General features: G+C 41.6%; 41 protein-coding genes and 4 pseudogenes. 34 read left to right on the top strand and 11 right to left on the bottom strand.

Going from position 1 to position 48666, the window contains the following annotated elements:
- Window positions 1-96: 96 nt before the first annotated feature.
- A pseudogene (locus TOL9009_RS49215) lies at window positions 97-1187 on the bottom strand (ISAs1 family transposase).
- 229 nt (window positions 1188-1416) lie between these two features.
- Here TOL9009_RS49215 and TOL9009_RS0111035 point away from each other — a divergent pair.
- The 6 genes from TOL9009_RS0111035 to TOL9009_RS44435 all read left to right on the top strand — a co-directional run bounded on the left by TOL9009_RS0111035 (window position 1417) and on the right by TOL9009_RS44435 (window position 10502).
- Window positions 1417-4053: an AAA-like domain-containing protein gene (locus TOL9009_RS0111035; protein WP_029632854.1), complete on the top strand. Its 2637-nt coding sequence runs from the start codon at window positions 1417-1419 to the stop codon at window positions 4051-4053.
- Between the two features lie 436 nt (window positions 4054-4489).
- Entirely contained in the window at window positions 4490-5659 is a 1170-nt protein-coding gene (locus TOL9009_RS0111030) for a CapA family protein (protein ID WP_029632853.1), read from the top strand.
- Window positions 5660-5877: 218 nt separating this feature from the next.
- Window positions 5878-6666 carry a GDSL-type esterase/lipase family protein gene (locus tag TOL9009_RS0111025; RefSeq protein WP_084763180.1) on the top strand — a complete coding sequence of 263 codons (789 nt, stop codon included), beginning with the start codon at window positions 5878-5880 and terminating at the stop codon, window positions 6664-6666.
- A gap of 444 nt (window positions 6667-7110) precedes the next feature.
- Window positions 7111-8364, top strand: coding sequence for an acyl-CoA dehydrogenase family protein (locus TOL9009_RS38855; RefSeq protein ID WP_084763177.1), 1254 nt, complete (start codon window positions 7111-7113; stop codon window positions 8362-8364).
- Between the two features lie 6 nt (window positions 8365-8370).
- Window positions 8371-9177 carry a PIG-L deacetylase family protein gene (locus TOL9009_RS38850; RefSeq protein ID WP_084763176.1) on the top strand — a complete coding sequence of 269 codons (807 nt, stop codon included), beginning with the start codon at window positions 8371-8373 and terminating at the stop codon, window positions 9175-9177.
- A gap of 8 nt (window positions 9178-9185) precedes the next feature.
- Entirely contained in the window at window positions 9186-10502 is a 1317-nt protein-coding gene (locus tag TOL9009_RS44435) for an SAM-dependent methyltransferase (RefSeq protein WP_084763174.1), read from the top strand.
- A 22-nt stretch (window positions 10503-10524) separates the two neighbouring features.
- Here TOL9009_RS44435 and TOL9009_RS0111005 read toward each other — a convergent pair whose 3' ends face one another.
- Together TOL9009_RS0111005 and TOL9009_RS38840 are read right to left on the bottom strand one after the other, a co-directional pair.
- Complete coding sequence (locus tag TOL9009_RS0111005; RefSeq protein ID WP_029632851.1) at window positions 10525-10773, bottom strand: hypothetical protein; 249 nt, start codon at window positions 10771-10773, stop codon at window positions 10525-10527.
- A gap of 42 nt (window positions 10774-10815) precedes the next feature.
- Window positions 10816-12057: a glycosyltransferase gene (locus TOL9009_RS38840; protein WP_051502865.1), complete on the bottom strand. Its 1242-nt coding sequence runs from the start codon at window positions 12055-12057 to the stop codon at window positions 10816-10818.
- Between the two features lie 306 nt (window positions 12058-12363).
- Here TOL9009_RS38840 and aroC point away from each other — a divergent pair, with 306 nt between their 5' ends.
- The 10 genes from aroC (at window position 12364) to TOL9009_RS0110945 (ending at window position 19193) form a co-directional block, all read left to right on the top strand.
- The gene (gene aroC, locus TOL9009_RS0110990) at window positions 12364-13452 is read left to right on the top strand and encodes a chorismate synthase (protein ID WP_029632849.1); all 1089 of its coding nucleotides are present in this window, start codon (window positions 12364-12366) and stop codon (window positions 13450-13452) included.
- Between the two features lie 168 nt (window positions 13453-13620).
- On the top strand, window positions 13621-13974 hold the full coding sequence (locus tag TOL9009_RS0110985) for a hypothetical protein (RefSeq protein WP_029632848.1): 354 nt from the start codon (window positions 13621-13623) through the stop codon (window positions 13972-13974).
- Window positions 13975-14132: 158 nt separating this feature from the next.
- Entirely contained in the window at window positions 14133-14408 is a 276-nt protein-coding gene (locus tag TOL9009_RS0110980) for a hypothetical protein (protein ID WP_029632847.1), read from the top strand.
- Between the two features lie 5 nt (window positions 14409-14413).
- A complete protein-coding gene (locus TOL9009_RS0110975) occupies window positions 14414-14797 on the top strand; it encodes a toxin-antitoxin system TumE family protein (protein WP_029632846.1) in 384 nt (127 codons plus the stop codon).
- A gap of 123 nt (window positions 14798-14920) precedes the next feature.
- Window positions 14921-15175, top strand: coding sequence for a SemiSWEET transporter (locus tag TOL9009_RS0110970; RefSeq protein ID WP_029632845.1), 255 nt, complete (start codon window positions 14921-14923; stop codon window positions 15173-15175).
- Window positions 15176-15319: 144 nt separating this feature from the next.
- On the top strand, window positions 15320-16966 hold the full coding sequence (locus TOL9009_RS0110965) for a B12-binding domain-containing radical SAM protein (RefSeq protein ID WP_029632844.1): 1647 nt from the start codon (window positions 15320-15322) through the stop codon (window positions 16964-16966).
- 284 nt (window positions 16967-17250) lie between these two features.
- A complete protein-coding gene (locus tag TOL9009_RS0110960) occupies window positions 17251-17439 on the top strand; it encodes a CPXCG motif-containing cysteine-rich protein (RefSeq protein ID WP_029632843.1) in 189 nt (62 codons plus the stop codon).
- A gap of 19 nt (window positions 17440-17458) precedes the next feature.
- On the top strand, window positions 17459-17908 hold the full coding sequence (locus TOL9009_RS0110955; RefSeq protein WP_029632842.1) for an SRPBCC family protein: 450 nt from the start codon (window positions 17459-17461) through the stop codon (window positions 17906-17908).
- Window positions 17909-18102: 194 nt separating this feature from the next.
- Window positions 18103-18807 carry a hypothetical protein gene (locus tag TOL9009_RS0110950; protein WP_029632841.1) on the top strand — a complete coding sequence of 235 codons (705 nt, stop codon included), beginning with the start codon at window positions 18103-18105 and terminating at the stop codon, window positions 18805-18807.
- A 98-nt stretch (window positions 18808-18905) separates the two neighbouring features.
- The gene (locus tag TOL9009_RS0110945; RefSeq protein WP_051502864.1) at window positions 18906-19193 is read left to right on the top strand and encodes a S1 RNA-binding domain-containing protein; all 288 of its coding nucleotides are present in this window, start codon (window positions 18906-18908) and stop codon (window positions 19191-19193) included.
- Window positions 19194-19362: 169 nt separating this feature from the next.
- On the opposite strand, the gene TOL9009_RS0110940 is transcribed toward TOL9009_RS0110945, so the two are convergent.
- Window positions 19363-20181 (bottom strand): SDR family NAD(P)-dependent oxidoreductase, encoded by an 819-nt coding sequence (locus TOL9009_RS0110940; protein WP_029632839.1) that lies wholly within the window; start codon window positions 20179-20181, stop codon window positions 19363-19365.
- 226 nt (window positions 20182-20407) lie between these two features.
- Here TOL9009_RS0110940 and tnpB point away from each other — a divergent pair, with 226 nt between their 5' ends.
- The 3 genes and pseudogenes from tnpB to crtW all read left to right on the top strand — a co-directional run bounded on the left by tnpB (window position 20408) and on the right by crtW (window position 23172).
- The gene (gene tnpB, locus TOL9009_RS0110935) at window positions 20408-21673 is read left to right on the top strand and encodes an IS200/IS605 family element RNA-guided endonuclease TnpB (RefSeq protein WP_242055145.1); all 1266 of its coding nucleotides are present in this window, start codon (window positions 20408-20410) and stop codon (window positions 21671-21673) included.
- A gap of 267 nt (window positions 21674-21940) precedes the next feature.
- Window positions 21941-22106 (top strand): annotated as a pseudogene (locus tag TOL9009_RS49210) (chlorophyll a/b-binding protein); the annotation flags it as partial.
- A gap of 307 nt (window positions 22107-22413) precedes the next feature.
- Window positions 22414-23172 (top strand): beta-carotene ketolase CrtW, encoded by a 759-nt coding sequence (gene crtW / locus TOL9009_RS0110925; RefSeq protein ID WP_029632837.1) that lies wholly within the window; start codon window positions 22414-22416, stop codon window positions 23170-23172.
- A 97-nt stretch (window positions 23173-23269) separates the two neighbouring features.
- On the opposite strand, the gene TOL9009_RS0110920 is transcribed toward crtW, so the two are convergent.
- The 3 genes from TOL9009_RS0110920 to TOL9009_RS0110905 form a co-directional block, all read right to left on the bottom strand.
- A complete protein-coding gene (locus tag TOL9009_RS0110920; RefSeq protein WP_029632836.1) occupies window positions 23270-23947 on the bottom strand; it encodes a hypothetical protein in 678 nt (225 codons plus the stop codon).
- A gap of 12 nt (window positions 23948-23959) precedes the next feature.
- Complete coding sequence (gene hrcA / locus TOL9009_RS0110915; RefSeq protein ID WP_029632835.1) at window positions 23960-25036, bottom strand: heat-inducible transcriptional repressor HrcA; 1077 nt, start codon at window positions 25034-25036, stop codon at window positions 23960-23962.
- 723 nt (window positions 25037-25759) lie between these two features.
- Window positions 25760-26107, bottom strand: coding sequence for a rhodanese-like domain-containing protein (locus TOL9009_RS0110905; RefSeq protein WP_029632834.1), 348 nt, complete (start codon window positions 26105-26107; stop codon window positions 25760-25762).
- Between the two features lie 241 nt (window positions 26108-26348).
- Here TOL9009_RS0110905 and TOL9009_RS0110900 point away from each other — a divergent pair, with 241 nt between their 5' ends.
- The 3 genes from TOL9009_RS0110900 (at window position 26349) to cysE (ending at window position 30328) form a co-directional block, all read left to right on the top strand.
- Window positions 26349-28007, top strand: coding sequence for a DUF3352 domain-containing protein (locus TOL9009_RS0110900; RefSeq protein ID WP_029632833.1), 1659 nt, complete (start codon window positions 26349-26351; stop codon window positions 28005-28007).
- 228 nt (window positions 28008-28235) lie between these two features.
- Window positions 28236-28727 (top strand): hypothetical protein, encoded by a 492-nt coding sequence (locus TOL9009_RS0110895; RefSeq protein ID WP_029632832.1) that lies wholly within the window; start codon window positions 28236-28238, stop codon window positions 28725-28727.
- 836 nt (window positions 28728-29563) lie between these two features.
- Entirely contained in the window at window positions 29564-30328 is a 765-nt protein-coding gene (gene cysE, locus TOL9009_RS0110890) for a serine O-acetyltransferase (RefSeq protein ID WP_029632831.1), read from the top strand.
- 367 nt (window positions 30329-30695) lie between these two features.
- On the opposite strand, the gene TOL9009_RS0110885 is transcribed toward cysE, so the two are convergent.
- The 3 genes from TOL9009_RS0110885 to TOL9009_RS0110875 are packed head-to-tail and all read right to left on the bottom strand — an operon-like array spanning window position 30696 to window position 31805.
- A complete protein-coding gene (locus TOL9009_RS0110885) occupies window positions 30696-30995 on the bottom strand; it encodes a hypothetical protein (RefSeq protein WP_029632830.1) in 300 nt (99 codons plus the stop codon).
- Window positions 30995-31186 carry a DUF4365 domain-containing protein gene (locus TOL9009_RS0110880; protein WP_029632829.1) on the bottom strand — a complete coding sequence of 64 codons (192 nt, stop codon included), beginning with the start codon at window positions 31184-31186 and terminating at the stop codon, window positions 30995-30997. The genes TOL9009_RS0110885 and TOL9009_RS0110880 overlap by 1 nt, the downstream gene beginning before the upstream one ends.
- Before the next feature lie 34 nt (window positions 31187-31220).
- Window positions 31221-31805 (bottom strand): Npun_F5749 family FMN-dependent PPOX-type flavoprotein, encoded by a 585-nt coding sequence (locus TOL9009_RS0110875; protein WP_029632828.1) that lies wholly within the window; start codon window positions 31803-31805, stop codon window positions 31221-31223.
- A 136-nt stretch (window positions 31806-31941) separates the two neighbouring features.
- Here TOL9009_RS0110875 and TOL9009_RS0110870 point away from each other — a divergent pair.
- From TOL9009_RS0110870 to TOL9009_RS0110815, 12 genes and pseudogenes are all read left to right on the top strand, one after another.
- Window positions 31942-32313: pseudogene (locus TOL9009_RS0110870) on the top strand (ribonucleoside-triphosphate reductase, adenosylcobalamin-dependent); the annotation flags it as partial.
- 658 nt (window positions 32314-32971) lie between these two features.
- A complete protein-coding gene (gene ltrA / locus TOL9009_RS0110865) occupies window positions 32972-34798 on the top strand; it encodes a group II intron reverse transcriptase/maturase (RefSeq protein ID WP_029632826.1) in 1827 nt (608 codons plus the stop codon).
- A gap of 21 nt (window positions 34799-34819) precedes the next feature.
- Window positions 34820-35065 (top strand): annotated as a pseudogene (locus tag TOL9009_RS50495) (ribonucleoside-triphosphate reductase, adenosylcobalamin-dependent); the annotation flags it as partial.
- A 6-nt stretch (window positions 35066-35071) separates the two neighbouring features.
- The gene (gene nrdJ, locus TOL9009_RS49205) at window positions 35072-38818 is read left to right on the top strand and encodes a ribonucleoside-triphosphate reductase, adenosylcobalamin-dependent (RefSeq protein WP_199341267.1); all 3747 of its coding nucleotides are present in this window, start codon (window positions 35072-35074) and stop codon (window positions 38816-38818) included.
- 202 nt (window positions 38819-39020) lie between these two features.
- Window positions 39021-39230, top strand: a complete 210-nt coding sequence (locus tag TOL9009_RS0110855) for a hypothetical protein (RefSeq protein ID WP_029632825.1) — start codon at window positions 39021-39023, stop codon at window positions 39228-39230.
- A 429-nt stretch (window positions 39231-39659) separates the two neighbouring features.
- On the top strand, window positions 39660-39944 hold the full coding sequence (locus TOL9009_RS0110850; RefSeq protein ID WP_029632824.1) for an RNA recognition motif domain-containing protein: 285 nt from the start codon (window positions 39660-39662) through the stop codon (window positions 39942-39944).
- A gap of 652 nt (window positions 39945-40596) precedes the next feature.
- Window positions 40597-41646 (top strand): class 1 fructose-bisphosphatase, encoded by a 1050-nt coding sequence (fbp, locus tag TOL9009_RS0110845; protein ID WP_029632823.1) that lies wholly within the window; start codon window positions 40597-40599, stop codon window positions 41644-41646.
- Between the two features lie 212 nt (window positions 41647-41858).
- Window positions 41859-43007, top strand: a complete 1149-nt coding sequence (gene tal, locus TOL9009_RS0110840) for a transaldolase (protein ID WP_029632822.1) — start codon at window positions 41859-41861, stop codon at window positions 43005-43007.
- Window positions 43008-43172: 165 nt separating this feature from the next.
- A complete protein-coding gene (gene zwf / locus TOL9009_RS0110830) occupies window positions 43173-44702 on the top strand; it encodes a glucose-6-phosphate dehydrogenase (RefSeq protein ID WP_029632821.1) in 1530 nt (509 codons plus the stop codon).
- 209 nt (window positions 44703-44911) lie between these two features.
- Window positions 44912-46285: a glucose-6-phosphate dehydrogenase assembly protein OpcA gene (gene opcA / locus TOL9009_RS0110825; RefSeq protein ID WP_029632820.1), complete on the top strand. Its 1374-nt coding sequence runs from the start codon at window positions 44912-44914 to the stop codon at window positions 46283-46285.
- A 103-nt stretch (window positions 46286-46388) separates the two neighbouring features.
- The gene (locus TOL9009_RS0110820; RefSeq protein WP_029632819.1) at window positions 46389-47783 is read left to right on the top strand and encodes a cobyrinate a,c-diamide synthase; all 1395 of its coding nucleotides are present in this window, start codon (window positions 46389-46391) and stop codon (window positions 47781-47783) included.
- Window positions 47784-48121: 338 nt separating this feature from the next.
- Window positions 48122-48454 (top strand): hypothetical protein, encoded by a 333-nt coding sequence (locus TOL9009_RS0110815; protein ID WP_029632818.1) that lies wholly within the window; start codon window positions 48122-48124, stop codon window positions 48452-48454.
- Here the strand turns inward: TOL9009_RS0110815 and TOL9009_RS49200 are convergent.
- Window positions 48451-48573 carry a hypothetical protein gene (locus TOL9009_RS49200; RefSeq protein WP_260675877.1) on the bottom strand — a complete coding sequence of 41 codons (123 nt, stop codon included), beginning with the start codon at window positions 48571-48573 and terminating at the stop codon, window positions 48451-48453. The genes TOL9009_RS0110815 and TOL9009_RS49200 overlap by 4 nt on opposite strands.
- Between the last annotated feature and the right edge of the window lie 93 nt (window positions 48574-48666).

Below are 48666 nucleotides of genomic sequence, written 5' to 3'. Positions count from 1 at the left end.
GGTAGCAAAACGTTTTAGATCCCCCTAAATCCCCCTTTTTAAGGGGGACTTTAATTCCGGTTCCCCCCTTTTTAAGGGGGGTTAGGCAGGGTGGTTTCATACAAAGAAAGAAAAAACTTTGTGTAGTTGATTAGAGAGGGCGCGTTGTGCTTGAGGAATAGTTCGGAAACCGAGTTTGCGGGCGATCGTAATGAAAAAGTTGTGTAAAATAGACCAATTGACAGGAGCATTGCCACCACGACGTGGTGGAAAGTCTTCTTGGAATGTCACATCTCGAACCCAATGCAGTCGATTTTCGATGCCCCAATGCCCTTGAATGTCACAAAGTAACTGTTGAGCTTCGAGATATTGACTACATATATAGAATTGACGCTCGTAGGATGGCTGACCATTGCGCTCACCCTGACGCTCGACAACCACAAAAGTTTTGAGTCCAGACCATTTTTTTTGAAGTTGTTCGGGGGCAGCAAAAACCTTACACTCACGTTGGACTTTTCGTGAATGAACATTCTCTATAGTGATGGCACTGGTGAGTGGAGTATCCTGTTGTGATTGGGTTTGAGCCATTTTATAGAGTGTCGGTTGATTTTCTTTTAATCCAATCAGGTAGTCATTACCACTATTAATGATTAGCGATACAGTTTTTTTTGGCAGTGTAAAGCATCAAGGGTAAAAACGACTTGTTGACCAGAAAACTCGGAGATTAATTGTTGTACGATCGCCACTTCACTAATTTTTTTGTTTGACATTGGTTGCATCCTGAGTACAATGCCGCGATCGTGACTATAAACTGATACTGTACTGATAAAGTTTTGGTAGGATTGACTGTAATCTGTGACTGTGCAACGAATGCCTTTGCCATCAATCGCCAGTCTCTCATAAGGCATTGGTGGAACAAAAACTGATGCCCAATTATTAAATAAGTCTGTTAGTGGCTGAAAATCGACTGTTTTCAGTACTCGTCGGAACGTTGAATAGGATGGAAACTTAATTGTCTCATCTAGGTTTAACAGTTCAATCAAGCTCTGTCTGTGTACTTTGGTAAAATCTTCCAGTGGACGGTAGCCCCAATACCCAGTCATTGCTCCCAGCAATATGAGCAATAATACTAACCATAATTCATGTCTTCGTCCCCGGATGTGCCTATAGTCTGGGACTTGCTGCAATTGTTCGATCAGATTGTTCATACTTCCAGATTGTCAATTTACGATCGCCTCCCATAAGTATTGTCATTTTTCTCTGTTTGTATGAAACCACCCTGCCTCCCCGCAAGCGGGGAGGGGTTGGGGGTGGGGTTCTTTATTTTTAATTTATGCAAGAGGTCTACACAAGAGGATTTTGTGGTGACAACGAGGGGTATAATTTACAGCAGATTGCAGAGAATTAAGCCATAATCGCGCTCATGAGAATTAACTGATGAGTTCTACAGATCAGCCAAAGTATGAATATCAAGTTGGCGGGAGTCTCCCTTCTGATTCTCTCACTTATGTGACGCGGCAGGCTGATGAAGATTTGTATGCGGGGCTGAAGGCAGGGGATTTTTGTTATGTGCTGAACTCGCGGCAAATGGGTAAATCTAGCTTGCGGGTGAGAACTATGCAACGGTTGCAAGCTGAGGGTGTTGCTTGTGCTGCTATTGATATTACAGCGATTGGGACTTGGGATATCACTGCCGAGCAATGGTATGCAGGGGTGATTGATAGTATTATTAGCAGTCTGTATTTGTATCAAACTTTTGATTTAGAAAGCTGGTGGGTTAGTCACGATTTACTTTCGCCGGTGCAGCGGTTGGGGAAGTTTATTGAGGATGTGCTGTTAACGTCGATTTCTCAAAACATTGTGATTTTTATTGATGAAATTGATAGCATTCTCAGCTTGAATTTGCCTTCGGTTGACGATTTTTTTGCTTTAATCCGCAGTTGCTATAACCAGCGTGCTGATAAACCAGAGTATCAGCGGATAACTTTTACACTGTTTGGCGTTGCAACTCCCTCGGATTTGATTAAAGATAAAAAGCGCACACCATTTAATATAGGTCGTGCGATCGCTCTCACGGGCTTTAAGTTAAATGAAGCTGAACCGTTAGCTTTGGGGTTTGTGGGGAAGGTTAGTAATCCGCAACGAGTATTGCAAGAGATTTTAGCTTGGACTGGTGGACAACCGTTTCTCACTCAAAAACTTTGTAAGTTAATCAAGACTAAGGGTTGGGGAGCAGAAACTGGGGATGAGTCTAAGGTTGATCAGTTGGTTGAAACTTATGTTATTACTTATTGGGAATCCCAGGATGAGCCGGAGCATTTAAAGACGATCCGAGATCGGATTCTCAGTAGCGAGCAAGTTGCAGGCAGATTGTTAGGACTTTATCAGCAAATTTTACAACAGGGTGAAGTGGCGGCGAATGATAATCCCGAACAAATGCAGTTGCGGTTGACGGGGTTGGTGGTTAAGCAGCAAGGTAAGTTAAAAGTTTATAACTTGATTTATGAATCGGTTTTTAACCTGAGTTGGGTTGAGAGAGAATTAGCCAAACTGCGTCCTTATTCTCAAGCTTTCAGAGCATGGATAGATACAAATCGTCAAGATGAATCACGGTTGTTGCGGGGTGCAGCCTTACAGGATGCTTTGATTTGGGCAGCAGATAAAAGCTTGGGTGTTGAGGATTATCAGTTTCTCGCAGCTAGCCAAGAATCAGACAAGCGAGAAGCGATAGAAGCAGAAAAGCAAGCTAATCAGATTTTACAAGCAGCGACGCAAAAAGCTAATCAGCGGATTCGCCTTGGTTCTTTGATTTTGGGTATATCTGTGGTGGGGGCAGTAATTGCGGCAACAGTTGCTCTTAACAAATTACAACAAGCAGCAGAAGGAACCAGAATAGAACGAGAAGGCAGCAATGCTTTACAGCAGTTTTATTATGAGAAAACAGAAGCGTTGCCATCGGCGCCGTCTTATTATGAGAAAACAGAAGCGTTGCGATCGGCAATGCGAGCCGGACAAGATTTGCAAAAGCTAGTTAAAGATAATCGTTCCTTAGAGGAATATCCCGCAGCTAGCCCACTTTTAGCTTTAAGAACGATTTTAGATAACACCCAAAAGCGAAATCAACTCACCGGGCATCAGTCACTAGTCAACAGCGCCAGTTTTAGTCCTGATGGCAAACGAATTGTTACAGCTTCCTGGGACAAAACTGCCAAGGTGTGGGACTGGGACATTTCTGGCAAACTCATCGCCACCCTTACCGGACATCAGTATGCAGTCAACAGCGTCAGTTTTAGTGCTGATGGCAAACGAATTGTCACCGCTTCATATGACAAAACCGCCAAGGTATGGGACATTTCTGGCAAACTCATCACCACCCTTACCGGACATCAGTATGCAGTCAACAGCGCCAGTTTTAGTGCTGATGGCAAACGAATTGTCACAGCTTCATATGACAAAACCGCCAAGGTGTGGGACATTTCTGGCAAACTCATCGCCACCCTTACCGGGCATCAGTATGCAGTCAACAGCGCCAGTTTTAGCGCTGATGGCAAACGAATTGTCACAGCTTCATCTGACAAAACCGCCAAGGTGTGGGACATTTCTGGCAAACTGCTCGCTACCCTGACTGGGCATCAAGCAGAAGTCAACAGAGCCAGTTTTAGCCCTGATGGCAAACGAATTGTCACCGCTTCAGATGACAAAACCGCCAAGGTGTGGGACTTGAATGGTAAACTCATCGCCACCCTTACCGGGCATCAGCATAGAGTCAACAGCTCGAGTTTTAGCCCTGATGGCAAACGAATTGTCACCACTTCAGATGACCAAACCGCCAAGGTGTGGGACTTGAATGGTAAACTCATCACCATCCTTACCGGGCATCAAGGAGAAGTCTACAGCGCCAGTTTTAGCCCTGATGGCAAACAAATTGTCACCGCTTCTGCTGACAAAACCGCCAAGGTATGGCTAGTTGAAGGCTTAGATGAACTGTTAAATAGGGGTTGTCTGAGGTTAAGTGATTACTTTGTCAGTCATCCGGAGACGTTGAAAGAACTTGAGGTATGTAAGAAGAGATGAGGGGAGAGGAGAAGGGGGGGAGTGTTTGAGGGTTTAGCTTATGTGGATAGTTGCAAGTCAATTGCGATCGCCGCGATAAAGTTGTAGTCAATCATAACCTCACCGTTTATTGAATTCGGGAACCCGTTTATTGAATTCGGGAGTCCGTTTATTGAATTCGGGAGTCCGTTTATTGAATTTGGGAACCCGTTTATTGAATTCGGGAGTCCGTTTATTGAATTTGGGAACCCGTTTGTTATATCGCCGTGTCCATAACGCACCATACTGGGGTATCTAGACTAATATGTAATGCGGTGTGCAACTTTCTCTCAAACCTAACCCCCAACCCCTTCCCTACAAGGGAAGGGGAGCAAGACTTAAAGTTAATTTATCCTAAAAATTCCCGATTTCTGGGTTAAACTAATCCGATAATCCCAGGAGTGGCACTAGTGCGAATATGGCAAATAGAATTGGGCGATTACTCCCATTGAGTTTTATCAGCTTTTGTTTTTGTGTAGGCATTAGTATCGGCATCTTTGTCCGCTTTGGGCAAGTGCAGCGATCGCAAGCTGCAAGTTCAGAGGAAGCTATACCGCTTTTACCAGGATATGAGCCACAATACACACCACCGTCAGGTTTTGAAGAGCCAGAATCGGATTATATCACGATTCAAGCTGTGGGTGATGTGATTCCCGGTACTAATTACCCTGATAACAGACTTCCACGCGATCGCAATCAGCTAATCCCCAAGTCGGTGCGAGCATACTTGCAAAGAGCCGATTTATTATTGGGCAATCTGGAAACTAGTTTAACTACTTATCCTTATTCATCTAAAGATATCAATCAAGGACAAACTTTTGCCTTTCGTTCTCCCCCAACATATGCAAAGTTGTTTGCTGATGTTGGCTTTGATGTTTTCAATATGGCAAACAACCATGCATTAGACTTTGGGAAAACAGGATTTCGAGATACAGTTAATAATCTTGCCGCAGTTGGTATTGAAACATTAGGTCATAAGAATCAAATTCTTTATAAACAAGTTCGTAATGTCCCCGTAGCGATGATTGGGTTTACTACCTACGATATTTATAACTCAATGCACGATTTAGAAACAGCGAAAGCTCTTGTTGATGAAGCTAGATCAAATGCCAATCTAGTAATTATTTCCATGCAGGCAGGAGCCGAAGGAACCGGCGCAATGCATGTGAAAAATAAAACCGAATATTTTTATGGAGAAGACCGAGGAAATTCGCTGCAATTTGCTCGGACAATGATTGATGTCGGCGCAGATTTAGTTATCGGACATGGACCTCACGTACCGAGAGCGATGGAAATCTATAAAGGAAAACTCATCGCTTATTCCTTAGGAAACTTTCTCGGATACCGAACTTTATCAACAAAAGCCGAAACTGGTTACTCAATGATTTTAGAAGTAAAAATGAATCCTTATGGCGAATTAGTCGGAAGTAAAATTATCCCTGTTCGCATAAATAAACAGGGAATTCCGCATATAGATCAGCGGTTTACAACTGTCAGCCTTTTACGTTATTTGAATAAGAATGATTTCCCCAAAAAGCCGATGAAGATTAATAAGCAAGGAGAAATTGTCTTGGCGAATATAAAATAAGAAATGAGAAGGCAGAAGGCAGAGGGCAGAGGGCAGAAGGAAAGAAGTATTAATAAAAACTTTAGTTCTGGGTTTAAAGCCCAGTCAAAATCAATAATTATACCGAGACTGCTTGCAGTCTCGGTATAAAACGCCCTAGTTACAATCCCACTCTTTTAAGGGTGGGTTCCCTTCTGCCTTCTGCCTCCTGCCTTCTGCCTTCTGAATATAACCTCAATATGACCAATAGCAAACAAAGAACTAACTATAGGTGGGGAAACTTAAGTTTAGTCACCATACTACTGTGTTTTTATCCCGTTGGAACTGCGATCGCAGCTACTAAAGTGATGTCTTTAGGAGATTCTCTATGTGCAGGCAACATTGCCGCTTTGCGTAGTGAGGTAGCACACACCAAATTTGGATCTACTATAGATTGGGTGGGAACTAAAAAAGACGGCGCATATACTGACCCCGATAATGAGTGTCATGGTGGTTGGTCGGCAGCGCAAGTGTTGCAACAACCAAAATCAAATGTTCGTCTCCCCTCATGGGAGAAAAATCCCGGAAGCATTCGAGATTGGGTTCAAGCGACCAAACCTGATGTAGTCCTGATAATGCTCGGTACTAATGATTTCTTTGCTAGTGATGTACGAGGTGATAACACCTCAGCCTTTCTCACAAAATCCCTTAAAGGGATTATCGATGATATCTTGTTATTACGTCCCAACGCGAAAATTGTAATCGCCTCAATTCCCCCGTTTAAATGGGATATAAATAAGGGTGTCGATCGTAATCAAACTAAAACTACAGCCAACGCATTTCTTAAGGAACGTGTCACAAAGCTCTCTGCACAAGGCAAGCAAATATTTTTCCTTGATATGCACGCTTCAATACTTGCTCGATTAAAACAGGGTGATATTTTTAGCGATGGTGTTCACTTTAACGAGCAGGGCAATAAGTTTATAGCGCAAGAGTGGACTCGTGCCTTGAAAGCGATACTTCAAGGAGTGCGATCGCCACGCCTCTAATGACTAATTCATTGGACAAAGGTGGACAAAGCAGACATTGCATAGATTTGATCTAGGTTTTTTGAATGGAAACCTAGAAAACCAACTCTGATTTCTCAGGTAATGTTTTCCTCGTCAATGTTAAGAAGGCTTGTTAGGTCAAAGACACTGACTTAACCAAATAGATCTGTTTAATCTTTGACGACAGAAGCACAAGCTGGAAAGCACTCGTAGGTGTCATGACCTTCTTAACGTAGTCCGCAGAGCGGACTGAGACTGGCTACCTCTCCACAGGTACTGGTTTTCCAGTTTTGTCCAGTGTTTGGTGGATAGCGCAAATAATATAGCCAACGTGCAAACTGCTACAATAATTGCACATTTTAATCACACACAAGTGCCTACTACGAAATTTCCCGCAGAAGATAGAGGCGTTATCGTACTGAATTTCATTATCTTCAATAATGTATGAAGATATGTTATATCAAGGAGGCGGCTATTACTACTCAACTATCAAAGGATGTTATCCTTACAGAATGGCACGATTCTTGCATTGCGGAAGCTCTCAGACGCGCAACGGAAATTGCTGATTATTGTGCGCTAAACGCCAGCGCGATTGATTATAATGGCGCTTTCCCCAAAAAGGAGTTTGAGTTAATTGCCGAAGCCGGCTTATTAGCTGCACCCTTACAGCGAGGTTTAGGGGGATGGGGTGCGGGAGTTGATTCGAGTGTAACTCAACAACTGCTAATGTTATTAAAGCAGATAGGGCGTGGTAATTTAGCAGTTGGGCGAATTTATGAGGGACATATCAACACGCTGCAACTGATTCAAACTTTTGGTACTAAAGAACAAATCGCAACTTCTGCTCACGATGCACGCGATCGCCAGAAAATATTTGGCGTTTGGAATGCAGAGGCTGCTGATGGTGTTAAAATTATTCCTCTAGAGGATGGTAAATATCGCCTCGAAGGTTGTAAAACCTTTTGCTCTGGTTCTGGCTACGTTGAGCGTCCCTTTGTGAATGGTGTCTTACCCGATGGCACTTGGCAAATGTGCATTGTCCCAATGGATGAAGTAGTAACCGTAAGCGATCCATCTTGGTGGGAACCTTCGGGAATGCGAGCAACTGCTAGCTATAAAGTAGATTTTAGCGGCGTTGAGTTGCACCAAAATGCTTTAATTGGTGAACCTGGAGATTATTATAGACAACCTTGGTTGTCTGTGGGAGTAATTCGCTTTGCAGCGGTGCAATTGGGTGGTGCGGAAGCACTATTTGATTTAACTCGCGAGTATCTCCAAAAGCTCAATTATACAAACGATCCATACCAAAGAGAACGACTCGGTAGAATGGCGATCGCTATTGAAACTGGTAATATCTGGTTGCGATCAGCTGCGGATATGGTAGCAGCATATGCACCTGTGTTTGGTGGTTATCCGACGGTTGACAACCCCCAAGCTAGTCAACTCGTCGCTTATGCAAATATGGTGCGGACAACAATTGAACAAATTTGCATCGATGTCATGCAAATGTGTGAACGTTCTGTTGGTACTCGTGGTTTGCTACCACCAAATCCGATGGAACGCATCATCAGAGATTTAACCCTGTATCTGCGTCAACCCGCTTTTGATGCGGCACTTTCTAGTGTAGGACAGTATGTGTTAGCTGAAAGTAATCCGGCGCGATCGCTTTGGTCTGAATATAATTTAAAACGCAGATGAACGCAGATGAACGCAGATGATCTCTATTTAGACAATAACAAAGCTGGGTCAACGGCATCCCACCCCGCAGGTGGGGTAGGGTGTTTTGCATCACCGTTAACTAACCTCAGTGCTTTACCCCTGCATTCAGTTGGGGACATTGTTTGCAGTCCGGTGTTAATTGTTGCACCTCATCCCGATGATGAGACTTTGGGTTGTGGTGGTGCGATCGCTCTTTTGCGTTCTCTTAACTGCGATGTCTGCGTATTGGTTATCAGTGATGGTACGCTTTCTCACCCTAATTCACAGAAATATCCCGCACCTGTGCTACAAGCATTACGTGAAAGTGAAACGCTGGAAGCTTTGACAATGTTAGGTGTTAATCCTAATGATGTGACATTTTGCGGAATGCAAGATGGGTCAATTTCCACACAATATAACAGTGCGATCGCAAGTTGTAGTGCTTATTTAAGAGAAATTGCGCCGCAAATTATCTTTTTACCGTGGCGGTACGATCCTCATCCAGACCACCGAGCAACTTCAAAGTTAATTCATACCGCTTTGGGTAATTTGGATTTATCACCCCGCATTATTGAGTATCCTATCTGGGATTGGGACTTGGCGCAACGGGGAAACTTGAAAGAATCGGAAAAAGTCACTAGTTGGCGTCTGGATATTGCTGCGGTGGTGGAGTTGAAACAACAAGCGATCGCTTGTTATCGTTCGCAAATCACCAACTTAATTGACGACGATCCCGAAGGTTTTCGGTTAACACCAGAAATGCTTTTGAATTTCGCTCGTCCTTGGGAAGTTTATTTAGAAGTTGAAAATTAAATACTTTAATGAAATTAGCAATTTTTGATATTGATGGAACGCTGACTAAAACAAACGATGTTGATAGCCAGTGCTTTGTGAAAGCCTTTGCTTTAGAGTTTGGCATTGAAGATATTAACACGAACTGGGCTAGTTATGGACATACAACCGACTCTGGGATAACTTTGCAAATTTTTCAGGAGTTTCTCGGACGTATTCCCGAACAAAGTGAATTATCTCGGCTTCAGCATCGCTTTGTCGATTTGTTGCAGGAATGCTACACAGCGGATAATACATTGTTTGCGGAAATACCTGGAGCATCGATAATGTTGCGTAAATTGGCAGAAACAGAAAATTGGGCGATCGCTTTCGCAACGGCAGGATGGTCTGCATCAGCTTCCATGAAGCTTGACAGTGCAAAGCTAGATGTTGGACAATTGCCCACAGCGTCTGCCGATGATAGTATTTCTCGTGAAGATATTGTCAAAACCGCAATATCAAGAGCGAAAACGGTATACAATCAAATCGATTTTGAAAAAATTGTTTGTATAGGTGATGGAATTTGGGATGTTTTAACTGCTGTGCAATTACAACTTGCTTTTGTCGGTGTTGCTAGCGGTAAACAAAAGAAAACTTTACAGGATGCGGGAGTTGAGCAGATTATCGAAGACTTTGTAAACTTTGATAACTTTGTCGAAGCTTTGAACACTGCAAGCATCCTCAAGCCAGAAAAATTATTAGAGGTAGAAAAGGGGTCACTCAGTGATTCTGAAAGAGTATCGCTTCCTCCAAGTTATTTTGAAGCTCTTTACGGTACTAATCCCGATCCGTGGAAATTTGAAACCAGCGAATACGAAGCGAAGAAATATGCTGCAACAATCGCGGCTTTACCCAAACGCTATAAATCTGCTTTTGAAATTGGCGGATCAATTGGCATTTTGACTGAGAAGCTAGCCTCTAAATGTGACTCTTTACTCTCAATTGAAGTGTCAAAGCTAGCTCAAGAAAAAGCAATTAAACGCTGTCAGCACTTAAAGCAAGTGCGATTTCAAATCATGCGTTTACCAGAACAGTATCCTGAGGAAATGTTTGATTTAGTTTTGGTGTCAGAAGTTGGTTATTACTGGTGTTGGGAAGACTTACAAAAAGCCAAGCAGTGCATTGTAGAACACTTAGAACCAGGAGGACATCTGCTTTTAGTTCACTGGACACAATATGCGCGTGATTATCCCTTAAATGGCGATCAAGTTCACGATTCATTTATGGAGTTAACCCCGACTCAACTGCGGCATTTAACAAATCAACGCGAGGAACAATATCGACTTGATTTATTTGAGCGGGTTTGATTTATCATCTTTGTACAGACTACTAGGAGGTTTCGTCTGTTTGCTGTACGGAGTTATTATGCTGCGTTTTTGGGCTAGGAGATTTGTTTTCTTGCATTACTCTGAGCAGAAACCTTAAAGCCTCATTGACAGCATCTGCATTAGGTTCTAGGCGAACAACTGTCTCACCAAAATTATTTCGTCCAGAGCCTAACCGTCTGACTCGTAGACTATTTAAATCATACTCTAACCTAAGCTCATCTTTTTCCATTTCTGGCTCATCCCTCTTCATAGGCTTGTCGCTCGGTTCGTGTTACTTGTCTTGCACTTATGTTTAAACAGCATAAGTCGGCACTTTATTTGCCTCTTCTTTGTTACCACGACGCAGACTTTGTAGACGCAACCGTAAGTCGCTAATTGCTGTTTGAATTTCCACCTTTTGCCAACGCTGTGTCCAAATTCCTTCTTCTTTTGAACGCTGTTCAACTCGCTCAAATAACAGACCAAAAGTGTATGGTTGTTTTAATTCTTGCACAAGCCATTGTGTTGGAACTCCTAAAATATCAGCTAACGGTGCTAATTGCATATGAGTTGGCATCTTTCCGTTAAGAACAGAAAACCAAATGCTTCTTAACTGATGACGCGCTGAATAACGAGTTTCAATTGCTGCTGCTGATTCTACCAAAAATGCTTGCTTTTGTCGTCCCATTTGTGACCATTCATTCAACTGATTAGCCAAACCAATATCGGTGCGTCCGGTTTGTCTTGCGGAAGTTTCTACCCGCACTAACGGACTGTGGCGAAAACGGGCATTGACGCGCACCAAAGCATGATAAAATGCGACATCTTCCGGTGTTCGCACGGCTGGTAAACCACCAGCGATCGCATACATTTGTGCAGTCACGGCTAAACTTGCCCCATAGTGTTGATAGTGTCGCGGAAAGCTATCATAAGGATCGGGGTCAAGGTAACTTTCTAATTCTGCAATCAAGTAACGGTAGCCGACTTCCTGTAGATGACAAGTTTTAGCGTAGGGATCTAAAGTTGCGCGATCGCTTGAGAGTGTAATAATTCTTCCTCCCACTGCATCCGCACCACAATTAATTTCATACAGCGTCGCAGCGATCCAAGTCTCGCTTACTTGAGAATCGCCATCGGTGGAAGCAATTACTCCCCGCTTGCGTCCTATACTTATTAAGCGACGATAGGCTTCATCCATCAAAATCTGTCGAACTCGACCAATATAAGCTTCAGTTGCAGGTAGAGTTTTTTCAACTATGTGCAGTACTAAATCTGGATGTTGTTGTGCAAAATTCCAGGCGATCGTTGCTGAATTATCACTACAATTATTCAGTAGCAAAATTATTTCATACCGCCTGAAATCTAAGCGCTGTCCTTGCAAATCTACCTGATGCGCTAAAGCCGAAAGCGTTGCGCTCAATGTTTCCGCTTCATTTCGAGCTGGAACAATCACGGAAATTTCACATTGCGGTAAGGGCGTTTTTTCAACTAAAGCAGGAGTATTGCGGTAAAGTTGTGTACTTGGATCAACAACCACATGTAAACGCTTATCCATGTACACCATTTTTCCATCTCCAGCAAAACAAACAGAGCGTATTCATCCAAAAAAGCAACTTAGAAAGTTTGAAGTTTAGTAAGCTTATTGTGGATATTTGATCATTTGTTTTTAATCCTTCTAGAGCAAGATTAGTATTGATTGAAACTCTATCAATAGGTGCAGTAACCAAAACCTTCAAAATCGCAAACAAAAAAAAAGACAAAATTTTCATGTTTTTTGTCTTTGTGCAGAGAACAAGACATCAGCTAAAATACATAAACCTGACACAGACGTTCCACCGGAACGTCTCTACTAACTCCTTTTATGGGCAACACTTTTGGGCATCTATTTCGCGTCACTACTTTTGGCGAGTCTCACGGCGGTGGTGTGGGGGTTATAATTGATGGCTGTCCGCCACGGCTAGAAATTTCTGTTGAAGAAATTCAAGTAGAATTAGATAGAAGGCGTCCGGGACAAAGTAAGATTACAACGCCTCGCAAAGAAGAAGATAAGTGCGAAATTCTCTCAGGAGTGTTTGAGGGTAAAACTTTGGGAACACCAATATCAATTTTGGTGCGGAACAAAGACGCTCGTTCTCAAGATTACGACGAAATGCAACAAAAGTATCGCCCTTCTCATGCCGATGCGACTTATGACGCCAAATATGGCATTCGTAATTGGCAAGGTGGCGGTAGATCGTCGGCGCGTGAGACAATTGGCAGAGTCGCAGCAAGTGCGATCGCTAAAAAAATTCTTCGTCAAGTCGCTAATGTGGAAGTTATCGGTTACGTCAAGCGCATCAAAGATTTAGAAGGTGCGATTGATGCAAATACCGTCACTTTAGAACAAGTTGAAAGTAACATCGTCCGCTGTCCCGATGCCGAATGTGCAGAACGGATGATTGAATTAATTGAGGCGATCGCAAAACAAGGTGATTCTATCGGTGGTGTGGTAGAATGCGTAGCGCGAAATGTTCCCAAAGGTTTAGGCGTTCCAGTTTTCGATAAATTAGAAGCAGATATTGCCAAAGGTGTAATGTCTCTTCCCGCTAGTAAAGGTTTTGAAATTGGTTCAGGTTTCGCAGGGACGCTGTTAACTGGAATTGAACATAACGACGAATATTATATTGATGAAAACGGTGAAATTCGCACTGTAACTAATCATTCTGGAGGAATTCAAGGGGGAATTTCCAACGGCGAAAATATCATTTTACGAGTAGCATTTAAGCCGACAGCTACCATTAGAAAAGAACAAAAAACGGTGACAAATGAGGGTGAAGAAACGCTTTTAGCCGCCAAAGGAAGACACGATCCTTGCGTTTTACCGCGTGCTGTACCGATGGTAGAAGCGATGGTTGCTTTAGTATTGTGCGATCATTTGTTGCGGCAACAAGGACAGTGTAAAGTGTTGTAGGTAACACGCAATTTTCTCAAGAAAGTTTCTCTCTTGTGGGGTGGTGATTTTCCCATCCCTGTTTTTTATAAGTGTTGCTATAGTTGCAAATGACACAAGTTAAGCAAAGTAAAATACCAAGCAATTGAATACTTAGATGTATCTCTATCGAGTCCACTATATCCAATCTTGCAAAAACTGGATGCAGATAAAAAGCTAATTAATTCCGAAATTTCCTGGCTGGAACAGCACGAACTTAGGGAAACAATTAGCATCGCTAATGAACTTGAACTAAAGCGAGAATTTGCTGCTTTAAAAGCTAAGTATAAAGCAACCCAATATGAGGATTCATCATTATCAAGCCACTTGTATAAAATTCTTAAAAAGCTTGATTTGGAAAATCAGTTAAGTGAGCAGGATATTAATTTTCTCCAAAAGCGTAAATTAAGTGAAACGATTGCGATCGCTCACCAAAAATATGCTTCTAGTTTGAGATTCAAGACCCCGATCTGCGCTTTATCTCCCCTCTACCAGCGCTCGTAGAGGGGTTGGGGGTGAGGGCATTGCCTTGATAATGCGATCACCTGAGGCGTACATCCTCATAAAACAGCTATAATACCTTTAGATTGAAGCATTTATTTATCAATAATTACTCAATCATTTTGCTTAACTAAAGATGCAAAAGTGAATAAAGATATTATATGAACCAAAGATTAGTTGAATCATTAGCACAAATTATTCTCTCTCTATCTAATGAAGAACGGCAACTACTAGAAAACAAAATTCAGGAATCATCTATTTCACAAAAAATTGCTGATTTAGAAGGTTTTCTGAAAAGTTTTGAAGAAAAATATAATATGCCATCGAAGCATTTTTACCAACATTTTCAATCTGGTGAACTCGGAGATTCTATAGACTTCTTTGAGTGGAATACCTATTACGAAATGTGGAATGCTGCCCAAATTCAAGCATCTTGAAGAAGATGAATTTATATCAATTTATTACTGCTGTTAAAGAAAAATTAAATACCAGTCCAATTATTTTATCTCTAGAAATTGTTGATGAGCGCATTCTATTAAATCGAGGCTATTTTCGCGCCAGACTAATTCTTATCAATGAAGATTTTTTAGAAATAGCGGAATCATTCACTATTAAAGACAATCAACACATTACTTTAGATTACCGTTATCAGTGGATGGATGGTGCAAAACAAATCCTTAAAAAGCGTTGGGACAGCGTTAAGCATTTCCCTAATTTACCAAATTTTCCTCACCATATTCACATTGATTCAGAATCTAACGTTGAACCTGGTCAATCTCGAAGTATCATTGAGTTTATCGATTTCATGGAATCTGATTTCAGGTAAAGTGCAGCATAACTGATTTACTATCCCTCTTCTATCACTTTCCCTAAATAAAAAGATGTAACTCTTAATAGACAATGCCATAATTTTGGCGTAAACAGGGTATTTTCTATCTGGTCAAATCAAATGGATTTTATTACAATTTTAGGATTAATCGCCGCTTCCTTAACAACATTTTCATTCATTCCGCAAATGATAAAAACATGGCAAACAAAATCAGCCAAAGATGTTTCATTTGTGATGCTGATTACTTTTAATATCGGCATTTTTTTATGGCTACTTTACGGTATATATCTACAAGCGTTGCCGATTATTCTCGCCAATGGGATAACATTATTTTTTAACATCATAATTTTATGGCTTAAAATTAAATATAGATGAAAAAGCCCTAACGACTAGAAGTCGCGGCTACACATACAAAGTCCACCTGCGTGGACTTCAAAGAACTCAATAAAATGGGTTTTGTCTGTGTAGATGCGAATAATATTCGCCATAACTTTTACAAACATTCCCTAAAAAACACCTGTGACATCATCTGTATTCGCTGCTGAACGGCTTTTATTTACCCCCACAACCCCCGATAACGACGCGATCGCCACAATTTTCGCTTTCCCCAATGAATACACTGTGGGAATCACTAGCCTAGGCTATCAGGTAGTTTGGGCAACTTTGGCTATGCGTGATGATGTGCAAGTGAGTCGCTTGTTTACCGATACTCACGAACAACTTCCGAGAAAACCGGAATTAGTCGGCTTTTCGATGTCGTGGGAACTCGATTATGTAAATATTTTAAATCTACTGGAATCTTTAGAAATTCCGATTAAGGCAGATATTCGCGATCGCAATCATCCGATAGTTTTTGGTGGTGGTCCCGTTCTCACAGCTAACCCCGAACCTTTTGCCGATTTCTTTGATGTAATTCTACTCGGAGATGGTGAAGATTTATTGGGCAATTTTATTAACGCTTACAAAGAAGTTAGAAACGCTTCTAGACAAATCCAATTAAAAGCACTTGCACAAGTACCAGGAATTTATGTTCCTAGTTTGTATGAAGTTGAATATCACACATTAAATGGTGCCATCAAATCAATTCAACCAATATCTACAGAAATTCCCCCAATAGTGCAGAAGCAAACTTACCGAGGCAATGTTCTCTCAGCTTCAACTGTCGTCACCGAAAAAGCCGCTTGGGAAAATATTTACATGGTAGAAGTGGTGAGAAGTTGCCCAGAAATGTGCCGCTTTTGTTTGGCAAGTTATCTCACTTTACCTTTTAGAACTGCGAGTATCGAAGAATCTTTAATTCCAGCAATCGAAAGAGGTTTAGCTGTTACAAATCGGTTAGGATTATTAGGAGCTTCAGTAACTCAGCATCCCGAATTTGCATCGTTACTCGATTATATTAGTCAGCCAAAATATGACGATGTACGCTTGAGTATTGCCTCGGTGCGAACTAATACAGTAACTGTCCAATTAGCGCAAACTTTAGCCAAACGAGACACGCGATCGCTTACCATTGCCATAGAAAGCGGTTCGGAAAAATTACGCGAAATCATTAACAAAAAGCTGCATAATGATGAAATCATCCAAGCTGCGGTAAATGCCAAAGCTGGTGGCTTATCTAGTTTAAAACTTTACGGCATGGCGGGAATTCCTGGCGAACAATCAGAAGATTTAGAGCAAACTGTGGCGATGATGCGTGCTGTCAAAAAAGCTGCTCCGGGATTGCGCTTAACACTAGGATGTAGCACCTTTGTACCCAAAGCACACACGCCTTTTCAATGGCTTGGAGTAAATCGCCAAGCTGAGAAACGGTTGCAATTTTTACAAAAACAACTCAAACCGCAGGGAATAGATTTTCGCCCAGAAAGTTACAATTGGTCAATAATTCAAGCTTTGTTATCGAGAGGCGATCGCCGACTTTCTCAGCTTTTACAATTAACTCGTAACTTTGGCGATTCTTTGGGTAGTTACAAACGTGCTTTCAAACAACTCAAAGGACAAATTCCCGACTTAGATTTTTACGTTCACGCCGACTGGTCAACCGAACAAATATTACCCTGGAGCCACTTGCAAGGACCCCTACCACAGTCTACACTAATTAAACACCTGGCTGATGCCACCAGTAAATTTAACTCATCGCCAAAGGAATTACAGCCATTAAACTTATAATTTTATTCAACGTTGCTGAATTAAGACATGAAATCCCTAACTCATCAGACATAGGCGTAGAAACTAATTATGCGTTGCCCGAAACCCTTGATTAGACTATTCTGTGCTACGTTTCTACGTATGACTCTGGAGATGTCTATCGTAAAGACGTTCCGACGGAACGTCTCTACCGTCAGTCAAAATTTTTGGTGTTGCATATTTACAATATACGTCGATAAATTCAACGTATTGTAAAGACGTTCCGACGGAACGTCTCTACCGTCAGTCAAAATTTTGAAATTAAAATGCAAACAACATCTGAATTTTACTGCGCTTATTGCGGCGAACCAAACGTAACCTTTGTAGACTTGAGTGCAGGTGGACAGCAATCTTATATAGAAGATTGTCAAGTTTGCTGTCGTCCAAACATTTTATATCTGCGGGTGGATGAAGAAACTTTAGATATAGAAATTGATACAGAATATGAAGGTTGAATTTTAGGTTTTTCTATCAATGCTTCACTTTAAACATTCTTCAGTAATTAATGCACCGGTAGAAGTTGTTTGGAAATTTCACAAAAGACCAGACATATTACAACTTCTTACCCCACCTTGGCAACCAGTGCAAGTTATGCGTCGGGAGGGGGGACTTGACATTGGTGCGATTACGGAATTTCGCCTTTTCTTAGGATTATTACCTTTAACTTGGTTAGCACGTCACACTGAATGTGAAGAATATCGTCTATTTACAGACGAACAGATATCAGGTCCATTTGAATCTTGGGTGCATCGACATCAATTTGAACCAGAAAATGGCAAAACTAAATTAACTGATGCGATCGCCTTTTCAATGCCAGGTGGCGATTCTGTAGAATTTTTCAGCGGTTGGCTAGTCCAAGCACAACTAGAAGTAATGTTTCGCTATCGTCATTATGTAACTAAACGAGAGTGCGAGTCAAGTTAAGAGAATACACTTAACAGTAAAATCACGCAAAATTAACTTTCATTAAAGAATATATGAGCGCTCAGGATATCTACTTGTCCTGAGCCTCTTTTTTTACGATAATAAAAATACTTTTTCTACCGTTAGATTACTGAATTTTAACGCCATTAACTAGTTTATTTGACAGTAATTTTACTGCTTAAAACGTGAAAAACATGAAATTTTTACAACCAGGGTTCAATTACAAAGGTACTTTAAAGTTAGCTTTGCTGAGTGCAACTTCATTCTTTTTGCTTACACCGTCAGTAAATGCCGTACCTGCAAACAACTCACAACAAATTTGTCCATCGGCAAAATTACTACCCAAACGCAGTTTCGATACAGCTAAATATTCTGTTTATATTTGCCGAGGTGATAATAAGAATGCGCTTGGATATTACGTGCGTATTTCTAAAACAGATAATAGTAAAATCACCGTACCTGTAAGTAGCACAACTGGTGAAACTTATATTGCTAGCAAGGGAGAAATAGCATACGCTGTCACCCCCTATGAATTGCAAGTAATTAAAAATAGACGTGTTATTCTCAAAGAAAGAGTAAATAATGCGATCGCTGGTGACGGTCAACCTCTTGCCAAAGCTTGTCCTGAAGGTGAAAATATCTTTGGTGAAGCGGAAACTAAAAGCTTTATTATTTATATTTGCGGCAGCAATCTTCCCACAAACTATATTGCTATAACTAGAAGTGGTAATCGTCGCATCGCAGTTCCACTCTCTAGCTATAATTCTAAAGGCACACCGGAAGCCAGTCAGTATATTGCAGTCAACGGTGATATCCGTTATGTTCTCACCCGAAAAGTGCTAAAAATTTCTGACAACGGTCAAACTGTACTCAAAGAAAAAGTCCTGCACTGGAATTAATCACCAATACTATTAGCTGCCGTACTCTTGCAGCTAACACACCCTACGTATCTTTTCACGCATCAAACCGGATTCCTGTAGAAGACTTGAAAAATAAAATGATTAACGCGCATTCATGGGAAGAAATCAAAGATTATTTAAAGCTTGGAAGCAAGTTGACTGGAGTAGTCACAAAGCATTTCCCTTTCGGGATATTCGTTGCCCTTCCAGGGATAAAATTTACAGGTCTTGTTGAAATTCCAGATTTTAAAGATGAAGGTTATATGACTCCATCTGAGTATCCACCAGTTGGTTCGTCAGTAGATATAGTAGTGTTGGGATTTAAGGAAACGGGACAACAAATCAGGTTAGGGATGAAGCCAAGTCAGTTAAATCAGTCAAAGTAATTTGGAGTAGAAAGTTGAAATAACTACAAGTTGGCTTAATAATTTATAGAGAAGAAGGCATATCATTTTTTGGACTGCATGAAGTAAATGCTGCAATCAAACATCGCTTGCTAATAGCTAATGGTATTTTGTGATATTAGCTATTAGCGCAACTTTAAAAACCAACAGCTTATTTATCCTTATTTTTCAAAGCTTGTCGAGAAACCCACTGAAGTAAACCAGGAAACAACCGATAAACTGCTTGGGAGAAATTAGCCGAACCAACTACTACCTCAGACCGTTGATTTTTGACTGCAACCCAGATAGCATTTGCCACATCCTCCGGCTTTTCCACCACCGGAGTTTTCAACACAGTATTAAGTTGTTCACGACGATTTTTAGCGTCCTCCTCATCTTGACCGCGAAAAATTGCCCGGTCTAATAAATTACTTTTAATTAGACTTGGGTAAATTCCACAAACATGAATACCTTTAGGCTTTAATTCTGCTTGCAGTGCTTCTGTCAAACCTGTGACAGCAAACTTACTAGTACAATAGGGAACTAAATAAGGAGTAGGTACTTTACCACCAATGGAACTTACATTAATAATACTTCCACTTCTACGTTCCAAAAAATGAGGCAAAAGTGTATTAATTGTATAGATATATCCCCATAAATTAGTATCTATAACTTGATGCCAATCTCTCAAAGAAAACTGCTCAACTAGTCCGGATGCATAAATACCAGCATTGTTTACCAGTATGTCGATATTGCCATAATGTTCCAACGCTTTTTCTACTGCTGCGCTTACTTGTGATGGTTCTGTAACATCGCAAGAAATAATTAATGGTTTTGCATTAGTAACACTTCGGATTTCCTGCGCTGCTGCTTCCAGCGAGTCAGTGTGACGCGCTGTAAGTACTACATTATAACCTTTGCGGGCAAACATAAGAGCGGTTGCTTTACCAATACCCTGAGAAGCACCTGTAATAAAGACTGTAGAAGCCATATTTTAAATAAAAACGCTATTTACTCTTTATAGTTTGGGCAATAATTTTTCAGAATCCTTCTGACTTGCGTTAGATATTTGATGACAATTTGTCCTGCTTATTCCTGTTTTGATTTCACTTGATGTCTTCAAGCCGCACACTCGTGACTTCCAGTCATGAGTTAGGCGCTCTATATTAGGTGATACTTTATGTTAAAATTCAATGATATTCAGCAAATTCAAGAAATTGTCATCCATCCAAAAAGCATTTAAAGTTACTCTCATACCCACGCATAATCAAGAAGTCTTAATCAACAAGACAATTGGTTGTGCCAGATATGTGTACAACCGCTTTTTGGCACTAAGACAGGAGTTATATGCCACGGAGCAGAAGACTTTAAACTATAATGCTTGCAGCCAGCAGCTAACTCTACTCAAAAAGGAGATTGAGTGGTTAAAGGAAGTAGATAAATTTGCTCTGCAAAACTCACTCAAGAATTTAGAGACAGCATACAAAAACTTTTTTGCTGACTTGAAAAAGTCTAAAAATAAAAAAGATGTCGGCTTCCCCAAGTTCAAAAAGAAGCATGGTTGCAAGCAGTCTTACAAAACGAATCTTACTAACGGTAATATTCAATTAATAGAGAATCGTTTAAAACTTCCAAAGTTAGGGTGGGTAAGGTTCCACAAATCCCATAGCGAAGCGGTAGCGAGTCATCGAGCGTCAGACATTACTGGGAAGCTTGTCAACGTTACTATTAGTCGCACAACGTCCGGTAAATATATTGCTAGTATCTTGTGCGAAACAAAGATAGAAAAACATCCCCAAGTAACAAAAAATATTGGCTTAGACTTAGGGATTAAGTCTTATCTCGTTACTAGTAATGGTGAGACAGTAGATAACCCAAAGTATTATAGAACTCAAACTCGTAAGTTACGCTCATGCCACAAAAAACTATCCCGCAGTGTAAAAGGTAGTAGTAATAGAGTCAAAGCGAAAATCAAGCTGGCTCGTACCTACGAAAGAATTACCAATCTCAGAGACGACTTTCTGCACAAACTTTCAACTCGCTTAATCAAAGAAAACAGCATTATCTGTATTGAGGATTTACGAGTTGCCAACATGGTTAAAAACCATAAATTAGCCCTGAGTATTTCAGACGCTAGCTGGTCCAAGTTTGTCGCCATGCTTGAATACAAAGCTCTGTGGCATGACAGAATTGTGCAGAAAGTCGGTACATTTTACCCCTCATCTCAGACTTGTAATCATTGTGGTTTCATTAACCCATTGCTTCGTGATTTAAACTTGCGCGAATGGTCTTGCCCTAGTTGCAATAGCTATAATTTGAGGGATAAAAACGCAGCACTTAACATATTAAGCGAAGGTTTGAGATTATTAACCGCCGTCGGTACGCCGGAGGTTATAAAAAGCGCCTGTGGAGAAATTGTAAGTCCTGAAGTAATTCAGGCAGAGTTCGTTGAAGCAGGAATCACGCGACTTTCAGTCGTGTGAGGTTCAAAGGTTAATCCAATGTTAATTGACATAAAGCAATACAAATTTTCCCCACAATGCCCAAAATCTCATCCTTTGGACTTGCGGACACTTTGGAACCCCGGATAGATAGCGTTATCTCTTTACCTGAATACTATTAAAGTGTAAATACATTATTTAGAAAAATTAACAATGGAACCATCACCTACTAATCCAGCTAAAACTCCTGTCGGTGTCAGCAATCGTCAATCTGTCGGACCATTCCCCACTGATGCGACCGAAACCTCATATAATGGAAGCGATCGCGTCGGCCTTCAAGTTTGGCTTTACTCCCCAAGCTGAACTATGGAACGGACGCTTTGCAATGATTGGTTTTTTAGCCTACCTTCTTTGGGACTTGAACGGCTACAGCGTGGTACGTGACGTATTACACCTCGTTTCCTATGCCCGTTAAGCATGTTTTAGCTGTTTGTGTCAATTAGACTTGACAAGCTGATTATACAACCTGGGACACTGAGAGTAAATGCAAACACTTTTTCCCAGTGTCCCCACTTCTATGAGTCTAGTTGCATATATAAAAATGTACTTAGTATGGCTAATTGTGTAATAATAGTTAGCATAACTTCATCTTTCTAAATATTTAGTTATTTGGCGATGTTCAACGCATAACACTGACTTCTAGGATTTTTCAACCTAGTGGTTAGTGTAATTTGCCATGACTATACTTTGTGAAATTTTCATCTGCTACGTGGAGAAAAAGCGTGATTTCATTAGAACAATCGCCCAGTCGTCCGATAAAATTGACCAGGGAATCAAATACATCAGTCTTCATTGCAATTGCCATTATTGGATTATGGGCAATTAGTCTTGTAGTGTTACTTTCACTTGACATTACCCAGTTTAACTTTTTAATGTTATTGCCTATCATCTTTTGGCAAACATTTTTATATACTGGTTTATTTATTACAGCACATGATGCTATGCATGGGGTAGTATTTCCTAAAAATACTAAAGTTAACCATTTTATTGGGTCATTATGCCTTTCTCTTTATGGTCTTTTACCATATCAAAAATTATTGAAAAAACATTGGTTACACCACCACAATCCTGCTACTGAAATAGACCCGGATTTTCATAACGGTAAACATAAAAATTTCTTTGCTTGGTACTTTCATTTTATGAAAGCTTACTGGAGTTGGACTCAAATTATTGCCTTGATGATTATATATAATGTTGTTAATTACACAACCCATATACCCAAAGATAATTTAACTTACTTTTGGGTCATACCCTCAATTGTAAGTTCATTACAGTTATTTTATTTTGGCACTTTTTTACCTCATACCGAGCCAGAATCAGGTTATAGTGAACCTCATCGCGCTCAAACTATCTCCCGTCCAATTTGGTGGTCATTTATCACCTGTTATCATTTCGGCTACCATGAAGAACATCATGAATATCCTCATGTTTCTTGGTGGGAGTTACCAGAAATTTATAAAAGCAAGTTACGAGTTAGATAGAGACGTTCCGTTGGAACGTCTTTACGCGAAAAATAGGTATTTCGTAGTAAGCGTTTCAACGGTTATTTAAGCACTGAAGTGCTTACTACGATTAAGATTAATTCGCTATCGGTTGTTTAATAGATACTGCTTCTGCACTATTTTCTAATAAAGGTGGACGCACAGACAAATATATTAACGAACCAAACAACGGTATCAAAGTAATTAACCCAAGTAGCCGAGGATTTTTCACCTGACGACGTGCCATATCATCTCCTAATAATGCCGGAAAAACTAGGGAAAGTACGCAGAAATCTAAACTCATCACATGGATGAAACGGCTAGTTTGCCACTTTTCAAAAAAATTTACCCAGTCTCCGCCTTGTAAGCCATAAGCAACTAAAATAATTGTGCCTAAAGTTAGTGCAATACCTGTGAAACGAGAATCTAACAGTTTAATGAAAAAGTCTTTTTTGCCAGTAAACTGTTTATTTGGTTCCCGTAAAGCCAAGTAAGGTAAAATCGCAAATGCGCCAACTGCGAAAGAGGGAATAGCAAACAACCAAGCGGGTATTTTTTGCCCTCTGCCGTCAATAAATAATACTGCACTATAAATTATAGGGAAAACGCCCATAATGTTGAATAGTGCAACTATTAAAGGGTTAATGCCTTGCCATTGTGCGGTAGAAAGGTTTTTAATTAACTCAAATGTATCCGGTTGATCGGCAGGGGCAAAAACAAAAGCATAGGTAATGAATCCCAGCCACAGCAGCCCAAAAGCGATTTTTCTCAACATATTTGAAATTGGTTAACTGAAAGCTTCTGAGAGGTAATCAGCAGCAGCAGAAACGACAGCGATCGCACTTTCATAATCTAAGCGCGTTGGTCCTAAAACTCCCACGCTTCCCACAGGTATTGAACCTCGGCGATAATTGGCAGAAATTAAGGTACAACTGCGTATCGGTTCTAGGGGGTTTTCCGAGCCAATCCGAACCGTTACCCGTGTTTTACCCACCTCATTTGATGGAGGCTCCTCAAATATTAACCGCCACAGTTGGTCTTGTTCTTCCTCCAGTAGTTGGATAATCGTTTGCACTTGTTGTAGTTGAGAAAATTCTGGTTGGCGCAAAACTTCTGCGACGCCGCGAATCATAATTTGTGTAGCAGATGGTGTGATAGTACGACGGGCTAATTCTGCGACTGAGTTTTTCAAAAATTCTCCGTAACGTTGGAACTCTCGATCTAACTGCGTCCAGTCGAGAGTGGCTAATTCTAACAAACTCCGTCCCCGCAACTGGCTATTTAAAAAGTTAGAAATAATCTGCAACTCGCGATCGATGACTTCTGGTTCAAGTTGTGTTTCTGCCGATACTGCTGGCAAATCCATTAATGTCGAATGCGTCTCATAAGCATCCGTCACTACAATCAGCATTATCCGTCCCGCTTCAATTTGCATCATTTGCAAATGTCGCAACGTTGCTCTTTCGGTTTGCGGCATGGTAATCAAACTAATGCAACCACTCAAAGTTGCCAATATTTGTGCCGCTCCTTGCAATAGAGCCTCTAAACTCCAATCTTCACACTTGAGGCGCTTTTGCAGTAATGCTTCTACCTCTCGTGATAAATTTTCTGAAGGTGTAATGAGCTGGTCTACATAAGTACGATAGCCAGAGTCTGAAGGTATGCGTCCGGCAGAGGTGTGAGGTTGGTAAAGCAACCCACCTTTTTCTAAAAAGCCCATTACGTTGCGAATTGTGGCTGAACTAACACCGAGGTCGTATTCTTCAACCAAAGCTTTAGAACCCACAGGCTCTGCGGTAGCGATATAATGTCGTACCGTTGCCCAAAGTATATGCTGTTGTCGATTGGTCAGCTTGACTTGCATAGGAAATGTTTTACGAAGCTGAATTTTATTAGATTGTGAAAAAATTAATAAGTTTTCAATTAAAATAGCAAATTATTTACTTCTATTATAATAAGTAAAAGTGAACTACCTACGCTCACCGCGAAGCGGGAGCGTAGGCTTCCTGTCCAACAGAAAGCGCAGTAGTGGATTTCTTGTGTCCTCCCTGTCCTTCTCCCTCTTTCCCTAAAGAGTGAAAATCGGTCAAAGGATTGTCGTCAACTCACCCGTAATTCATCTCATCATTCGTCCTTGCGGACTGAGTGAGAGGCTTCTTACGGGATTAGCTAAACTCCCAAATTTACCTGTTCTGTGAGTTTGGTTTTATTTATTGCCGTACATTTACACAACTTTTTATTAATTTTTGTTGGATTTTATTCAAAATCGGAAAAATACACGCAATTAGTCTTTGATAAATTCACCAAAATATTATTTTTTGCAAGTATTGTTAAGCTTTTTTTTACAAAACCATAAATTTATTTAGTATTATATTAACAATACCAAAACTCAACCGGAAAAGTAAGTCCCGGCAGACAAAGAATAATTTGGGTGTAATCTGTTTTATCTAGTTTCTAAGCAGATGCCCATAAATAAAGGCTTCTTAACGTACTAACGGCTTAAACCGTTAAAATCCTTAGGGACGAGCGGTAAACCGCTCACTACGAACTAGGTATTTTACATTTAATTTTGCCCACTTACTTAATCCTAATAGTGAGGAATGGAAGGGTTAACCAAGGTGGAGTAGGCATCAATACCACCGGCAATATTTTTGACATTTGTAAAACCTTGATCCGCTAACCACTGACACATCTGAGCGGAGCGAATGCCATGATGACATAATACAAGGGTTTCAGCGTGAGGATCGAAACGGGTGGGAATTTGATTACCCCATTCGCCAAATTGACTCAGGGGTAGATTGACAAAACCCTCAATACTAGCGATCGCTAATTCTTCTGGTTCGCGCACATCCACAAACTGAATATCTCGATCGCCTGAAGTTAGACGTTCCGCCAGTTCATCTACACTAATTTGGGTAATAGGTTGGGTATTCATAGATTAGGGCAATGGGCATTGGGCAATGGGAATTAAAGACGCTCGATTTTTGATGCCTGTTCTATATCTAATAGCATTCTTTCCATGCCCAATGCCCCATTCTTTATTTTTAATAGATTTCTGCTCAGGTTTCGGTAATAAACTTAGTCTTAGTATCAATACCGCATTTTCTCTGTTGAGAAGACGGTTTCACATTATTGTTGTGTGTAAAAGCCGCTTACGTGGTCTTTAAAAGAAAATTATGAGACAAAACTCATTGTTTGGTTTTCTAGCAGCTGGTGCGATCGCACTGCTATTGATTATTATCGCAGGCTTTTACTGGTTCTTTGGCAAAAGTCCGGTTAACCTCATTGGTGGTGGGACTGCTTCGGAACCAGGTGCTGCCATTTTCGTGTCTAAAAGGGCACCAGTTATGCTATCAATGCTGATAAATCCAGACAAATTGGAGGCTAGTAGTAGTGATCGCGAACTGTCAAAATTGAAAACAAGTTTATTAGCTAATACTGGCATTGATTACAAAAAAGACGTTCAACCCTGGTTGGGGAACGAAATTACACTAGCTGTCACCACCTTAGATATTGATCGCGACGCCGCAAACGGACTGCAAACCGGGTATCTAATGGCACTCTTCAGCAATCAACCCGAAAAAAGCCGCGAGTTTGTGGAGTTGTTATTTTCCAAGCGAGCGATCGCTGGGGAAAACTTAGTTGTCGAACAATACGAAGGTGTAAAGCTGATTTCTGACACTTCCCCATCGGAAAAAGGTTTGCTTGCCGGTGCATCTGTAGGCGATTTTATCTTATTTGCCAACGATCCAAAAGTGCTGCGAGATGCAATTAATAATGTCCAAGCACCGGATCTCAATTTGACAAATTCCCTCCAATATCAGAAAGCGCTGAAACAACTGCCGAAAGACTCTTTAGCTGCGGCTTTTCTCAATCTTCCCGCTATAGCCGAATGGCAAAATTTAAAGCTGTCAGAAGCAACTTATGACAGCCAAATAGTTTCCTTAGCATTGAACCCGAAAGGATTGCTCGCAGAAACCAGCTTTTTGGCATCATCGGCAACATCACCGCCATTTTCACAACTTTCGCAACCTGTAACAGCATTGGAATATATACCCGAAACAGCAGGTTTAGCAATTTCCGGTGTTGATTTGAGCAATTTGGATAAAAGCGATTTAGCTCAACTTTGGAAACAACTGACAACGGCAATATCTGGATCGCAAAAAGATGTTACTTCTAGCTTGGTGCAACCCTTTGCGGATGTAGAAAAAGCCTGGGGTATCGATTTGCGTCGTGATATTTTCAGTTGGGTAAAAGGTGAATACGCTATAGCATTGTTACCTCACGAACAGCAAATTAATCCTGACTGGGTTTTTGTGGTGGAAAAAACCGAAGGTGTTCCTTTATTGATTTCTCAGTTAGATGCGATCGCTTCATCCCAAGGATTAAACGTTAACTCCCTCACTTTAGACAATCAAAAAATCTTTGCTTGGACAAAGTTAACAACCGTGACGAATAATGCCGAGCGCGGTTCGGAATCGATTAACCTCAAAACAAAAGCCCAGGGGGTACATACAAGTTTAGGAAATTACGAAATTTTTACTTCTTCAATTGATGTCATGAATCAAATCCTCAAAATCAAGGATAATTCCTTAGTGAAAAATCGCAATTTCCAAGATAGTATCGCTGCAATTCCCCAACCGAATCAAGGCTATCTTTACCTCGATTGGGCAAAGAGTCACCAGATTGTAGAACGTCAAATACCCATTCTCAAGTTAGTCGAAGTAGTCGCTAAACCGTATCTGGACAAAGTGCGATCGCTCATAGTTAGTAGTTACGGTAGCGACAACGGATTACTCAAAGGTGGCATCTTCTTCGAGCTTCATCACTCGTGACGTAGTGACAAGGGGGACAAGGGGATAAGGGGACAAGGGGACAAGGGGATAAGGGGATAAGGGGGACAATTCTTCTTTCCCCCCTCTCCCCATCTCCCCCTCCCCCCGGCTTCACAAAAACTTTCATTGTGGCACATATTAATGTGGCACACATGGATAAATATACCTGATTGCATTCTATAATATAGGTATATAAAACAACTATAAAGACCCTGTTGGAGGGCTAATATGAAATATTTTCGCCCCCGACTTCAGTTGCGAAGCGGCTTAATTTTAGCGGTGTTAAGTGCTATTACTGCTAGCCCTGTAATGGCAGACACGTCAAACTTTGCCAAGTTAAGTTTGGCACCAGGGTTTGCACCAGCACAAGGAACGGTAGAAGGGTATACTGGCGGTTCTTATTCATTGTCTGCGATTAGTAACCGCGATCGCGACAGAAATGCTTGTATTGGTTTTGCCGATCCCAAACCAGATCACCTGATGGTTTTGGATAAAGATTTTTCCCAGTTGAATATACGAGTAAATAGTGGTGGCAAAGATACCACTTTAGTCATCCAAGGACCAGACGACGCAAGTATTCGTTGCGGAGATGACACTGGTAAAAGAAAAGATGCCAGCATTCAAGGTAGTGACTGGAAAGCTGGAACTTATAAGATTTGGGTAGGTACATTTAATTCTGGAGACAAGGGCAACTACACCCTAAGAGTGGAGCAACCGTGACATACTCCTACACTGATTGCAAGCAATACAGTGTAGGCTTCTCAGCGACTCCCGGTATCCCGTCGGACATTGACTGAGCTTTGTTTAGACTGCACGAGATGCCCCTCCGCACAGTTGAGCAATACAAAAATGTTCAATCTTTTGTACTGCCAGAGTTTTACCTACCCACAGTGGCGACACCGAAGTGCCTATTACTGGGCAGAACCCCATACTCTGAGTTTCCAAGGTACATCGTGCAGGAAGCAGCTAGCTATTAATTTGATTAAACCTGCACTATTTAAGTATCTCATAGTTACGGTGAATTGTCGTAATTATGTCTAGAACAAATAGAGTTGAAAAAGAGGCAAGGGAGCAGGGAGCTCTTAGCAGGGGAGAAGGAACAGAAAGGGGGATTCGACCCCACCTGAACGAGAGCCACTTAACTCTTATTGGGGGACTCAGACCCATGTTCCGCTCCGCTCCACGGCAGGAGTCAGGGGTCATTTCCCCCCGCTAGAAAGCCCCCTGCCCCCTGCCTCTTCGTTGAAACAAAACTTAATGATAGGGAATTAGGGCTTTTAAAGGAGTTTGCACAAAGTTTAGGTATACCGATGTCTGAAGCGCTGAGAACCCTAGTTCAGAGCTTGGCGATTCGTCGCCCACCCCACTCCCTTGCGGGAGTGACAGTCATTATTGGTGGGGGGGGTGGGACTCCTTATCACCCAAAAATTCATCTCATCACCTCCCTTGCGGGTAGGTGAGAGGCTTCTTTTTGCTTCAGCTAAAATAAGAGCGATCGCACTCGGAAGGATAAAATAGATAAGTAGCTCGTTTTGCTTTCCGAGGGTACCATAAAAGTGCTATCTACACTGCGTACAGACTTTCGCATCATTTTTGAACGTGATCCAGCCGCTCGTAACTGGTTGGAAGTATTATTTTGCTACCCAGGTTTGCAAGCTTTGCTATTCCATCGGCTGGCTCACCGACTGCATATAATTGCTATTCCCTTTTTTCCCCGGCTGATTTCCCACATTGCTAGGTTTTTGACTGGAATTGAAATTCACCCAGGTGCAACTATTGGCAAGGGTGTATTTATTGACCACGGTATGGGCGTGGTAATTGGTGAAACAGCGATTATTGGTGACTATGCGCTTATTTATCAAGGTGTCACCCTTGGTGGTACTGGTAAACAAAGCGGCAAGCGACACCCAACTTTAGGGGAAAATGTCGTAGTTGGTGCCGGCTCGAAGGTACTGGGTAATATTCAAATTGGTAACAACGTCCGCATCGGTGCCGGCTCAGTTGTTCTAAGGGATGTCCCTTCTGATTGTACTGTGGTCGGCGTACCTGGTCGCATTGTTTATCGTTCTGGAGTCAAAGTTTCTCCTTTAGAACATAACAATTTACCTGATTCTGAGGCACAAGTAATTCGCGCCTTAGTTGACCGCATAGAGTTGTTAGAACAACAAATACAACAGCTTCAAGAACTTCAATCTTCTCCAAAAACTCCTGTGATGGCGGGTAAATTTGCCGCTAACGAAGGTGAAGAAACAGAAAATAAATTACGCTGCGACCTCAGAGATAAGGCTATTCAGCAGTTTCTTGATGGTGCGGGGATTTGAGGAAGATGGGGCATTGGGCAATTGGGAATGGGCATTGGGAATTAAAGAAGCGGCTGTAAGTGATGCGCGTTTTAATACGATTCTTTCCATGCCCGATGACGGCAGGTGCTTCTCCTTACGGAGACGCTACGCGAACAGGTGACGCTCCTGCGTCGCTAACGTTTCGCTCGAAAAGCTACTCAAACAGAATATTGAGATAGGCAACGAAAAAAAAGAGCGAAGGGACATCATTACTCAGTCGAAACGATTTAAATATCAGTACAACGTTTCCAATCAGCGGCGACAGAGATGACTCAAACGTAGCGCGAAGACTCTGTTCGTGCGCTGCATTGGGATTATTATGCCGCGATCGCTACATCAACCAAATTCAACTAGCATGTACGCTTGCATTAATTCCATTCACAATCTCTTGGAAAGACGCGGATTCCAGAACAGAGACAAGGTTCACCGCTTTTGCCAATAAGTAAGGTCTGTCTTCATATTCATCTTTACTCGGCAGCACAATCTGAATCGGTTTCCCTTGATCGTCAACTCCTTTTTCAAACACAAGCAATCGAGGATTGGGATGACTGATTGTAATCCAGTGATGTTGTTGGAGATAATTGACTACTTCTGCAACATGAAGCTCTTGAATTTGAGGGTAGTTTGACAGAACTTCAGGGGTCATCACCATTCTCCCGTTTTGACATTCTCTATTAAGGTTAGCAAAGATTCGGGAGTCAGGCGTTGCGATCGCGGGATTCGGATTCTCACAGAGGAGCGATTTCCGCTGGGACTGCCGCTAAGATATTCCATTGATTTCCAAACTGCCTTTGCTGCTGGGTTGGAAGGTGTTAAAGATTCAGTATATTTAATCACAATGCAATCTGTTATGGAGAATGGATAATTAACATCAAGGATTAATTTCTTGCTTAGACCACTGTTGCTGCTGATCCAAGCAGTATAAATAGCGATTTTGTGGATCGCCCTTTAATTCCAGATGATCTACCTGTACCGGCTCAAGTAGCAGTAGGCAAAAGTTTGTTAAAGGTTGAGTCGCATCAGGTGGTGGTGGATTAAAAGCTGCTGGATCTTGAACTCTAGGTTTACCAGGTTCAGCCCAAGCAAATTGTAACCGCGCTGCATCACTTAGCTCTTGCCAAGTTTTCATACGTGCTTTATGTAAAACGGGGTCAGAATAATCGCAACCTACCAAGGTTAGGCAGCCAGTAATGCGGAATTGTTCTCGTGTGTTGGGAAAGTACCAGCAAGCTTCTGCCCAAGATTGCTGCTGTATCTGGTCGGCTTTTTCGCTGCGGGCATCGGTGATAAATTTTAACTGGTTGGTGTCTTCGAGAAAGCCGCGAAAGACGAGGGTACGATTAGCGGGACGATTATTTGCCCGAACTGTTGCCAGTTGGAGGTAACGAGCATAAACAAGGCTGCGGTTGCGATGAAGCGCACGAGCTACTAGCGATCGCCAAGGAGCTACAGACACCATAAAATTAAAACTTTACTGTAACTCAGTGCAGAACTACAGCTAGCGCAAACCGAAAAAAATTGCAATCTTTCACCTTACATCTACTTGGCGTATAGTCATATTCTGTCGGAAAATAACCAACAATATTTGACTCATGGTTCGAGAACTTGAACTAAAACGCATCAAGGCAAAGTTTCCAGAAACTGCCCCAGCTGCTAATCCAGTGTTTTTTAGAACTTATAGCCGCGCTCTAGAGGTAGGACAAAGGGAAACATGGGAACGAGTATGCGATCGCACTCTCACAGGCTTAACCAAGGTGGGAAAGCTACGCCCAGAAGAAGCTGCCATACTCCAAAAAATGCAGGAAAATCTAAAAGCTCTCCCCAGTGGACGCTGGTTGTGGGTTGGTGGTACAGAGTGGATATCCAAGCCCAAAAACTTTTCTGGGGGCTATAATTGCACCTCCACCAACCTCCAAGATTGGAGTGCTTTTGGATTGATGATGGATTTGGCAATGATGGGTTGCGTGCGATTCGTTGGCTAGAAACCAACACCCGGAAGGGTTTTGGAGGATTAGCCACAAGGTTTCTTCTACCACATTGGTAAAAACCTTGATAACTTAATAGTCATGTTGGTGACATCGAAACAAAACTTTACAGAGCAATTGATAGAAATATCAAATTATAAATCGGTAAACCATAAGATATTTTCGATGAAGTCCAACCCCCTAAGTGCAAGGGTGAAAGCACTTTCCCTACGGTAGCGACTAGCCATCAATCCGTAAAGCGGGAATGAACGGTGTTAAGAAGTCAGTCCAGATTTCGACACATCTAGCAAGAGAGTATGGTTAGCGTGCAGCGAATCTACGTTTGAATCATCGTGATCATATAAAACAGCCTAGTGGATTAACAGGCTGTGCCAAAAGGCAAGGGGAGAGCAACCGGAATACAACCGTTCGGTTTGCACCGCTCTTAACCCCGGTGAACAGTAGAAACCTAACCTCTCAATCAATGACTATTAGGAACGAAGTAACCACATAAATTCTCTCAGGAGGTCGAACACCTGAGCAGGTGCTAACCGGATGAACTATGTGGTGAGATTGAGTCAAAAGCAAATGCCTACGGTAATGCGTAGGATACGCTGACGGACTCACGGTAATCAGATATGTATAGGTACAAGTAGCGATGAAAACGACTAAAACGAGTTTTAAGACTACGGTGGTATGGAACAAAATCAACTGGAGGAAAATCCAGAGGATAGTGTTCAAGTTGCAAAAGCGCATATACAAAGCTGTTCAACGTGGTGATGTCAAAGCAATGCGACGACTCCAAAAAACTTTGATGAAATCCTGGTACGCAAAGCTATTAGCTACGCGAAAAGTAACCCAAGATAACCAAGGCAAGAAAACGGCAGGGGTAGACGGGGTGAAATCCCTCGGATACGAAAGTCGTCTCTTACTGGCAAAGAATTTAAGCATAAATAGTCAGGTAAAACCAACCCGCAGAGTATGGATTCCAAAACCAGGAACAGACGAAAAAAGACCCCTAGGAATCCCAACAATGGAAGACCGGGCAAAACAAGCGATCGCAAAGTTAGCCTTAGAACCACAATGGGAATCAAAATTTGAGCCAAATAGTTATGGGTTTAGACCGGGACGTACAGTACACGACGCAATCGAAGCTATATATCTAGCTCTACATGGTAAGGCTAAATATGTACTAGATGCGGATATATCAAAGTGTTTCGATAACATTAATCATCAGAAGCTACTTGAAAAACTCAATACGTATCCATCAATGAGACGGTTAACACGAGAGTGGTTAAAAGCCGGATATGTAGATGGAAATCAATTATTCCCAACAAAAGCAGGTACACCACAAGGCGGAATAATTTCACCTTTGCTGGCTAATATCGCGCTTCATGGAATGGAAGAAGTGATTAAAGAATATGCAAATACCCTACCTACTCGTAGGAATTGGGGGAAAAAGCAAAACCGAAGTGCGTTGAGTTTAATCAGGTACGCAGATGATTTCGTGATTATTCACGAAGATATTAATGTTGTTTTAGGGGCAAAAGCGGTGATAGAAGGTTTCCTAAAAGACATCGGCTTGGAACTAAAACCGAGCAAGACGAGAATTTGTCATACATTAAATAAATATGAAGGGGAAACCCCCGGTTTTGACTTCTTAGGCTTTAATGTTAGACAATTACCCGTAAACGATGGAATGAGCGCACGGTCATCTAATGGAGAAATCTTAGGTTTCCAAACGATAATTCAACCAAGTAAGAACGCAATAAAACGCCACTATAAAGAAATAGCTGACATTATTGATTCCCATAAAGCAGCACCTCAAAAGGCGCTAATTGCAAGAATCAATCCAATAATAGAAGCATGGAGAAACTATTATTCTTCAGCCTGCTCAACCGATGCCTTCAGAATCTTAAATCACATGATTTATAAGAAACTAATGGTATGGGCAAAATCCAGACATTACAATAAAGGTACTGAATGGGTTGTTGAGAAATATTGGATTACAGTTGGTAAAGACAACTGGGTATTCGGATACAAGAATCCAGATACTAAAGAAAGCTATGTCCTCAGCAAACACACTCAAATAGATATTGTACGACATATCAAAGTCAAAGGAGAGGCTTCACCGTTTAATGGTGATTTCACCTATTGGGGTTCAAGGACAGGTAAAAGTAAAGAAATTCCATCTTTACTCGCAAAAATACTACATAAGCAAAAGGGAAAATGTGCCCATTGCGGTCTTACTTTCACAACGGAAGATAAAATCGAAATCGACCACATACAACCAACTAGTAATGGTGGTAAAAGAAAACTTGATAACCTACAAGCATTGCATAAACATTGCCACGACCAAAAAACTGCCAGAGATGGTAGTTTGAACAGTTCCTATGACAAAGGTATGATTATTGAGGAGCCGGATGAGGTGAAAGTCTCATGTCCGGTTCTGAAGACGAGTAGCACTCGTGAGGGTGTTGCTTAGTTTAATGGTACGGGCGCCGTCATTGAACCAAAATATATCAGCCAAATTCCCCCCATCCGCAATCACCTAAATGTCATCGTCCAAGGTGAAATTGGCAGTCTTCGTGTTGAACAGCGTCGGGAATTTACAGAAACCAAAATAACCGGAAATTCCGTCACCATCCACGTTGGAGACAGTCGTCAAGGTTGGGTAGAATCCTATGAAACACTTTTAAAACTCTCTAGTGATGAAAGATTCTCTGGAGAAGTTGAAGTTATCGTTGATATCAGTGATGTGCGTAAAGCCGGAGAAACTCTCAAGGGCTTTGGTGGCGTTGCTAACCCAGTGAAATTGCCTGGAATGTATGATCGCTGTGCATCCATTCTGAATAAAGCTGTCGGACGGCAATTAAATTCAGTTGAATGCTGTTTGTTAATCGATCAAGCTGCTGTCACAATTGTTGCAGGAAACATCCGAAGAAGTGCGGGAATGCGTCAGTTTGATTCTGATGATAAACAAGCAGCCACTGCCAAAGATAATTTATGGCAGCAAGACGAAAATGGCAACTGGCGAATCGATCCAGAGCGTGATGCTCTGAGAATGGCAAACCATACCAGAGTTTTTCACCGCAAGCCAACATTAGAAGAATGTGTTGATGCTGTCCGCAAACAGTATTATAGCGGCGAGGGTGCAATTCAATGGGCTGGTGAAGCTGTAGCCAGAGCAAACTGCGATTTGCTGTCAACTCAAAGTTTGAAAGCTGATTTTTTACAAGCTTACGAACAAGGAACAGCAAAACAGTGGTTGCAAAAACACCATCCTGACATTGATGCGTCGGAATTAGAACATCGTTTATCTCGATACGGCTTGAATCCGTGTATAACCTCAGATACTTGGATACATACAGAACACGGTGCAAGGCAAGTTAAAGATTTAATTGGCAAACAATTAGCTGTTTATGTAAACGGTGAACTTTTTAGCACTACATCTGATGGTTTTTTCTTCACAGGAGTGAAACCTGTAGTCAAGTTACAAACCAAAGAAGGTTACGCTTTAAGGCTTACCGAGAATCATCAAGTTTTAAAAGTCACAGCACAAACTCAACGTAAGCAATACTCAGAATGGTGTGAAGTCAAAGACTTAAAACCTGGTGATCGAATACTAATTCATGACCATAAAAATATAAATCCTTGGGATGGTTTAGGTACACATGCAGAAGGTTGGTTACTCGGTAGCTTATTAGGTGATGGTTGTTTCTCAGTAAACGCTGCTAACTCTACCTATCAAGCATCACTACGCTACTGGGGAGAAACTCAAACTGAGATGAAAGAATTTGCTCTTTCATTAGTGAATAGTTTACCAAAACCACTTCAACATTCTCAGGATTTGAAAGGTGTTTACCACCAAACAAACAAATATTTTCAAGTTAGTTCTGCAAGTCTCGCAAAACTGGCTAGTGCTTTTGGTTTAGTACATAAACATAAAAAAGTCACTTCTGAGATTGAGCAAGCAAGCTACGATTTTTATTGTGGTTTTCTCAGAGGTATTTTTGACGCTGATGGAAGTGTACAAGGGAACCATGACAAGGGAATTAGCGTTTGTTTAGCGCAAAGTGATTTGCCTAATTTAGAAGCTATACAAAGGATGCTTTTACGATTAGGTATTGCCAGTAAAATCTACAAGAATCGTAGAGCAGAAGGTCTGAGAATGTTACCTAATAGCAAGAAAGTTTTGACTGAGTATTTTTGTAATACTCAACATGAATTAGTTATTGCTAAAGATAACATTCAAATATTTCAACAAATAGTTGGTTTCCAAGAACCTAAAAAAGCTGAGTTGTTAGACTCTTTGTTATCAGGGTATAAGCGCAATCTCTACAAAGAACGGTTCGATGTAATTATTGAATCTATTACCTTTGATGGTGAAGAGTCTGTTTATGATTGCACTGTACCTGGTGTATCTCGCTTTGATGCTAATGGGTTTGTTGCACACAATTGTGGAGAAATTTTAGGTAGCAATTTTCACTGCGTGGGCGGCGATACTCTACTCATTACTAGGGAAGGAATGCACAACATTAAAGATGTTGTCGGATGTGAAATTGAAATTTGGAATGGGAAAAAATGGAGCTTAGTTACACCATTTAAGACTGGTAGTAATCAAAAGCTTTATCGAGTTCGGTTTGGAGACGGTTCTTATTTAGATGCAACTGAATATCATCGCTTTTTTGTGAAAGATAGATTCGGCAAAGTCTATAAGGAAGTTCAAACCAAAGACTTGATGGATACGAGTCGATATAGCATTCATACTGAACCGTTCACAATTAATTACGAAGATGGATTGAATGTTGATTCTGGTTATGCTTATACTTTGGGGGTAGCTGTAGGTGATGGTACTACAGATCAAAAGAATAATGCCAAAGTTAGGCTGTACGAAAATAAAGCAGCGTTATCTGTAGTTGGTAATAAGTCTCCTAAAAGAACTTATGACTACTTACCTACTTTTACAGATGTTACAGATTTAGGTTTTTCGGGAGAATTTCTTAAAGCCTTAAAAACAAATTCGGAATCGCTGAATGTAATTGCTAGTTGGAACCGTCAAGCAATTTTACATTTTATCGCTGGTTTAGCTGATACAGATGGCTCGAATACTTCAAGCAATGGTATTAGGATTTATATATCTGACTACGAGCGTGCTTACAGAATTCAGTTACTACTGACTAAATGTGGTATTCGTTCATCTCTGAATCTTTGTGCTTATAAAGGTTCGATAACTAATTTGGGTGTCAGAAGTCGAGATTTGTACTATTTGCAAATAACCGATTCTCAGCAGATTCCTTGCCAGCGCTTAGATGTCAGTAAAGGAACAAATGCCAAATGCAAAGGTAAATGGCAAGTTGTAAAAAGTGTTGAAGAATTGCCAGGTTTACATGATACTTACTGCTTTAATGAGCCAGAATATCATAAAGGTGTTTTCGGTAATACCTTAACTGGAAATTGTAACCTTTCAGAGGTTCACCTCAATCAAATTGACCCAACTAACTATAAAGAACAGGAGGAAGCTTTCACCGCAGGAGCGCTATCTGTAGCCGCACTTTTACATCACAAATTCCTTGAACCACGTTATCAATACAGCCGCGAATTAGACCCGATTGTAGGGGTTTCTTTCACAGGTTTATTTGATTTCTTTGTTCATGCTTTTGGGGTTGATTGGTTGCGTTGGTGGGTAGAAGGTAGACCTGCAAATGCTCAAGGAATCGCGTTTAAGCAAAAAGAGGAAGAATACTTAACCTCATGGAAAAATATTGTGCATCGTGTTATTTGGGATTATTGCGATCGCCATAATTTCAAACGTCCAAATCGCTGCACTACAGTTCAACCTAGTGGCACTAAATCTTTACTAACTGGTGCTAGTCCAGGATGGCACCCCCCCAAAGCCCAAAGATTTCTTCGCAGGATCACCTTTGGCAAAAATGACCCAGTAGCTTTAGCTTGTATAGACTACGGCTATAATGTCATTCCCTCCCAATCTGATAAAGATGAAAAGGGCAATCTATTAGACGATCCTTTCGATCCCAGATGCTCAGAATGGCTGGTAGAAATTCCCGTTGCTGTACCTTGGGCTGATATACCTGGGGTTGATGAAATTGATATTAGTCAATTTAGTGCGATCGCTCAAATGGATTTCTACATGCAAGTGCAGAAATTCTATGTCACACATAACACCTCTGCCACCATCGAACTACGGGAAAACGAAGTAGAACCGCTATCACATCTAATTTGGCAAGCGATACAAAATGATGAAGGTTACATTAGCGCTGCACTTCTGGCACGCTTTGACGATCATCAAACTTTCCCGCGTTTGCCGTTTGAACCTATCACGAAACAAGTCTATGAGCAACTACTCAAAGAAGTAGAAATGCGTCGTCAAACTGATGACTTCCATACCGTTTTAAGTCGCTATGATTCCGGTGAGTTAATGGAAGCAGGACCTGCCGGTTGCGACTCTGATAAGTGTATGATGCCTGAACAAAGTCCGATGTAAAAATAGACAATCGTAGAGACGTAGCAGTGCTACGTCTTTACAGTATGTGTGATTTGCGCTCCCATGAATTTCATGTTTAATAAATCACACATACTGTAGAAAGGTTCCGACGGAACGTCTTTACAACTAACAAAGCTTTGAACAACAAGTTACGATAAATTAAGCATTCATAATTTTTCACACCAGCATTAGGAGATTCTTCATGTTCCTTGATGAATTGTCACCAATTTTTAAACAGTTTACTCAGCATCCAGCTTCATTTACAGGCGGGTTCTTCTCTGGTTTGCTTCGACTCCAGTTGGCTGACGACCCGGTTAAAAGCTGGCTCAATCAACAGCTAGGCTCAACTACTTCCACTAGTCAAGCACATAATGGCAGAACCAGCGGTCCTCAGTCAATATCAATTGAATAAATAATTTTACATATATAGAGGCGTTGAATACAACGCCTCTACTGTCGATAATGAACATATTTTATACATAAAACCAAGGCTGTTCCAAGAGTTGCGCCACAGCTTTAATGATACTTTTTTGACACGTTAAAGATTATAATTATACACGCCAATGGGATCAGTTATTAAACATATAAGCGCAACTAATTATAAATTATGAGTGTTTGTAAAATGTCATACTTTGAAGAATGACACAATCAGTTATTATATGAGCGTATGCGTAAGTTCAGCCCGATCGCGCTTTCGATTAGTAGATAATGCAAGCAATATGCTTGCTAATCCATAACATCCCTGCTTTGATGACTCGGATGCGAAGAAACCAATCTTTGAGATTTGTTGAATTTCTACAGCTGAACTCATCGCTCCTAGTTGAAATTTACATGATGCCACATGACTATTTACGTTGGAAATCTCTCCTATCGCGCTAGCGAAGCCGACTTAAAAGAAGTATTTGCAGATTATGGCGAGGTAAAAAGAGTCGTCTTGCCTACAGACCGCGAAACTGGACGACTGCGCGGTTTTGCTTTTGTAGAAATGTCCGAAGACGCTCAAGAAGATGCTGCTATTACAGAGTTAGATGGCGCAGAATGGATGGGTCGTCAACTTCGAGTTAATAAAGCCAAACCACGCGAGGAGAACCAACGAAGTAGTTGGGGTAAAAAACAAGACTATTAAAAAGGTGAATTCCTAGAATAGCAAATTTTTTCTAATTATGCAAGACGGAAGTCAGCAAAATTAGAAAAAATTAACAATTCCCAGAAATCTAGAGAAGTTTCCCCAACAAGTTGTGATGCCCATAGGGAAATGTCACCACTGTAAACGATCGCTTTATTTTTGCTTTTCTTGCACTAGTCGGTTTTTTAATTTTTCAAGATAACGATATAGCAAGCATCATCCATGTGCAGCCAACGTTACAGATGTATTTTTTGGGCGGGTATCTCAATAACTTTGCTTGCTATAGATCAAACGTATTAGTATCTACAGACAAAAAGTCAAGAAATAGATAAAAATGTTTACAAAAATAATTGAATTCTAGAAGCTTAAGTAGATTTGCCCAAGTATGACCGAAGTGCGATCGCGCGATCGTGCTTTGGCACAGACCTAAAAAAGCTTCAAATATTTAGTTTATCTAAAATCACACTTAAGTTATCAAATTACCTTTCTAAGATAGAGGCAGCAGCTTTCATTAAGGCTGAAGGATAAAGGATGAAAAAAATAAATTCCTACGAACGTGTTAATCCGTTCAAACTCACTTCAAACTTCATCCTCTACGCGATTGTCCTTCAGCCGACCTCAACCAACCAAAGTCGTTAGGAAGGACTAAAACATGGCTCCATCGCCAGAATTTATTGAATTGTCGAACAACAACATCACCGACAAAAGCTTAGATCGTGATTGTACAACTTTATCCCGTCACGTCCTACAGCAATTTGAAAGCTTTTCGCCCCAAGCACAGGACTTAAGTGCGCTGATGAGCCGCATAGCCCTGGCAGGGAAACTAGTTGCCCGTCGCCTCAGCCATGCTGGTTTAATGGAAGGTGTTCTTGGATTTACAGGGGATGTCAACGTCCAAGGAGAATCCGTCCAAAAGATGGATATTTACGCTAACGACGTATTTATCTCGGTATTTAAGCAAAGCGGCTTAGTTTGTCGTTTAGCTTCCGAGGAAATGGAAAAACCCTACTACATTCCAGAAAACTGCCCCATTGGTCGCTACACACTATTGTACGATCCCATCGATGGCTCATCTAACACCGATACCAATCTCAGCTTGGGTTCAATCTTCGCCATTCGCCAACAAGAAGGAGACGATCTTGATGGTGAAGCAAAAGATTTACTTACCGATGGACGCAAACAAATAGCCGCCGGATACATCCTATATGGTCCGAGCACCATGCTGGTATATACTATAGGTAAGGGAGTTCATTCTTTTACCCTCGATCCCAGCTTAGGAGAGTTTATTCTCACCGAAGAAAATATCCAAATACCGGCACACGGTTCAGTTTACAGCGTAAATGAGGGTAATTTTTGGCAGTGGGATGAATCAATTCGCGAATATATTCGCTACGTCCATCGCACTGAAGGCTATACCGCTCGTTATAGCGGAGCAATGGTAAGTGATATCCACAGAATTTTAGTTCAAGGTGGTGTGTTTTTATACCCCGGCATACTTCCCAAGCCAGAAGGTAAACTGCGCTTACTTTATGAATCTGCTCCTTTAGCATTTGTCATAGAGCAAGCAGGTGGTCGTGCTACTACGGGACTCGTAGATATTTTGGACATAGTACCGAAAAAATTGCACCAGCGCACCCCTTTGATTATTGGCAGCAAAAAAGATGTAGCAAAGGTGGAGTCTTTTATTCAAAACGGTCATTAAATCAGCTTGACAAAAACCTTAATGGGTGCTTTGGCACCCGAATCATTAAAGAAGTGATTAGTTAAGTACGGGTAGCGTTTTTAGTTCCTTGATTATCTCAGATGGTCGATGCAATCCTATATTGCCAAGGTCAAAATTTAAAGGTCAGTATCAACTGATAAAGACAGGCTTATAGCACTCGAAGACATAATTAACCGGAGTTAAAGAAATCTATGACCTCGACTAACCATTTATTAGAGATAAAAGAATACGGTCAAAGTATCTGGATGGATAATTTGACTCGTGATCTGATTGAGTCAGGGGAGTTGAAAGATATGGTGGAAAATAAAGGGATCTGTGGGATCACCTCGAATCCAGCCATATTTGAAAAAGCGATCGCCGGAAACGTCATTTATGATGCGGATATAGAATCAGGTGTTCGTGCCGAGTTACCGACATACAAAATTTACGAATCCCTAGTTTTTGCAGATATCCGCAATGCGTGTGATATTTTACGCCCGGTTTATGAAGCCTCAAATAAATTAGACGGTTACGTGAGCATAGAAGTACCACCAACGATCGCTCATGATACAGAGGCAACCATCGCTGAAGCTCATCGGTATTACCAAGAAATTGGGCGGGAAAATGTGATGATTAAAATTCCCGGTACAGAAGCAGGTTTGCCAGCAGTCGAAGAAGTGATAGCTGCCGGGATCAACGTTAACGTCACTTTGTTATTTTCAGTTTCTAGCTATGTAAACTCAGCGATTGCTTACATCCGTGGTTTAGAAGCTAGAGTCAAAGAAGGTAAAGACATTAGTAACATAGCTTGCGTAGCCAGCTTCTTTCTTAGTCGCATTGATAGCAATATTGACGGCAAGATTGATGCTAAGTTGAAGAAAGGCGTTGATGATATTGCCGTAGAAGCAAAACTTAGAGCAGTGAAAGGAAAAGTAGCGATCGCAAACGCCAAGATAGCGTACCAAGAGTACAAAAAAATTAGCCAGAGCGATCGTTGGCAAGCTTTAACCGCAAAAGGTGCAAAAGTTCAACGACTTCTATGGGCAAGCACCGGCACCAAAGACCCCAGCTACAGCGACGTGATGTATGTTGATGAGTTGGTAGGTGCCGACACCGTTAACACCCTACCACCAGCGACAATAGAAGCTTGCGCTGACCACTGTGATGTTGCAAGTCGTGTTGAGACAGATGTCGATCAAGCTTACCAACTCATCGAAAGCTTGAAAGACCCCGATATCAACATTGACATCAACCAAGTTATGGACGAACTACTTGTTGATGGTATTGATAAGTTTGTCAAGCCCTTTCAATCACTGATGGATTCCTTAGAAGACAAAATCAAGGTCTTGTCACCAGTTTAGGAAATGGATAGTGGTTAGTGGATAGTGGTTAGTGGATAGTGGATAGTGGTTAGTGCTAAATCCTAACAACTAACAAATAACAACTAACAACCAACAACTAACAACCAACAACCAACCACTAACAACTCCCAATCGAAAATCTAAAACCCACATCTTACAATTATTATGGTTAGTCTGCTAGAAAATCCCTTGCGCGTAGGTCTGCAACAGCAAGGGATGCCCGAACCCCAAATTATAGTCATCTTTGGTGCTTCTGGAGACCTTACCTGGCGCAAACTCGTACCAGCACTTTACAAATTGCGAAAAGAACGGCGCATTGCACCAGAAACCACCATTGTCGGCGTGGCGCGTCGAGATTGGAGCCATGAGTACTTTCGCGAACAAATGCGAAAGGGCATGGAAGAAGCTCATGGTGGCGTGCATCCAGAAGAACTTTGGCAAGACTTCTCCCAAGGATTATTCTACTGCTCTGGTGATATAGATAACCCAGAAAGTTATGAGAAACTTAAGAATTTATTAAGCGAGTTAGACGAAAAACGGGGAACACGGGGAAACCGCATGTTCTACCTTTCCGTGGCTCCTAACTTCTTCCCAGAAGCCATCAAGCAACTGGGGGAAAAATCAATGCTGGACGATCCCTACAAACATCGCCTAGTAATTGAAAAACCCTTTGGTCGAGATTTGGCTTCTGCCAAGAGCCTGAACCGAGTGGTGCAGAAATATTGTAAAGAAAACCAAGTATACCGCATCGACCACTACTTGGGTAAAGACACAGTTCAAAATCTCCTCGTATTTCGCTTTGCCAACGCGATTTTTGAACCTTTGTGGAACCGTCGATTTGTTGACCACGTTCAGATTACCGTCGCTGAAACCGTCGGAGTAGAAGACCGAGCGGGATATTATGAAAGCGCCGGCGCATTGCGGGATATGTTGCAAAACCACCTGATGCAACTTTATTGCCTCACCGCAATGGAAGCACCCAACGCGATGGATGCTGACAGTCTCCGCACTGAAAAAGTGAAAGTTCTCCAAGCTACACGATTGGCAGACATTCAAAATTTAGGGCGTTCCGCAGTGCGCGGTCAGTACAGCGCCGGCTGGATGAAAGGAAAACAAGTCCCTGGGTATCACGAAGAACCAGGAGTGGCTCCTAAATCCACAACACCCACCTACGTGGCGATGAAATTTCTGGTTGACAACTGGCGCTGGCAAGGAGTTCCTTTTTACCTGCGTACAGGTAAGCGGATGCCGAAAAAAGTTAGTGAAATTTCCATCCACTTCCGCGAAGTTCCTTCTCGGATGTTTCAGTCAGCCGCGCAACAAATGAATGCCAACATTTTGACGATGCGGATTCAGCCGAATGAAGGAATTTCCCTGCGTTTTGAAGTCAAGATGCCTGGGGCAGATTTCCGCACTCGTTCGGTTGATATGGACTTTAGTTATGGTTCCTTTGGCATCCAAGCAACTTCTGATGCTTACGATCGCCTATTTCTCGATTGTATGATGGGCGACCAAACATTATTCACACGCGCCGACGAAGTAGAAGCCGCTTGGCAAGTTGTCACACCAGCCCTTTCTGTTTGGGATGCACCCGCTGATCCAGCAACGGTTCCCAAATACGAAGCTGGTACTTGGGAACCAGCCGAAGCAGAATTGTTGATTAATCAAGATGGTCGTCGCTGGCGCAGACTGTAAAAGGATGAAGGATTAAGGATGAAAAATTTGGCGTTGCATAACCGTGGGATGAATCGTAGAGACGTTCCGCCGGAACGTCTCTACAATACGTTGAATTTATCGACGTATATTGTAAAATCATCCTGTAAATATGCAACACCAAAAATTTTATCCTTAATCTTTAATTCATCCTTGATACTTCATAGTTCATACTTCATTCTTCATTTATTATGGTTTCCCAAGCTCCTACTATTTATTCACTTCAAACTCCAAAGGATATTTCCCTCTCAGACGTTGAAACCGAACTTAGTCAAATTTGGCAAAGTTACGGTATCGGCGATGCAAACGGTGCGCTTCCTGCGGCTACTCGTGCCACGACATTTACCTTAATGGTGTACGAGCCGGAAGAAACTCAATATCTTTTGTCAGCTTCCGGATATTACAACGGTCCGATTGACGGAATTCTCGGACCACAGATGGAAGCAGCGCTACGCGAAGTTCAGAGAACGCATCAACTGCCAGAAACTGGAACCGCAACAGCAGAAACTCTCGCCATATTGCGCGAAGAAGTCGCTAAACGTCATGGCATCGACGCAACAGGGGAAATCGGTTCTAAGGCATCCTATGGTCTGGATGCGAAAAGCCCTAGAATCGCCGACGAAATTGCCCTTCGCAACCCTTGTCGAATTATTGCTTTGTGTCCAATAACAGGCGAAGACGAAGGGGTAAAAGCTCAAGTTTCTGCTTACTGCCCAATTCAAAAGCAGTCCTCAAGTACACTCATCTGCTGCGAATACATCACCCTAACTGGCACTGCTGCCGCTTTGGAACGAGTCGGGGGGATGATTCCAGCATTGTTGATCGGCGGTTTACCGAAGTTTCTCTGGTGGAAGGCTACACCAGATCCTAACAATGCTTTATTTAAGCGACTAGCGGCAGTATGCAATAATGTTATCGTCGATTCTTGTGAATTTAACGACGCAGAAGGCGATTTGCTCAGTTTGCAAGAGTTGGTAGAAACTGGTGTGCCTTTAGCTGACTTGAACTGGCGTCGTCTCTCAGCATGGCAAGAATTAACCGCTGAAGCTTACGATCCCCCTCTGCGTCGCGCTTCTCTCCGGGAAATTGACCGAGTAACAATTGATTACGAAAAAGGCAATCCCGCACAAGCGCTAATGTTTTTGGGTTGGCTTGCAAGTCGCTTGGAATGGACTCCAGTTTCTTATGAAAAAGAAAGCGGAGACTACCAAATTAGTAAAATTAGCTTTCTTACACAAGACCAACGCCAAGTACAAGCTGAGTTAGCTGGTGTCCCGGTGGCTGATGGAGGAGAAATTATGGGTGACTTGATTGCTTTGCGCTTGAGTTCCACCAATCCCCAAGCTGACTGCGGTACACTTATCTGTTCAGAAACGGGTGGCTGTATGCGGATGGAAACCCAAGGTGGTGCCCAATCTTCTGGTTTATTTCAACATGTGACTTCACTTTCTGAACAAAAAGCGGAAGTTTTGCTAAGTCAGCAGGTGCAACGTTGGGGTCATGAGGCACTTTTTGAAGAAACCCTTGGGGTGATAGCTAAGGTTCTGAAATTGGGTAATAAGTAATGTTGTAATGTTGGTTGTTAGTGGTTAGTGGATGGTGGATAGTGGTAAATTTTAACAACCAACAACCAACAACCAACAACTAACAACCAACAACCAATCAACAATGCCTTTAGTTATTGCCGGTGAACGTAGTGGGGTGGGTAAGACAACAGTCACGCTCACCCTTTTAGCATCTTTATGCCGTCGCGGTTCTTTGATTCAATCTTTCAAAGTGGGTCCAGATTATATTGACCCAATGTTTCATCAACACGTCACTAATCGTGCTTGTCGCAATTTAGACCCTGTGCTGACTTCGGAAGCTTACGTTCAAGAATGTTTTGCGCGTCACATTCAAGAAGTAGATTTTGCCCTTGTAGAAGGGGTAATGGGGTTGTTTGATGGAGTCGGGCAACGGGCAACGGGCATTGGGCATCGGGAAGAATATCCACAATTGGCAACCACTTTTGCTAGTACTGCTCATGTTGCGCGACTGTTGGATTTACCTGTAGTATTGGTGATTGACTGTAGTCGATTGTCTGGTTCTGTAGCAGCGATCGCTTACGGTTATTGCTCTTTCGATCCGAGAATTAAAATTGCTGGGGTGGTACTAAATCGGGTAGGAAGCGATCGCCATTTATCTCTGCTCAAAGATTCACTCTTACCCCTACAATTACCAATTATCGGCGTTTTGCGGCGTGAAGATAACATCACCATTCCTGATCGCCATTTGGGTTTAATACCCACAGCAGAACTTCCCCAACTTGATGCAGTTATCCAACGACTTGCCGATTTAGGCGATACTTGCTTTGACTGGGATCGCTTGTTACCATTACTGAAATCAGAACGTCTCCCCCTCTCCCCCCCTCCCCCTCTCCCCCCCTCCCCTCCTCTTCAAATCGCTGTTGCCCGCGATCGCGCTTTTAATTTTTACTATCAAGATAATCTCGACTTGCTGCAACAATTGGGTGCAGAACTAATTTTTTGGAGTCCGCTGGAAGATGCTTTACCCAAAGATGTACAAGGTATGTATTTTGGTGGAGGTTTTCCAGAAGTTTTTGCCCAACAACTTGCGGAAAATACTAGCGCTCGTGAAGCAGTAAAATGTGCAATTCTTGCCGGAATACCTACAATCGCCGAGTGTGGGGGATTGATGTATTTGTGTGAGGAAATTGTTGATTTTGAGGGAAAATCTTGGTCGATGGTGGGAGTTTTACCGACAACTTCTGTGATGGGTGGACGTTTAACTTTAGGATATCGTCGCGCTGTTGCTTTGCAAGATAATCTCTTAGTGGATGCAGGTACAACCATTTACGGACATGAGTTTCATCGTTCCCGTTTAATACCAGAACCGAATCTACCATTGTTTCAAACTTATCGATGTGATTCTGAGGAAACAACTGGAAATGAAGGATGGAATTTCCCGATGAATCTTCACGCTTCTTATATTCATATGCATTGGGGAGCGTGTCCAGAGATTCCGCAGCGGTTTCTGAAAAATTGTTTTCTCTATGGAATATAACCTAATAAAAGGCGAAAAATCAAGTATAATCGCTGAAAAAGTTTGTATTTCACATAATATCATGTGAGTTTAATTAACAGTAATAAAAACCTACCTACAGTCGTAGAGACGTTCCGGCGGAACGTCTTTACATTGTCAGTAATTTACCGGACATGACATAACAAGATATAAGCTGAAATAAACAATGGACAGACGATAGATTGTAGTGCCATCATATAGGGTAATATTATCAACCTGTTAATAACTCGTTTCCAAATTGGAAATGTAAGAACCCCTCTGTAATTCATCAATTAAAGTTGGGGTAATTTTTGATAATTACAAATACCTGAAATAAAAATATGAGCAAACTTTTAGGAATTGCACTACTCGTCCTTGGCATTTACTTTTTGGGACAGAACATTATCTTTACCACTCATTACTCTCCCTATTTATGGCGAGATATTCCCGCTGGTGCTTCAGTTTTAGCAATTATGGGTGGCATTATCAGTCTGTTATTTTTCTCCAGAGAAACCGGCAATATGGGGTGGATTTTACTTGGTGTGGGTACTGTTTTAGTCTTTTTAAGTGGTGGCGTTATTTTAAAACCAACCAGCTTATGGAACTTTTTTATTGCCTTTGCTGCTTTAGCAGGTGGGTTTCAATTGATAACACAGGGAAGACTTAGATTTTAGCGGATGAGTTGAGAAGATGAATGGCGATCGCTCTTGAGATGCGATCGCCATTCATCTTCCAAAAAAGTTCTATAGTAGAATTCCATCGATTCATAGGTTGGGTGAAGACGCACAAGCATCTATAAATTTAATTAATAATCTCCAATGCGTCGTAACCCAACATTTTACCTACAATTATTTAATTGCTTGCATTCTGCTCAAGCCAAGCAACT

This window comes from [Scytonema hofmanni] UTEX 2349 (genome assembly GCF_000582685.1).
GTDB classification, from domain to species: Bacteria; Cyanobacteriota; Cyanobacteriia; order Cyanobacteriales; family Nostocaceae; genus Hassallia; species Hassallia hofmanni.
This window is presented reverse-complemented; position numbering and strand designations above follow the sequence as displayed.

Bases quoted from the DNA above. Each gene is read 5' to 3' on its own strand.
- TOL9009_RS0111005 (WP_029632851.1), bottom strand. From the start codon at position 10,773: ATGAAGAGGGATGAGCCAGAAATGGAAAAAGATGAGCTTAGGTTAGAG.
- TOL9009_RS0110950 (WP_029632841.1), top strand. From the start codon at position 18,103: ATGAAATTTTTACAACCAGGGTTCAATTACAAAGGTACTTTAAAGTTA.
- tal (WP_029632822.1), top strand. From the start codon at position 41,859: ATGACCTCGACTAACCATTTATTAGAGATAAAAGAATACGGTCAAAGT.
- TOL9009_RS0110970 (WP_029632845.1), top strand. From the start codon at position 14,921: ATGGATTTTATTACAATTTTAGGATTAATCGCCGCTTCCTTAACAACA.
- TOL9009_RS0110895 (WP_029632832.1), top strand. From the start codon at position 28,236: ATGAAATATTTTCGCCCCCGACTTCAGTTGCGAAGCGGCTTAATTTTA.
- TOL9009_RS38850 (WP_084763176.1), top strand. From the start codon at position 8,371: ATGAACGCAGATGATCTCTATTTAGACAATAACAAAGCTGGGTCAACG.
- TOL9009_RS0110900 (WP_029632833.1), top strand. From the start codon at position 26,349: ATGAGACAAAACTCATTGTTTGGTTTTCTAGCAGCTGGTGCGATCGCA.
- ltrA (WP_029632826.1), top strand. From the start codon at position 32,972: ATGAAAACGACTAAAACGAGTTTTAAGACTACGGTGGTATGGAACAAA.
- TOL9009_RS0110920 (WP_029632836.1), bottom strand. From the start codon at position 23,947: ATGTTGAGAAAAATCGCTTTTGGGCTGCTGTGGCTGGGATTCATTACC.
- aroC (WP_029632849.1), top strand. From the start codon at position 12,364: ATGGGCAACACTTTTGGGCATCTATTTCGCGTCACTACTTTTGGCGAG.
- TOL9009_RS0110820 (WP_029632819.1), top strand. From the start codon at position 46,389: ATGCCTTTAGTTATTGCCGGTGAACGTAGTGGGGTGGGTAAGACAACA.
- TOL9009_RS0110905 (WP_029632834.1), bottom strand. From the start codon at position 26,107: ATGAATACCCAACCTATTACCCAAATTAGTGTAGATGAACTGGCGGAA.
- TOL9009_RS0110960 (WP_029632843.1), top strand. From the start codon at position 17,251: ATGCAAACAACATCTGAATTTTACTGCGCTTATTGCGGCGAACCAAAC.
- TOL9009_RS49200 (WP_260675877.1), bottom strand. From the start codon at position 48,573: ATGCTTGTGCGTCTTCACCCAACCTATGAATCGATGGAATTCTACTAT.
- hrcA (WP_029632835.1), bottom strand. From the start codon at position 25,036: ATGCAAGTCAAGCTGACCAATCGACAACAGCATATACTTTGGGCAACG.
- TOL9009_RS38855 (WP_084763177.1), top strand. From the start codon at position 7,111: ATGAAGATATGTTATATCAAGGAGGCGGCTATTACTACTCAACTATCA.
- TOL9009_RS0110945 (WP_051502864.1), top strand. From the start codon at position 18,906: ATGATTAACGCGCATTCATGGGAAGAAATCAAAGATTATTTAAAGCTT.
- TOL9009_RS0111035 (WP_029632854.1), top strand. From the start codon at position 1,417: ATGAGTTCTACAGATCAGCCAAAGTATGAATATCAAGTTGGCGGGAGT.
- fbp (WP_029632823.1), top strand. From the start codon at position 40,597: ATGGCTCCATCGCCAGAATTTATTGAATTGTCGAACAACAACATCACC.
- TOL9009_RS0111025 (WP_084763180.1), top strand. From the start codon at position 5,878: ATGACCAATAGCAAACAAAGAACTAACTATAGGTGGGGAAACTTAAGT.
- TOL9009_RS0110850 (WP_029632824.1), top strand. From the start codon at position 39,660: ATGACTATTTACGTTGGAAATCTCTCCTATCGCGCTAGCGAAGCCGAC.
- TOL9009_RS0110815 (WP_029632818.1), top strand. From the start codon at position 48,122: ATGAGCAAACTTTTAGGAATTGCACTACTCGTCCTTGGCATTTACTTT.
- TOL9009_RS0111030 (WP_029632853.1), top strand. From the start codon at position 4,490: ATGGCAAATAGAATTGGGCGATTACTCCCATTGAGTTTTATCAGCTTT.
- TOL9009_RS44435 (WP_084763174.1), top strand. From the start codon at position 9,186: ATGAAATTAGCAATTTTTGATATTGATGGAACGCTGACTAAAACAAAC.
- zwf (WP_029632821.1), top strand. From the start codon at position 43,173: ATGGTTAGTCTGCTAGAAAATCCCTTGCGCGTAGGTCTGCAACAGCAA.
- TOL9009_RS0110940 (WP_029632839.1), bottom strand. From the start codon at position 20,181: ATGGCTTCTACAGTCTTTATTACAGGTGCTTCTCAGGGTATTGGTAAA.
- TOL9009_RS38840 (WP_051502865.1), bottom strand. From the start codon at position 12,057: ATGGATAAGCGTTTACATGTGGTTGTTGATCCAAGTACACAACTTTAC.
- TOL9009_RS0110885 (WP_029632830.1), bottom strand. From the start codon at position 30,995: ATGACCCCTGAAGTTCTGTCAAACTACCCTCAAATTCAAGAGCTTCAT.
- TOL9009_RS0110980 (WP_029632847.1), top strand. From the start codon at position 14,133: ATGAACCAAAGATTAGTTGAATCATTAGCACAAATTATTCTCTCTCTA.
- TOL9009_RS0110955 (WP_029632842.1), top strand. From the start codon at position 17,459: ATGCTTCACTTTAAACATTCTTCAGTAATTAATGCACCGGTAGAAGTT.
- TOL9009_RS0110855 (WP_029632825.1), top strand. From the start codon at position 39,021: ATGTTCCTTGATGAATTGTCACCAATTTTTAAACAGTTTACTCAGCAT.
- TOL9009_RS0110975 (WP_029632846.1), top strand. From the start codon at position 14,414: ATGAATTTATATCAATTTATTACTGCTGTTAAAGAAAAATTAAATACC.
- opcA (WP_029632820.1), top strand. From the start codon at position 44,912: ATGGTTTCCCAAGCTCCTACTATTTATTCACTTCAAACTCCAAAGGAT.